The organism is Pseudomonas sp. RV120224-01b (assembly GCF_003208145.1).
Classification (GTDB): domain Bacteria; phylum Pseudomonadota; class Gammaproteobacteria; order Pseudomonadales; family Pseudomonadaceae; genus Aquipseudomonas; species Aquipseudomonas monteilii.
On the sequence record NZ_QKMQ01000012.1, the window covers coordinates 1 to 57,460 of the forward strand.

Consider the following 57,460-nt stretch of genomic DNA (forward strand, 5'->3'; position numbering starts at 1 on the left):
CACTTGGCTCGCTGCGATCTCTCGTAGCGGGAGGCGAATCATACAGCGTTTAAAACCGCTGTCAACCACCATTTCAACCGCTTGCGATCATTCGATCGTAGCCCTTTCAACTTCACCTTAACTAGTTAACTCGTTGAATCTCAAGGAGTTTTTCGTTCCGATGTCGCTGGAAGTGGGGCGCATTATAAGGGGATTCGAAAGCGCGTCAACCCTTAATTTCAAGAAACTTTAATATCGCTGAAAAACAAAGCGGGGAGGCCTGTCGGCCTCCCCGCCTCTATATAGCTACACCATCAGACGATCACTCAGCCTTGAGGGTAACCCGGCCAAACGACTTCTTGCCCGCCTGGCACACGTGAGTGGCACCAAGAACAAAGATGAAGTCCTTGTCGACCACTGCACCATCAACCTTCACCGCACCGCCACTCAGCAGGTCCCGCGCCTGCGCCGAGTTCTTCACCAGGCCAGCCCGGTTCAGCACGGCAGCAATTGGCAAGTCTTCGGCCGCAGCCACTTCGATCTCCGGCAGATCTTCCGGCAGCTCACCTTCCTTCATGCGGTTACCCGCAGCGCGGTGAGCATTGGCCGCAGCCTCTTCACCATGGAAGCGCGCCACAATCTCTTCAGCCAGCTTGATTTTGATGTCACGCGGGTTGGCTCCGTTGGCAACATCGACACGGAACTGCTCGATCTCTTCCATCGAACGGAAGCTCAGCAGCTCGAAATAGCGCCACATCAAAGTATCCGGGATCGATACCAGCTTGCTGTACATCACCCCCGGCGCTTCCTGGATGCCGACATAGTTGCCCAGCGACTTGGACATCTTCTTCACGCCATCGAGCCCTTCGAGCAGCGGCATGGTCACGATGTTCTGCGCTTCCTGGCCATAGGCGCGCTGCAGCTCGCGCCCCATCAACAGGTTGAACTTCTGGTCGGTACCACCCAGCTCGACGTCCGCCTTCAGCGCCACCGAGTCATAGCCTTGCACCAGCGGATAAAGGAACTCGTGAATGGCAATTGGCTGGTTGGTGGTATAGCGCTTGTCGAAGTCGTCGCGCTCCAGCATGCGCGCCACGGTGTACTGCGACGCCAGGCGAATGAAGTCGGCCGGGGTCAGCTTGTCCATCCAGGTAGAGTTGAACGCGACCTCGGTCTTGGCCGGATCGAGAATCTTGAACACCTGCTGCTTATAGGTCTCAGCATTGTCCAGCACCTGTTCACGGGTCAGCGGCGGGCGTGTGGCGCTCTTGCCGCTCGGGTCACCGATCATGCCGGTGAAGTCACCGATCAGGAAGATGACCTGGTGGCCCAGCTCCTGGAACTGGCGCAGCTTGTTGATCAGCACCGTGTGGCCAAGGTGCAGGTCAGGCGCGGTCGGGTCGAAGCCGGCCTTGATGCGCAGAGGTTGGCCGCGCTTGAGCTTCTCCACCAGTTCCGACTCGACCAGTACTTCTTCCGCACCGCGCTTGATAAGCGCCAGCTGCTCTTCAACCGACTTCATAGACAAACCCGCAAGGCTCAGATTCAGGGGGAGCCAACCATACAAGATCGGCCGTCAATTACAAGTTTCGCAAAGGAATGTGACCCGAACACGGGGTTGCGGCGTCTACGCGCCCTTGCGTGAAAATGGATTTGGTTATATTTTATACAGTTATTTCATCTTCATCATGTCATTCATCTTTTCCATTTCACCTTTTTCAAAGTCACCTTGCCCATGACCAACGAACCGCCTAAAGCGCCCCCGCTTTATCCGAAGAGCCATCTGTTGGCCGCCAGCGGCATCGCCGCCCTGCTCAGCCTGGCTTTGCTGGTATTTCCCTCCAGCGAAGTGGAAGCCAAGAAAACCACCCTCAACCTCGAGCTGGAAAGCCCTGCCGAGCAGTTGAAAGACGAATCCCGCGCTGCGCCTCTGGTGCAGGCACAAGGTGAGCAAGGCTCGCCCTTCGCCCAGATCGAAGACGCTACCCCCGAGACCCAGAAGGCCGAACAGCAAGCCCCTGCCGCCGAGCCGGTTGCCGAAGCAGCCAAGGAACCTGGCCACCGCGAAGTCACCGTGGCCCGTGGCGACACGCTGTCCACCCTGTTTGCCAAGGTTGGCCTGCCGGCCAATGCAGTGCATGACCTGCTGGCCAGCAACAAGCAGGCCAAGCAGTTCAGCCAGCTCAAGCACGGCCAGGTACTGCAGTTCGAACTCGACAAGGACGGCCAGTTGGCCAGCCTGCACAGCAAGGTCAGCAACCTCGAAACCATTCGCCTGACCAAGACCGCCAAGGGCTACACCTTCAACCGTGAAATCAGCAAGCCGGTCGTGCGTACCGCCTACGCCCATGGCGTGATCAAAAGCTCGCTGTCGGCTTCGGCCCAGCGCGCCGGCCTGTCTCACAGCATGACCATGGACATGGCCCGCGTGCTGGGTTACGACATCGACTTCGCCCAGGATATTCGCCCAGGCGATGAATTCGACGTGGTCTACGAGCAGAAGGTGATGGACGGCAAAGTCGTCGGCACCGGCAATATCCTGTCCGCCCGCTTCACCAACCGGGGCAAAACCTACACTGCCGTGCGCTACACCAACAAGCAGGGCAACACTACCTACTACACCGCCGACGGCAACAGCCTGCGCAAGGCATTCATCCGTACCCCGGTGGACTTTGCCCGCATCAGCTCGCGCTTTTCCGCCGGCCGCAAGCACCCGATCCTGAACAAGATCCGCGCCCACAAAGGCGTCGACTACGCCGCCCCACGCGGTACGCCAATCAAGGCAGCGGGTGACGGCCGCATCGAGCTGGCCGGGCGCCGTGGCGGTTACGGCAACACCGTGATCATCCAGCACGGCAACCGTTACAAGACGCTGTACGGCCACATGCAGGGCTTCGCCAAAGGCATCAAGACCGGCAGCACCGTGAAGCAGGGTCAGATCATTGGTTACATCGGCACCACAGGCCTGTCCACCGGCCCACACCTGCACTACGAGTTCCAGGTCAATGGCGTACACGTCGACCCGCTGAGCCAGAAGGTACCGATGGCCGACCCGATCGCCAGGAACGAGCGCCAGCGCTTCCTGCAGCAGAGCCAGCCGCTGATCGCCCGCATGGATCAGGAAAAGGCCACCTTGCTCGCAGCGAACAAGCGCTAAGCCATGGCGCTCTACTTGGGGGTAATGTCCGGTACCAGCCTCGATGGCCTGGACATTGCCCTGATCGAACAAGGCGAGCAGCCTGAACTGCTCGCCACGCACTACCTGCCCATGCCCGTCGACCTGCGCCAGGAACTGCTAGCGCTATGTAGCAGCGGCCCTGACGAGATCGCTCGTGCGGCGCTGGCGGAAAATCGCTGGGCCAGCCTGGCAGGCGAAGGCATCCGCCAACTGCTGGCTCGCCAGGGCCTGCAGGCCGATGCCATCCGCGCCATCGGCAGCCACGGCCAGACCATTCGCCACGAGCCTGCGCGCGGCTTTACCGTTCAGATCGGTAACCCGGCACTGCTCGCCGAGCTTACCGGCATCAGCGTGGTCGGCGACTTTCGCCGGCGCGATGTGGCTGCCGGTGGTCAAGGTGCGCCGCTGGTGCCGGCCTTCCACGAAACCCTTTTCGGCCATCTCGGCAAGCGTCTGGCAGTCTTGAACGTGGGCGGTTTCAGCAACCTCAGCCTGATCGAGCAAGACAAGCCGGTCCACGGTTTCGACTGCGGCCCAGGTAACGTGTTGCTGGATGCCTGGATCGAGCGCAAGCACGGCCAGGCCTATGATGCCGATGGTGCCTGGGCAGCGTCTGGAGTGGTGCAGGCCGGCTTGCTCAACGCATTGCTGGCCGACCCGTTCTTCGCCGGTAGCGGCCCGAAGAGCACGGGCCGCGAGGTATTCAACCTACCTTGGCTGGATGGCCACCTGGCCCGCCTGCCTGCCTACCGCGATGAGGATGTACAGGCGACACTGCTTGAGCTGACCGCACGCAGCATCATCGACTCACTGGTCAATGCCCAACAAGGCACCGAAGCACTGCTGGTATGTGGTGGCGGCGCACGCAACGGTGCACTCATGGCCCGCCTCAGCCAGTTGCTGCCTGAAGCGCGCGTCACCAGCACTGGCGCCCACGGCGTTGACCCAGACTGGGTCGAGGCCATGGCTTTCGCCTGGCTGGCCCATTGCTGTCTGGAAGGCATCCCCGCCAACCGCCCCAGCGTCACTGCCGCCAAGGGCCTGCGCGTACTGGGCGCAATCTACCCGGCCTAACCGCTACGCCAGAAAGCAAAACGCCGCGCAATTGCGCGGCGTTTTCATATGGCCAGGCCTCAGATCGAGAACGAGGACCCACAACCGCAGGTAGTGGCGGCATTCGGGTTCTTTATCACAAAACGCGAGCCTTCCAGGCCTTCCTGGTAGTCCACTTCGGCGCCGGCCAGGTACTGGAAGCTCATTGGGTCGACCACCAGCGACACGCCTTCACGCTCGACGATGGTGTCGTCTTCGGCCACATCCTCATCGAAAGTGAAGCCGTACTGGAAGCCCGAGCAACCGCCACCGGTCACGAACACCCGCAACTTCAGACGTTCATTGCCTTCCTCATTGACCAGGTTCTTCACTTTCTGGGCTGCCCCATGGGTGAATTCCAGACCGGTAGGGGTGAAGGTTTCGACGCTCATGTTGATTCTCCCGGCGCGGTAGCCGTCTTAAAACTCGATGACGCGCATTATCCGCTTCTCCGAGAAAATTGGTCAAGAATTGTGCTGCTTTAGTCGCGACATACAAAAAGGCCCGCACGACGCGGGCCTTTTCAAAGCAAGGATGCTTACGGCAGCAGGCCAGCGTGGGACAAGCCTATGCGCTCGTCCAGGCCGAACAGGATGTTCAGGTTCTGCACCGCCTGGCCCGACGCGCCCTTGACCAGGTTGTCGATCACCGACAGCACCACCACCAGGTCACCACCCTGCGGGCGGTGAACCGCAATGCGGCAGACGTTGGCGCCGCGCACGCTACGGGTTTCCGGGTGGCTGCCCGCTGGCATCACGTCGACGAACGGCTCATCGGCGTAGCGCTTCTCGAACAGCGCCTGCAGGTCGACCGAGGTATCGACGACATTTGCGTACAGGGTGGCGTGGATACCACGGATCATCGGCGTCAGGTGCGGCACGAAGGTCAGGCCGATGTCCTTGCCAGCGGCCAGGCGCAGGCCCTGGCTGATTTCCGGCAGGTGGCGATGGCCCTTGACCGCGTAGGCCTTCATGCTTTCGCCGGCTTCGCAGAACAGCGAACCCACTGCCGCACCACGGCCAGCGCCGCTGACACCCGACTTGCAGTCGGCGATCAGGCGCGACGGGTCGGCCAGGCCCGCTTCCAGCAGCGGCAGGAAGCCCAGCTGGGTGGCGGTCGGGTAGCAACCCGGCACTGCAATCAGGCGCGCCTGGCGGATCTTCTCGCGGTTGACTTCAGGCAGGCCGTACACCGCGTCCTTGAGCAGCTCTGGAGCACCGTGCGGCTGACCGTACCACTTGCCCCACTCGGTGGCATCCTGCAGGCGGAAGTCGGCCGACAGGTCGATCACCTTGGTGCCGGCTGCCAGCAGCTCACCGGCCAGTGCATGGGCAACACCGTGCGGGGTGGCGAAGAACACCACATCGCAGGCAGCCAGGGCCTTGCTGTCCGGCACGCTGAACGCCAGCCCGTCATAGTGGCCGCGCAGGTTCGGGTACATGTCCGCCACCGCCACGCCCGCCTCGGAGCGCGAAGTGATGACCGCCACTTCGGCCTGTGGATGCTGTGCCAGCAGACGCAACAGTTCGACGCCGGTGTAACCCGTGCCGCCGACGATACCGACCTTGATCATAACGCTTGCCCCTTATCAACGAGCCGTCTGGAAAGCGCACGATAATAGGGGCGCAAGGCGCCTGTAACAACTCTTCGGGTGACCCTTCGGGCGCTTGACCACTACTATCTGACGACCGTGAATACCTGAAGGAACTCCCTCCATGCTCTACCTATGGATCAAAGCGCTGCATATCGTCAGCGTGGTCTGCTGGTTCGCCGGCCTTTTCTACCTGCCCAGGCTGTTCGTCTACCACGCCCAAAGCCAGGACAGCATCAGCCAGGACCGCTTCGTGACCATGGAGCGCAAGCTGTACCGCGGCATCATGAACCCGGCAATGATCGCCACCTACGTGTTCGGCGCGTGGATGTTGTACCTCACCCCCGGCTGGCTGAGCCAGGGCTGGCTGCATGCCAAGCTGACCCTGGTCATCCTGCTGACCGGCTACCATCACATGTGTGGCGCCCAGCGCAAACGCTTCGCCAGCGGCAACAATACCCGCAGCCACGTCTACTATCGCTGGTTCAACGAAGTGCCCGTGCTGTTCCTGCTGGGTATCGTAATTCTGGTGGTGGTCAAACCGTTCTGACATAGCCACCCGCTCAAGGAGCCTTGCCATGTCGCTACCCGCCTCGCTCGAACAACGCCTGCGCCTGCCCGTGGTTGCCGCACCGATGTTCCTGATCTCCAACCCCCAACTGGTGCTGGCCTGCTGTGCCAGCGGCGTGGTGGGCAGTTTCCCGGCCCTGAACCAGCGTGACAGTGCCGGCTTCAAGGCCTGGCTGGAGGAGATCGAGGCAGGTCTTGCGCAAATGCAGGCGCCCGCGCCCTACGCAGTCAATCTGATCGTGCACCCGACCAACCCGCGCCTGCAGGCTGACCTGGCGTTGTGCGTGGAACACCGCGTGCCGATCGTGATCACCAGCCTGGGCGCAGTGAAGGAAGTGGTCGATGCCGTGCACAGTTACGGTGGGCTGGTGTTCCACGATGTCACCACCCGCCGGCATGCCGAGAAGGCCGCTGAAGCAGGTGTCGACGGGCTGATTGCGGTCGCCGCTGGCGCGGGAGGCCACGCGGGGACCTGGAGCCCCTTCGCCCTGGCCGCAGAGATACGCCAGTTCTTCGATAAAACCCTGCTGCTGGCCGGTTGCCTCAACCACGGCCACGAGATCCTGGCCGCGCAATTGCTGGGAGCAGACCTGGCGTACATGGGCACACGCTTCATTGCCACCACAGAAAGCCAGGCCCAGGATGCCTACAAGCAGATGCTGCTCGATGCCCATGCTGCCGATATCATCCACACCCCAGCAGTGTCCGGCATCCCCGCCAATTTCCTACGCCCGAGCCTGGAACAGGCCGGCTATGACATGAACGCCCTGAAGGGCGGCCACGAGCCCGGTAAGCTCAAGCCGATCGACGACGAAGCCAAAGCCTGGAAGACCGTATGGTCGGCAGGCCAGGGCGTTGGCGAAATACACGATCTGCCCAACGCCAGTGCATTGATCGAGCGGCTCCACAATGAGTACCGGGAAGCCCTGAAGCGCTGCCAGGCCCTGCAAGCCCGCACCTTGTAGCAAAAGGCAACACCTTGCCCGGCCAAGCTGTACACTAGGCGCCCTCTTCCGCCCCCAGGAGCCTTGCATGACCCGTTACGCCATGATTACTGGTGCTTCCAGCGGCCTGGGCCTGGCCCTGGCGGAAGCTCTGGCACGGCGCGGGCGCAACCTGATCCTGGTGGCACGCCAGCGTGAAACGCTGGAGCCGGTGGCCATCGAACTGACCCAACGCTTTGGTGTCGAGGTATTGTTTCGCGCCTGCGACCTCAGCCAGCCGCTACGCCTGTCTGGCTTCGTGCTGGAGCTGGAAGAAGGCGAACGGCGTATCGACCTGCTGGTGAACTGTGCCGGCTTGCGCACCTACGGGCCGTTCCTGGCCCACGAGTGGGCCGACGAGCAGGACCTGCTGGAGGTCAACGTACTGGCCCTGAGCCGCCTGTGTCACGCCATCGGCAACCTGATGGCCGTACAGGGCGGCGGGCAGATCCTCAACGTCGCAGGCCTGGCCGGGGTCGCCCCTGGCCCATGGATGGCAGCCTATGCTGCCAGCAAGGCATACGTACTGAGTTTTTCCCAGGCCCTGCGCGAAGAGCTCAAACGCACCGGCATCAAGGTTTCGGTGCTGTGCCCCGGCCCGGTCCGCTCCTCGCGCCGGCGCATACCGCGGCTCGATGGTAAAACACGCTGCCTGAGCCCAGAGGAAGTGGCGTTGTACACCGTGCGTGCGCTGGCCAAGAACCGCGCACTGATCCTGCCCGGCCGACGCAACCGCTGGCTGGCATTTGCCCCACGCCTGCTGCCACGCTGGCTGCTGCGCAAGCTGGCCGGGGCCATCCACCGCCGCTATTGCCCGGTCGGCATGGAATAGGCACTGGGCGAGCGGCGCCCGGCTGAGTACACTCGGCCCGACCCTCACCATGGAGCAAGTGCTGTGGACGATCTTTTCCTCAAAATCATCAACCGGGAAATCCCGGCGGATATCATCTACGAAGACGACCAGATCCTGGCCTTCAAGGACATTGCACCCGCGGCACCGGTACATTTTCTGGTCATCCCGAAAAAGCACATCCGCACGCTCAATGACCTGACCGAAGAAGACAAGGCCCTGGCTGGCCACATCCTGTTCACCGCCCAGCGCCTGGCTGTCGAGCAAGGCTGCGAGGAAGGCTTCCGCGTGGTCATGAACTGCAACCCGAAAGGCGGCCAGACTGTCTACCACATCCATATGCATGTGCTTGGCCAGCGCCAGATGAACTGGCCACCGGGCTGATCCACGGCAAGCGACCCCGCCGCTATTGCGGTAAACTGTCGGGCACATTCTTGCGGAGGTGCCCGATGGCTACCGAACGTCACTACTCGCCGCTCGACCGCTTGTTGCTGCAGGCCGATACCGCCATGCGCACCTTGCTGCCCTTCAGCGGCCAACCCGCCCGGCCATCGCCGGCCATCGTCCAGCCAGACGTCGACCTCGACGAGCAGCAGACCCGCCACATCGCCGGGCTGATGCGCATCAACCACACCGGTGAAGTGTGCGCCCAGGCGCTGTACCAGGGCCAGGCCCTGACCGCCAAGCTGCCCGAAGTGCGCAAGGCCATGGAGCATGCCGCCGAGGAAGAAGTGGACCACCTGGCCTGGTGCGAGCAACGCATTCGCCAGTTGAACAGCCACCCGAGCGTGCTCAACCCCCTGTTCTACGGCATGTCGTTCGGCATCGGCGCGCTCGCCGGGCTGGTCAGCGACAAGGTAAGCCTGGGTTTCGTCGCCGCCACCGAGCACCAGGTGTGCAAGCACCTCGACGAGCACCTGGAGCAGATCCCGCAGGAAGACGAAAAGTCCCGGGCCATCCTCGAACAGATGCGCATCGATGAGGAACAGCACGCCGAGTCCGCACTGGAAGCTGGCGGTTATCGCTTCCCTGCCCCGGTTCGCTTTGGCATGAGCCTGTTGGCCAAGGTCATGACCAAGAGCACCTACCGTATCTGAAGGCATCACCATGACGGATCGATTCGACGCCAAGGACCTGGCGCGCGCCGTGCAAGCCGGCATTCTCCAGCCGGGACAGGACCAGGCCCTGCTGGCTTTCCTGCGCCAGCAACCTGCCCAACGTGGCAGCTTCCAGCTGGCCCATGTCGCTTTCTACTTCGGCGCCATGCTGATCATGGCAGCGATGGGCTGGTTGCTCACCGAAGCCTGGATGCGCATCGGTGACATCGCCCTGCTGGTCATCGCCAGCCTGTACATCCTGTTGCTCACAGTGTTTGCCCTCAACCTGCAACGGCGCGCCCAGCCTGTCGCTGCCGGGGTGTTGGCGGCGGTAGCCGTCAGCATCGTCCCGCTGGCAGTGTTCGCCATCGAACGCCTGACCGGTTGGTGGCCACTGGACGACGCGCAAGCCAACTATCACCAGTACTACACCTACGTACAGGGCGGCTGGCTGGCGATGGAAGCAACGACGGTAGTTGCCGGGCTGCTGATGCTGCGGCTGATCCCCTACCCGTTCATCGTCATGCCAATGGCCGTGGCCTTGTGGTTCATGTCCATGGATTTGAGCGAATGGTTCTTCGGCTCACCGTTCAGCTGGGAGCAACGTCGCGAGGTTTCGTTGTGGTTCGGGCTGGGTTTACTGGTGGTATTTCTGGTGATAGACGGTCGCACGCGAGAGGACTACGCCCGCTGGGGGTACCTGGCCGGGCTGGCGGCATTTTGGGGCGGGTTGACGCTGCTGGACAGCGGCAGTGAGTTGGGCAAGGCCATGTACTGCCTGATCAACATTTTGCTGATGGGGATGGCGGTGCTGTTGCGCCGGCCAGTGTTCATGGTGTTCGGGGCGCTGGGGGTGGCGGCTTACCTTGGGTATTTATCGTACGAGGTGTTTGCCGAATCGCTGCTGTTCCCGGTGGTGTTGACCCTGATCGGGTTGGGAGTTATCGGGTTGGGGCTGGTTTATCAGAAGCGGCGGGAGCGGTTGAGCCAAGTGATGCGAGGATGGTTGCCAGGGTGGGTGCAAGCTGCACTGCCGGCGCTTCGGCGCTGATATTACCGGGGCTGCTTTGCAGCCCATCGCAGCGGTTCGTCGCCACGACAAGCCAGCTCCCACAGGTACTGCGCCGGACCTGAATTTGGCGCTGTACCTGTGGGAGCTGGCTTGTCGTGGCGACGAACCGCTGCGATGGGCCGCAAAGCGGCCCCAAGATCTCAGCTTTAACCCAGCTCTACGATTTCATACCCATGGGTAATCTCAACCCCGGCACGCTCCAGCATGATCGAAGCCGAGCAGTACTTCTCCGCCGACAGCTCCACCGCCCGCTTGACCTGAGCTTCTTTCAACGCACGGCCTTTCACCACGAAATTCATGTGAATCTTGGTAAACACCTTCGGGTCTTCGCTGGCACGCTCGGCTTCCAGAAAGGCCTCGCAGCTTTCCACCGCCTGGCGCGATTTCTTCAGGATGCTCACCACGTCAAAGCTGCTGCAGCCACCCAGGCCCAATAGCAGCATTTCCATCGGGCGCACACCCAGGTTGCGGCCGCCGGCCTCGGGCGGGCCGTCCATCACGACGACATGGCCACTCCCCGATTCGCCGAGGAACATGGCCTCACCGGCCCACTGGATACGTGCCTTCATCTACCCGGACTCCTGATTTTCGGAAAAGGGTGTCAGCTTAGACCTTGTGCGGCTGTGGGAAAAGTACGAGAGGTGTCGGTTTAGTACCGAAACATCCTGTAGTGTCTGATAAGCTGGCGCCAAATGACTGGCACTTGCCGCCAGCCAACCTCTATAAAAAGCCTATGCGTCGTATCGAACAGGATTTCGTGATGGTTGCCTCCGCCCTACCCGCCAAAATCAAGAATATCGACAAGCTGCTGGTGCACTGCCAGCGCCGCCGCTATACCGCCAAAAGCAACATCATCTGCGCCGGCGACCGGGCCGAGACACTGTCGTTCATCATCAAGGGTTCGGTGACCATCCTCATCGAAGACGACGACGGGCATGAAATGATCATTGCCTACCTCAACAATGGCGACTTCTTTGGCGAGCTGGGCCTGTTCGAACCCGTTGAAGGTGAACAGCAGCGCAGTGCCTGGGTACGGGCCAAGACCGAGTGCGAAGTGGCCGAGATCAGTTACGAGAAGTTTCGCGAACTGGCGCGCCAGGACCCGGAAATCCTCTACGCCCTGGGCAGCCAGATGGCCCAGCGCCTGCGCAACACCACGCGCAAAGTCGGCGACCTGGCCTTTTTCGACGTGACCGGGCGGGTTGCCCGCTGTTTGCTAGAGCTGTGCAAGCAGCCTGATGCCATGACCCACCCCGACGGCATGCAGATCAAGATTACCCGTCAGGAAATCGGTCGTATCGTCGGTTGCTCGCGGGAAATGGTCGGCCGCGTCCTCAAGGACCTAGAAGAGCGCAGCCTGGTGCAGGTCAAGGGCAAGACCATGGTGGTCTACGGTACCCGCTAGTCTTTGGGCAGGTCTGCCAGCACCTTGGCGTAGGCCTGTGACAGGCGCTCGAACCAGGGCGCCTCGGGTGCCACTTCATGCAAGGCGATGTGCGCGTCGGCGCGGCAGCGTTGCTCCAGCTCGCAGCACTCATTGAAGCGGTTGACCGCCGCCACCATCGACTCCCGTTCGTTGTCCAGCAGCAACGCACCGTGCACCAGCACCACCGGGCGCTTGCCGCCCAGCCCTTGGCGCCAGCGCTGGGCAGTGCCCACCAGCTTACGGCCATTGAGGTTGACGTTGTAACGGCCATCGCAGAACGCCCCGTCGATTTCCCCGACCGACGCTACCCCACCCCACTCGCGCAGCACATCGCACAGCGGCAGGCACAAACGTTCGTAGGCGTTCTCGATGCGGCCATGGTCACCTTCGCTGCGCGGGGCGACATAGACCAGTGCAACGTTCACGGTCGAATGCGACTGCGGTACCGGCTCACCCCCCGTCTCACGCAGCAGCACCGGCCAGCCGGCAATCGCCAGCTCCGAGCAGGCGGCCTCGAAGTTGTCCAGACGGCTCATGCGCCGGGGCATGACCAGGGCATGGTCGGTGGGGCGCCAGAACAGCACGCCACTGTCGCGTTCGCCGCGGCACACGGCGGCCAGCAGTTCCTGTTCGGCGTGCAGGCCTTGTTCGACGGTCAGGGCCAGGGGTTGATCGGTCATTGATCCACCTTTGATGTTGTTATGGATGGCCTCTTCGCGGCGGTCCGGCGCGAGAGGCCATGACAGGCATACAAAAAAGCCGGCAAAAACGCCGGCTTCATTTATTCAGTCCAGTGGCTGAACAGTCTTCTTCACCTGCTCCGGGAAGAACAACCGCTGCAACTCCAACCCAGGCTGCTCGGCGCGCATGAACGCTTCGCCCACCAGGAACGAGTAAACCTCGTTGATCGCCATCAGCTCCACATCGGCCCGGTTGAGAATGCCGCTCTCGGTAATTGCCAGGCGGTCACGCGGAATACGCGGCAGCAGATCGAGGGTGGTTTCCAGGCTGACCTCGAAGGTATGCAGGTTGCGGTTGTTCACCCCCACCAGCGGCGTATCCAGGGTTTTCAGTGCGCGCTCCAGCTCATCGCCGTCGTGCACTTCCACCAGCACGTCGAGGCCGACATCCTTGGCCGTAGCCGCCAGCTCGGCCATCTTCACGTCATCCAGTGCCGACACGATCAACAGCACACAGTCCGCACCCAAGGCGCGGGCTTCGACGATCTGGTAGGGGTCGACCATGAAGTCTTTACGGATAACCGGCAGCGATACCGCAGCGCGGGCCTGCTGCAGGTATTCATCGGCACCCTGGAAATAATCGACATCGGTCAGCACCGACAGGCAGGTTGCGCCACCTTTCTCGTAGCTAACCGCGATTTCCGCCGGCACGAAGTGCTCGCGGATCACGCCCTTGCTCGGCGAAGCCTTCTTGATTTCGGCAATCACGGCTGGCTGCTTGCGCTTGGCCTGCTCGATCAGCGCATTGGCGAAGCCACGCGGGGCATCGGCAGCTTTGGCCAGGCGTTCCAGCTCGGCAAGGCTGACGCGCGCGCTGCGCTCGGCCACTTCCTGGAACTTGCGGACAATGATCCTTTCCAGCACCGTCGGCACACTCATGCTTCGTTCTCCACCTTGAATACTGCAGTAAAGGCACCCAGCTCCTGCAGCTTTTCCCAGGCCAGGCCGGTGTGCAGTACATCGTGGGCCAGTTCCACGCCCTGGGCCAGGGTCATCGCGTGATCGGCGGCATAGAGCGCAGCCCCCGCGTTGAGCACGATCATTTCAGCGGCCTTCTGGCCGTTTTCGGTCTTGCGGCGGCCCAGCGCATCGCGGATCAGCTCCAGCGATGCCTGCGGGTTCTCGACAGCCAGGCCATGCAGGCTCTGGCTCTTCATGCCAAGGTCTTCCGGCTCGACCCAGTATTCAGTAATTTCGCCGTTCTTCAACTCGGCAACAAAAGTAGGCGCTGCCAGGCTGAACTCATCCATACCGTCCTTCGAATGCACCACCAGCACATGCTTGCTGCCCAGGCGTTGCAGTACCTCGGCCAACGGGCGGCACAGGGTCTGGGCGAACACGCCGACCACCTGGTGCTTCACTCCGGCCGGATTCGTAAGCGGGCCGAGCATGTTGAACAGGGTACGCAGCCCCAGGTCGCGACGCGGGCCGGCAGCATGCTTCATGGCCGAATGATGGCTTTGCGCGAACATGAAGCCGATGCCCAAGCTGTCAATGCAGCGGGCCACCTGGGTGGGCGTCAGGTTCAGGTAGATACCGGCGGCTTCCAGCAAGTCGGCGCTGCCGCTCTTGCCCGACACCGCGCGGTTACCGTGCTTGGCCACGGTGCAGCCTGCCGCCGCCAGGACGAACGATGAAGCGGTGGACACGTTGAAGATATTGGCGCCATCACCGCCGGTGCCGACGATGTCGACCACGCCATCGAGGCTTTTCAGCTCGACCTTGTCGGCCAGTTCACGCATGACCGAAACCGCACCGACAATTTCGTCGATGCTTTCGCTTTTCATGCGCATGCCCATCAGGAAGGCACCGATCTGCGCTTCAGTGCACTGGCCAGTCATGATCTGGCGCATCACATCGCGCATTTCTTCGGTAGTAAGGTCCAGCTGGCCGACGATACGGCTTAACGCGCTCTTGATATCCATGTTCGATCCTTAGCGGCGGCCGCCGGTCTGCTTGAGGAAGTTGGCGAACAGCTCGTGGCCCTGTTCGGTCAGGATCGACTCTGGGTGGAACTGCACCCCTTCGATATTCAGCGTCTTGTGGCGCAGGCCCATGATTTCATCGACCGAGCCGTCTTCATGCGCAGTCCAGGCCGTGACTTCCAGGCAGTCGGGCAAGGTTTCGCGCTTGACCACCAGCGAGTGGTATCGGGTAACGGTCAACGGGTTGTTGAGCCCGGTGAACACACCCAGGTCGCGGTGGTGCACCGGGCTGGTCTTGCCGTGCATCACCTGGCGGGCACGCACCACGTCGCCCCCAAAGGCCTGGCCGATGGACTGATGGCCCAGGCACACGCCCAGGATCGGCAGCTTGCCGGCAAAATGCAGGATGGCTTCGATAGACACACCAGCCTCGCTCGGCGTGCACGGGCCTGGGGATACGACGATGCGTTCGGGGTTAAGGGCTTCGATCTGGGCGATGGTCATTTCGTCGTTGCGAATGACCTTCACCTCGGCACCCAACTCGCCCAGGTACTGAACGACGTTGTAAGTGAATGAGTCGTAATTGTCGATCATCAGTAACATGGTGTTAAACCTCTTGAACGTACTGACTTCAGAATTCGAACCTTCTTGCTGCCGCGACAGGCACAGCTTCGCCACAAAGGGCAGAAAATGAAGAAGGCAAACGGAGGCGGGCCGGACGGGCCGGCAAGAGATAAAGTCAGGCGCGCCAACGCCAACGGGCGTGGGCCTTGATTACGCGCATCAAGAGTTTGCTGACGATCAACACAGGATAGGTCTCGCTCATACGTCCCGGCACAGTAGCTTACCGGGGCGGCGGGCGCAATATGCCTGTAAACACGGGGAAACGAATGGACTTGGGAGGGATGCACGGCGATTTGCTAAGGTCGATCGGGCAGTCCCTCATAAAAACAAAGAAAAGGATGTTCCCTGATGCGAAAAGCCCCGTTATTGCGCTTTACCCTCGCCTCATTGGCATTAGCCTGCAGCCAGGCATTCGCCGCACCCTCGCCCTACTCCAGCATGATCGTGTTTGGCGACAGCCTCAGCGATGCCGGGCAGTTTGGCGGCGTGCGCTTCACCAACCTCGATGCCAATGGCAACTATGCGCCAGTGTCGCCGATGATCCTGGGCGGACGGCTGGGTGTGAACCCGACCGAGCTTGGCCCGTCCACCTCCCCTCTCAACCCGGCATTGGGGCTGCCCGACGGCAATAACTGGGCAGTCGGTGGCTACACCACCCAACAGATCCTGGATTCGATCACCAGCACTTCCGAGACCGTCATCCCGCCAGGACGCCCCGGTGCCGGGCAGGTGCTCCGGGAAAAGCCAGGCTATCTGGCCAACGGCCTGCGCGCCGACCCCAACGCACTGTACTACCTGACTGGCGGTGGTAATGACTTCCTGCAGGGCCTGGTCAACAGCCCCACCGATGCCGCAGCCGCCGGTGCCCGCCTGGCCGCCAGCGCCCAGGCCCTGCAACAAGGTGGCGCCCGCTACATCATGGTCTGGCTGCTCCCGGACCTCGGCCAAACACCGAATTTCAGCGGCACGCCGCAGCAGAACCCCCTGTCATTACTGTCTGGTGTCTTCAACCAGTCGCTGCTCAGCCAACTGGGGCAAATTGACGCCGAGATCATCCCGCTGAACGTGCCCATGCTGCTGAGCGAGGCACTGGCCAGCCCCAGCCAGTTCGGCCTGGCCACCGGCCAGAACCTGGTGGGTACCTGCTACAGCGGCGAAGGCTGCGTGGAAAACCCGGTGTACGGCATCAACGGCACAACACCAGACCCGACCAAGCTGCTGTTCAACGACTTGGTGCACCCGACCATCGCTGGCCAGCAACTGATCGCCGATTACGCCTACTCGATCCTCTCCGCACCATGGGAACTGACCCTGCTTCCGGAAATGGCCCACGCAAGCCTGCGTGCCCACCAGGACGAACTGCGCAGCCAGTGGCAGACACCCTGGCAGGCCGTTGGCCAGTGGCAAGCCTTTGTCGCCAGCGGCGCCCAGGTCCTGGATTTCGACGGCCAGAGCAGCGCGGCCAGTGGCGATGGCCGCGGCTACAACCTGACTGTGGGCGGCAGCTACCGCCTGAACGACGCCTGGCGCCTGGGCCTGGCCGGTGGCGTATACCGGCAGAAGCTGGAAGCCGGCGAACATGACTCGGACTACACGCTGAACAGTTATCTGGCCAGCGCCTTTGCCCAATACCGCCAGGACCGCTGGTGGGCGGATGCCGCGTTGACCGTCGGTCACCTGGACTACAGCGACCTCAAGCGCACTTTCGCCCTTGGCGTGAATGACCGCAGCGAAAAAGGCGACACTGATGGCGAGGCCTGGGCGATGTCCGGGCGGCTGGGCTACAACCTGGCGGCCGACAGCAGCAACTGGCAGCTGGCACCCTTCATCAGTGCCGACTATGCGCGCGTGAAGGTGGATGGCTACGACGAGAAGAGTGGGCGCTCGACGGCGCTGGGCTTCGATGACCAGGAGCGCACGTCACGCCGCCTGGGCCTGGGGTTGCAGGGCAGTGTGCAGGTGCTGCCGAGTACCCGGCTGTTCGCAGAAGTGGCGCAGGAACATGAGTTTGAGGATGACCGGCAGGATGTGACCATGCACCTCACCAGCTTACCGGCGAATGACTTCACCCTGACCGGGTATACGCCGCACAGCGACCTGACCCGGGCGAGCCTGGGGGTGAGCCATGAAGTGGTGGCAGGGGTGCACTTGCGCGGGAACTACAACTGGCGCAAGAGTGATGAATTGACCCAGCAGGGGGTGAGCCTGGGGGTTAGCATCGACTTCTAGATTACTGGGGCCGCTTTGCGGCCCTTTCGCGACACAAGGCCGCTCCCACAGGTACAGCGCAAGGCTTGAAGTCTGCGCAACACCTGTGGGAGCGGCCTTGTGTCGCGATGGGCTGCAAAGCAGCCCCAAAAGGCCAGTGAGTTACTTGGCTGAAGTCTGCTCAGCCAGGGCGACCGCACGGAACATCGCGCGGCGCTTGTTGATGGTTTCTTCCCATTCCAGCGCCGGTACCGAGTCGGCAACGATGCCGCCACCGGCCTGCACATGCAGTTCGCCGTCCTTGATCACCGCAGTACGGATGGCAATCGCGGTGTCCATGTTGCCATTCCAGGCAAAGTACCCCACGGCACCACCGTAAACCCCACGCTTGACCGGCTCCAGTTCGTCGATGATCTCCATCGCACGAATCTTCGGTGCGCCCGACAAGGTGCCAGCCGGCAAAATCGCCCGCAGCGCATCCATCGCCGTCAGCCCTTCACGCAGCTGGCCGGTGACGTTGGAGACAATGTGCATCACGTTGGAATAACGCTCGATCACCATCTTCTCGGTCAGCCGCACGCTGCCGGTCGAGGACACACGACCCACGTCGTTACGGCCCAGGTCGATCAGCATCAGGTGCTCGGCGATCTCCTTGTCATCCGACAGCAGGTCGTCTTCCAGCGCACGGTCGGCCTCTTCAGTCGCACCACGCGGGCGAGTACCGGCAATCGGGCGCACGGTAACCAGGTTGTCCTCGACACGCACCAGCACCTCGGGCGAACTGCCAACCACATGGAAGTCACCGAAGTTGAAGAAGTACATGTAGGGCGTCGGGTTGAAGCAGCGCAGCGCGCGGTACAGGTCGATAGGCGCAGCCTTGAAGTCGATGGACATGCGCTGCGACGGCACCACTTGCATGCAGTCACCGGCCAGGATGTATTCCTTGATACGGCCAACGGCGTTCTCGTAGTCCTCGCGCGTGTAGCTGGAGCGGAACTCCGGCTCGGCGGCCTGCGGGCCACTCAAGTCCAGGCCACGGCGCGGGCTGATCGGCTGACGCAGGGTTTCCAGCAGGCCTTGCAGCCGTGCCTGGCCCTGTTCGAAGGCGTGCGCTTCAGCCGGGTCGACCAGCACGATCGCGTGCATCTTGCCTGCAAGGTTGTCGAACACCACGACGGCATCGGACACCATCAGCAGGATATCCGGCACACCCAGCGGGTCCGGGTTGGGGCTGGCGCCCAGGCGCTTTTCCACGTAACGCACGCAGTCGTAACCGAAGTAGCCGACCAGGCCACCGTTGAAGCGCGGCAGGCCAGGGATGTCGGCGACCTTGTAACGGTCCTTGAAGCTTTCGACGAACGCCAGCGGGTCTTCGACATCGTGGCTTTCCACCTCGACGCCATCCTGCAGGATGCTGACGTGGTAGCCGTGAACGCGCATCACGGTGCGCGACGGCAGGCCGATCATCGAGTAACGGCCCCACTTCTCGCCGCCCTGAACCGATTCGAGCAGGTACGAGTTGGGTTGGTCGGCCAGTTTCAGGTAGATCGACAGCGGCGTGTCGAAGTCGGCCAGGGTTTCGCAGGCCAGGGGGATGCGGTTGTAGCCGGCAGCGGCCAGGCGCAGGAATTCTTCGCGGTTCATGAGTAGCCTCGTGGCAAGCAGCAATAAGTCAGGCAAACGGATGGGCCGGCGCACGCCGGCAGGCAGAAGTCAGGCGCGCCAACGCCAACGGGCCAGGGCCTTGATGACTTTCATCCAGAACTTGCCAGTAACCGCCACGGTGGACTCTCTGTCTTGTGAGGCTTGAAGGTCCGCCAACGTTATCCCAGTGGCCGGGTCTTCGCAACCGGGCAGCAAGGCGCGCAGGTCATCGATCACAAGGCTGGGGGTTTCATCGTGGATCGGCCGGCCATGGTTGTAGCCGTAGGTCAGCCCCACGCATTGCACGCCAGCCGCCTTGGCCGCCAGCACGTCACTGCGCGAATCGCCCACAAACAACGATTGTTGCGGGGTAACACCGGCCATCTGCATGACGAACAACAGCGCCGCCGGGTCTGGTTTTTTCTGCGGCAGGGTGTCGCCGCCGATGATCCAGCGGAAATAGCGGCCGATCTTCATCTGGTCCAACAAAGGGGCGACGAAGCGCTCCGGCTTGTTGGTGATCAGCGCCATTTCCACGCCCTGCTTCTGCAGCCAGCGCAAGGTGTCTTTCACACCGGGATAAACCACGGTGAGCTCATGGCTTTCGGCATAGGCTTCCATGAACAGTGCCAGGCCCTGCTCGGCCAGCACATCATCCACAGCCTCATGCTCAATACCGCCCGCCAGTGCTCGGCGCACCAGCACCTGGGCGCCATTGCCAACCCAATGGCGTACCGCCTCAAGGCCGGCAGGCGGGCGCCCCAGTTCGAGCAGCATGCGGTCCACGGCGGCGGCCAGGTCTGGCACGGAATCGATCAGGGTACCGTCCAGATCGAACATCACCAGCCTGGGCAGCGTCCCCGGGAACAGCTGCTCGAAGCCACTCATGGGCGGGCCTGAGCCAGTTCGGCGCGCATCTTGGCGATGACTTCCTGGTAGTCCGGGGCGTTGAAGATCGCCGAGCCGGCCACGAAGGTGTCGGCGCCAGCGGCAGCGATCTCGCGGATGTTGTTGACGTTGACGCCGCCGTCGATTTCCAGGCGGATATCACGGCCACTGGCGTCGATCAGCGCACGCGCTTCGCGCAGCTTGTCGAGGGTGCCGGGGATGAACTTCTGCCCGCCGAAGCCTGGGTTGACGCTCATCAGCAGCACCATGTCGATCTTGTCCATCACGTACTTCAGGGCGTCCAGGCTGGTGGCCGGGTTGAACACCAGGCCGGCCTTGCAGCCACCGTCCTTGATCAACTGCAGCGAGCGGTCGATATGCTGGGTGGCTTCCGGGTGGAAGGTGATGTAGGTGGCGCCGGCCTCGATGAAGTCGCCGATGATGCGGTCAACCGGGCTGACCATCAGGTGCACGTCGATCGGCGCGGTGACGCCGTACTTGCGCAGGGCAGTGCACACCATCGGGCCGATGGTCAGATTGGGAACGTAGTGGTTGTCCATGACATCGAAGTGAACGATGTCGGCACCCGCAGCCAAAACCTTGTCGACGTCCTCACCCAGGCGGGCGAAATCGGCGGAAAGAATGGAGGGGGCAATAGCGTAGGGCTGCATGGCGCACCTGTTGGCAGAATCACGGTGGCGCGCATTGTAACTCAGGCAAACGGGTAGAGGCTGATTGGTATCAATCCGTGTCGACCAGCTGTTCCAACCTGTACCGGCCTCATCGCCGGCAAGCCAGCTCCCACAGTGTTCTCCACAGGCCTTCAGAGATGCAGAGTCCTGTGAGCTCTCTATGGGAGCTGGCTTGCCGGCGATGAGGCCAGTGCAGACACCAGAAAATCAGGCAGGCTGTTGGGTTCTCAGCTTCTCGCTACGCCCACGCAACCACTCCAGGGTCAGAAGCAATATCACCGAGAAGGCAATCAGCAAGGTCGCTGCCGCTGCAATGGTCGGGCTCAGGTTTTCGCGAATACCACTGAACATCTGCCGCGGCAGTGTCGCCTGCTCGGGCCCTGCCAGGAACAGGGTCACCACCACCTCGTCAAACGATGTGGCAAAGGCGAACAACGCACCAGAGATAACCCCAGGCGCAATCAGCGGCAGGGTCACCCGGCGGAAGGTCAGCAGTGGCGATGCGCCCAGGCTGGCTGCCGCACGCACCAGGTTGTAGTTGAAGCCCTGCAAGGTGGCCGACACGGTAATGATGACGAACGGTACACCCAGCACCGCATGCACCAGAATCAGCGAGGTGAAGCTGTTGCCCATCCCCAGCGGTGCAAAGAACAGGTAACTGGCTACACCGATGATCACGACCGGCACCACCATCGGCGAAATCACCAACGCCATCACCAGCGACTTGCCGGGGAAATCGCCACGGGTCAGGCCGATAGCCGCCAGGGTGCCGAATACCATGGCCAGCACGGTGGCCGCCGGGGCGACGATGATGCTGTTCTTCAGCGCCCGCATCCATTCGGCCGAGCCGAAGAAGTCCTGGTACCACTGCAACGAGAAGCCCTGCAGCGGGTACACCAGGAAGCTGCCACTGTTGAACGACAGCGGCACGATCACCAATACCGGCAGGATCAGGAACAGCAGGATCAAACCGCAAAGAATGCGCAGGCTGTAGAACCAGACCCGCTCCACGGGCGACATGTATGGGCTCAGCATGACAAGGCTCCTCAGCTCAGGCGCAGGCGGCTGGCGCCGACCAGCCAGCTATAGATCAGGTACAACAGCACGGTCGCCAGCAGCAACAGCCCGCCCAGCGCGGTGGCCATGCCCCAGTTGATGCTGGTGTTGGTGTAGAAGGCAACGAAGTAGCTGACCATCTGGTCGTTCGGGCTGCCCAGCAGTGCCGGGGTGATGTAGTAGCCAATGGCCAGGATGAACACCAGCAGGCAACCCGCACCTACACCGGCGTAAGTCTGCGGGAAGTAAACCCGCCAGAAGCTGGCGAACGGGTGGCAGCCCAGCGAAATTGCCGCACGCATATAGCTGGGCGAAATGCCCTTCATCACGCTGTACAGCGGCAGGATCATGAACGGCAGCAGGATGTGCACCATCGAGATGTAAACGCCGGTACGGTTGAACACCAGTTCCAGCGGTTGATCGATGATGCCCATGGCCATCAGCGCGCTGTTGATCAGGCCGCCCGACTGCAGCAGCACGATCCACGCCGCCACCCGCACCAGGATCGAAGTCCAGAACGGCAGCAGCACCAGGATCATCAGCAGGTTGCTCTGCCGGGTCGGCAGGTTGGCCAGCAAATAGGCCAGCGGGTAGGCCAGCACCAGACAGATGGCGGTGATCACCACACCCATCCACAGGGTACGGGCAAAAATGTCCAGGTAAATGGCCTGGTCCGGGGTGGCCTTGGCCAGTTCGCCAAGGTCATCGATGCGGTGGTCGACAGAGGCCAGCAGGTAGAACGATGTCACCGAACTGGTATTGCGCCGTATCGCCTGCCAGTAGGCTGGATCACCCCAACGCTCGTCGACGGCCTGCAGGGCGTCTTTATAAGAGGCAGGCTCAGCCTTGAATGGCAGTGCCCGGGCGGTCTTGGTCAACAAGCTGCGGTAGCCGGCCAGTTCCATGTTCAAGCGCTTGGAAAGGTCGCCAAGGGTCTGGTTCTTGCGCGACTCGGCCAGGTCCTGGCTCAGCGCCTTGTACACGTCCTCGCCGGGCAGGCTCTTGCCATCCCACTGGCTGATGACTTCGACCGTGCGCGGCAGGCCGCCCACCACTTCCGGGTTGCCGACGCTCTTGTACAGCAGCGCCGCGATCGGCACCAGGAACACCAGTAGAAGAAACAGCGCCAGCGGCGCGATCAACGCCTGCGCCTTCCAGCGGTTGACCCGCTCGGCGTGCTTGAGGCGCTGCTTGAGACTTGGACCTACGCCTTCGTTGAGGGGCACTGCAATGGCCATGGCGAACTCCGCAATACAGGCTGAAATGGGGGCTGCGGTGCAGCCCCGCACACTGGACGTTTACTTCTTCGCCGCCCAGGCGTTGAAGCGTTGCTCCAGCTGCTCGCTGTTGTCGGCCCAGAAGGCCACGTCGATCTGCACCTGGTTGGCGATGTTTTCAGGCGTGGTCGGCATGTCCTTCTTCACTTCGTCCGACAGCAGGCTCACAGCCTTGGAGTTGGCCGGGCCGTAGGCGATGTTCTCGGAGTAGGTCTTCTGCTGCTCGGGCTGCACGCTGAAAGCGATGAATTTCTTCGCTTCGTCGGCATCCTTGGCACCTTTCGGAATGGCCCAGGCATCGAAGTCGTAGATGCCGCCGTTCCACACCACCTTGAGGTTGCTCTCTTTCTGCACAGCGGCAATACGGCCGTTGTACGCAGAACTCATGACCACGTCACCCGAAGCCAGGAACTGCGGTGGCTGTGCACCCGCTTCCCACCACTGGATGCTGGGCTTGAGCTCATCGAGCTTCTTGAAGGCGCGGTCCTGGCCTTCCTTGGTGGCCAGCACTTTGTAGACGTCCTTGGGCGCAACGCCATCGGCCATCAGTGCGAATTCCATGGTGTACTTGGCACCTTTGCGCAGGCCGCGCTTGCCCGGGAATTTCTTGGTGTCCCAGAAATCAGCCCAGCTGGTAGGTGCGGTTTTCAGCTTGTCGGCGTTGTAGGCCATGACCGTGGACCAGACGAAGAAGCCCACGCCGCACGGCTGGATGGCACCCGGCACGTAGTCACCCTCATTGCCAAACAGGGCTGGGTCGAGCTCTTCGAACATGCCCTCATCGCAACCACGCGCCAGCTCTGGCGACTCAACCTCTACCAGGTTCCACGACACACTCTTGGTGTCGACCATCGCCTTGACCTTCGCCATTTCGCCGTTGTACTCACCGGCGACGATCTTGCCATTACCCGCCTTCTCCCATGGCTCGTAGAACGCTTTTACCTGGGCCGCCTTGTTGGCGCCCCCGAACGAGATCACGGTGAGGTCTGCGGCCATGACCTGGCCAGCGGCGAACAGCCCCAAGGCCAGGGCGGTCAGTTTCAACTGCTTGCGCATTCTTATTCTCTCCACAGTACAGGGTTGGTGAAGCAATCCATCAATGGGCTTCGGCAATCGGATCGAGCGCGCGGGCGTGCTCCACCTCCCAGCCCAGCGGTACTACATCGCCCACGGCCAACGCCGGGTCGAGCTCGGCAATGGGCTGTTTCACGAAGAAGTCGCCCTTGCCGCAAACTTCCAGGCGCACCCGCACGTGGTCGCCCAGGTAAATGAATTCAGCCACCCGGCCAGAGAAGCGGTTCACGCAGCTTTCGCTGTGGCCGTTCAGGCGTACGCGTTCGGGGCGGATCGACAAGGTGACCGGCTCGCCGGCCTGGCCGACATTCACCGCCAGCGCCTCTACCCGCTCACCGCGCGGCAGCTGCACCTGGCAGCGCTTGCCATCACTGGCCAGCAGGGTGCCGTTGATGCGGTTGTTCTCGCCGATGAAGTTGGCGACGAAGGTGTTGCAGGGCTCTTCGTACAGCGTGCGCGGGTCGGCGATCTGCTGGATCTCGCCCTGGTGGAACACCGCCACGCGGTCGGACATGGTCAGCGCTTCGCCCTGGTCGTGGGTCACGTACACCACGGTCACGCCAAGGCGCTGGTGAATGTGCTTGATCTCCATCTGCATGTGTTCACGCAGTTGCTTGTCCAGCGCCCCGAGCGGCTCGTCCATCAGCACCAGCTGCGGCTCGAACACCAGCGCCCGGGCCAAGGCCACGCGCTGCTGCTGGCCGCCCGACAACTGGCCTGGGTAGCGCTTGGCGAAGGCATCGAGCTGGACCATGTTCAGCACGCGTTTGACCCGCTCGCTGATGTCGGTCTTGCTGAGGTTGCGCACGGTCAGCGGGAAGGCCAGGTTTTCGGCCACGGTCATATGCGGGAACAGCGCGTAGTTCTGGAACACCATGCCGATGTCGCGCTTGTGCGGCGGCACGTTGTTGATCGAGCGCCCGGCCAGCTGGATTTCACCCGCGGTGGGCGTTTCGAAGCCGGCCAGCATCATCAGGCTGGTGGTCTTGCCCGAGCCGGACGGGCCGAGCAGGGTCAGGAACTCGCCCTTGCGAATCTCCAGGTTGAGGTCTTTGACGATCAGCGACTCGCCGTCGTAGCTCTTCTGCACACCACGGAAGCTGACCAGCGTTTCGCTGGTTGCAGCGTTCGACTTCGCCTCGCTCATGCCTGCACCTTCTTGTTGGATGACTGCGTAGGCAAAAGAGTAGAAGAGGCGCAAGCGCCCGAAAATCGGGGGTACTGAGAGAATGCCATCATCCGGATGGAAGATTTGTTGTAGGGATTGCCCTACACAGGTGGCGTATTCAGAACACTGATGCGGTCTTTGTGGGAGCGGCCTTGTGTCGCGAAAGGGCTGCAAAGCAGCCCCACAATTCATGCGATGCCGCAGAAACAAGGGGGCCGCTTTGCGGCCCTCTCGCGACACAAGGCCGCTCCCACAAAGATGGCGTCGCCTCTGATAGTCGCAATCAGACCAGCTTGTGCTCCATGGCGTACTTCACCAGCTCCGCCAACGAGTTCACTTTCAGCTTCTGCATCAGGCGCGCCTTGTGGGTGCTGATGGTCTTGCTCGACAGCGCCAGCTGCTGGGCGATGTCGTTGACGTTGGCGCCCTGGGCCAGGCGCTCGAACACCGAAAACTCGCGCTCCGACAGCAGCGTGTGCAACGGCCGCGACTCGGTCAGGCCCACTTCGAACACCATGCGGTCAGCCAGCGACGGGTCGATGTAACGGCCGCCACCCGCCACCCGACGAATCGCAGTCAGCAACAGCGCCGGGTCACTGTCCTTGGTGGCATAACCTGCCGCTCCGGCCTTCAGCGCCCGCGCCGCCATTTGTGCCTCGTCGTGCATCGACAACATCAGGATCGCCGGGGCATCGTGCAACGCACGTATCCGCGGGATCGCCTCCAGGCCATTCACACCCGGCATGGAGATATCCAGCAAAACCACTTCACAGGGGGTGTGGCGCAAGGTTTCGAGCAGCTGCTCGCCGTTACCGGCCTCCCCCGCCACCTGCATGTCCTTGGCCAGGCCAATCAGTTGCTTGATCCCTTCACGGACAATGGTGTGGTCTTCGGCCACCAGCACTCGAATCACGATCGCTCTCCTACTCCAACGGTATGGCCACGCTCAGGCTGGTGCCTTCGCCCGGCTCGCTGTCCAGCGCCATGCTGCCCCCCAGCATCAGCACCCGCTCACGCACGCCCACCAGGCCAAACGAGGTGGGCCGGGTCTGCTCGCGGCAAAAGCCCTGGCCATCATCGCTGACCGTCATGCGCAATTGCCCCTGTGCAAGCACCAGCTCGATCTCCACGCTGTGCGCCTGGGCATGACGCATCACATTGGTCAGTGCCTCTTGGAGGATACGGAATAACCCAATGGCTTTGGCATCGCTCAATGCTGGCAGATTATCCGGCACTTGTACCAGGCACGGGATCTGCGTGCGCGCCTCGAAACGCCGTGCCTGCCATTCGATGGCCGAGGCAATGCCGGCATCGAGAATTGGCGGACGCAAGGCCGTGGCCACGTCGCGCACCAACTGGAACAGCTGGGCGATCAGGCGTTTCATGCTAGCCAGGCGCTCGTTCAGGCCCGGGTCCAGCTCGGCAAAGGCCAGCTCGCACATCGACACTTCCAGCTTGAGCACGGTCAGCATCTGCCCCAGCTCATCATGCACTTCCCGGGCGATGCGGGCTTTCTCTTCTTCACGCACACTTTCCAGATGGGCCGACAGCTCGCGTAGCTGCTCCTGGGACTTGGCCAGTGCCATTTCCGCCCGCTTGCCTTGGGTGATGTCCCACACCACGCCGTCCCACACCACCTGGCCGTTACCCAGGCGCCGGGTACTGGCCTTGATGTCAGCCCAACGCTGTTCGCCCTGGCGGGTGAGGATGCGGCCCTGCCAGGACCAGTCCTGGTCACTGGCCAGGGCCAGGTCCTGCACCCGGTGGTAATCGGCACGGTCCTCAGGGTGCACCAGGTTACGCAGCCCCATCTGCGGGTGCTGGATTTCGCCGGGCGTATACCCCACCAGCGCCTCGCTGCCTTCACTGATGTAGGGAAACTCCAGATCGCCCTCGGCCGGGTCGCGTTCCAGACGAAATACCAGCCCCGGCACATTGCCGGCAATGCCCTTGAGCCGCGCCTCGCTTTCGCGCAGTGCCGCCAGGGCACGATGGCGTTCAGTGACGTCGGCGAGGTAAACCACCAGGTATTCGGAATCACGAAAGCGCAGAAAGCTCAGCGACAGCTCGACCGGCAGCAGGCTGTGGTCAGCCCGTCGGCATTGCGTCTCGAACTGGCCGATACCCGTTGCCCCCGTACGCGCACCTTTCCACAGTTCCAGCCAGCGGTCCATGTTAAGGCTTGGCTCGAAGTCACCCAGAGGCCGCTCCAGCAGCGCCCCCTCGGCGTAACCCAGCATGCGCTCGGCAGCGTGGTTGGCGTAGCGCACGTGGCTGTCCCAGTTGACCCACAAGATACCCACCGTGCTCTGGTCGATGGCGAACTGGCTCAGTCGCAACGCCTCTTCGCGCACCTGGCGCTCCACCAGGCTTTCCCGCGTGGCCAACAGGCTGCGCTCCAGCTGGCGCTGCTGCCGGCGTTGCCACACCAGCGTGGCCAGCGCGCACAACAGCAGCATGCCGAACAGCAAGGCCAGGTTCTGCCAGAAGCCAGGCGACTCGCTCAGGCGCGGGTACTTCGGCTGCAACCAGCGCTGGTGCATTTGCTCCAGCTCCTTGGCCGGCAATGCCTGCAGGCCACGCTCCAGCACGTCGGCCAGCAGTGGCCAGTCACGCCGAGAACCAATGCGCAGTAGCTGTGGCAGGCCTATATCGCCAACCACCGCCAGCTCACTGAACTCGCTCTCACGCGACAGGCGGCTGAGCTGGGCTTCATCCAGCACGGCGAAACTGGCCTGGCCACCGACCACCAGTTGCAAGGCCTCTCGCTCGTTGGGTACCCCCTGAAGGTTGAGGTTGCCGTAGTTGCCACGCAGATAATCCGCCAGTTGGCTGGGCATGCGCACCGCCACGCGCTGCTCGGCTTCGAGCTTTTCCAGCTCTACCGCCATGGCCCCGGTGCGCGGCCCCACCACCAGTTGCGGCACACGCATGTACGGGTCGCTGAACAACCACAGGCGCAGGCTGGCTGGCGTCTGGGTAAGGCCTGGGGCAAAGTCGATTTCCCCGGCCTGCAGGGCATGTTCAAGGCTGGTCTGGTCGGTGAAGTTGCGCCAGGTAAGGTCCAGGCGCAGTGCCTGCGCCAGGCTGTTCACCAGCTCTACGTTGGCCCCATACAGTTGCTGCAGGCGCCGGTCGAACTGGGCGTAGGGCGCCTGCAGCACCAGGCCGACGCGCAGGCTGCGATGGCTGTCCAGCCACTGCTGCTGCGCAGGTTCCAGTACAACCGTGGGCTGCGCCTCGGTCCTGGCCAAGGCTATCAAGGGCAGCCACAAGCAGCCGATAACCAACAGGCGACGCACTCGCTTCATCTACACGCTCGTCTTGGCAAAGGCGGCCATGCAGCATGGCCGTCACGGGCAAATACTATTAGGCTGCCGGTATCATTCTGGCCTTGGGTTGACGCATGTCCACACTTTATCGCACGACGCTGGCAATGTGCTGCCTGGCCTCGATCCTTCCGCTCGCCGCCTTGGCCGCCGATGCAGAAAAAGCACCCGCCACAACCGAGGCACCCGCTGCCGAAACCCCGCGCCCGCCCCTGCTGGAGCGCAGCCAGGAAGATGCCCTGGCGCTGGAGCGGCTGGTACCCAAGGCCGAGCAGCAGACATTGCAGGCGGGCGCCGACAGCTTCCTGGCCTTGTGGAAGCCGGCCAACGACAGCGACCCGCAAGGGGCGGTGATCATCGTCCCGGGTGCTGGTGAAACGGCCGACTGGCCAAATGCCGTAGGCCCCCTGCGGCAAAAATTCCCGGATGTCGGCTGGCACAGCCTGAGCCTTAGCCTGCCGGATCTGCTGGCCGACAGCCCGCAGGCGCGGGTCGAAGCCAAGCCGGCTGCCGAACCCGAAAAAACCAAGGGTGAAAGTGCGCCAGCCAAGGACGTACCCGCCGACGCCAATGCCAATGTCGCCCAGGCCACTGCTGCCGATGCCGATACGGCGGAAAGCACCGACGCCGAACAGGCCAGCGAGCAGACAGACCCGGCCGACGCCGAGCGCATTTTCGCCCGCCTGGACGCTGCCGTGGCGTTTGCCCAGCAGCACAATGCCCGCAGCATCGTGCTGATCGGACATGGCAGCGGTGCGTACTGGGCAGCCCGCTACCTGAGCGAAAAACAGCCACCGCAAGTGCAGAAACTGGTGATGGTGGCTGCGCAGACGCCAGCGCGGGTGGAACATGACCTGGAAAGCCTGGCGCCAACCTTGAAGGTACCGACAGCCGATATCTACTATGCCACCCGCAGCCAGGACCGCAGCGCAGCCGAACAGCGACTGCAGGCCAGCAGGCGGCAGAAGGACAGCCAGTACCGGCAGTTGTCGTTGATCGCCATGCCGGGGAACAAGGCTACAGAACAAGAGCAGTTGTTCCGCCGGGTGCGGGGGTGGATGAGCCCGCAGGGTTGAGATTCGCCATGATGGCCCTATCGCCGGCAAGCCAGCTCCCACAGGTATCCCGCAAAATTCAGGACTTGTGTATTACCTGTGGGAGCTGGCTTGCCGGCGATGAGGCCATCAAAGGCCCCGCCGCTTGCGGATCATGGCATAGGCCTGGTGCAACTCACGGGTACGCTCGGTCGCTTCCCGCACCTGCGCCTCACTGGCACCAGTGCCCGCCAGCTTGTCCGGGTGGTGACGGCTGACCAGCCGACGATAGGCCTGCTTGACCTTGTCGCCTTCGGTGTCCGCCTCCACCGCCAGCAAGCGCAAGGCAGCCGCATAGGTCATGGGGACACCTTCCGCCCCCGTAGCCTTGCGCGGCTCGTACTCCAGCGACATGGCCTGCACCTGCCGCCGGCTCAGGCCCAGTTTCTGCCCCCAGTCCAGCAGCAGCTCACGCTCCTTGTTGCCCATCTTGCCGTCGGCCCAGACCATGCGCCAACAGGCACGCAAGGTGCCTTCCGCCGCATGTGGCTGCTGGCGAATGCGCCGCAGGTGCCTGCCAAGCCGGTCCTTGCCCGCCTTGCCACGGTTGAACGCATTGATAGCGCGTAGCCGGGCCGCTTCGGCCAGGTCCAGGCGCACCATCTCCTGACGCGCCTGCTGGATGTGCTGCTCGCCCACCCGACCATCGCACTTGGCCAGGCGCCCAAGCATCACAAACAGCAACTCGTCATCGCGCAAGGCCGGGCGCCCGCCCAGGCGCTCGCGCATGTCTTCCCAACCTTCCAGGCGCAAGCGGCGGTCAAGGGCCTGCCCAAGCAACAGGCCCAGCAAAGCGCCCGGAATGCTGGCCACGGCAAAGCCGGCGCCGGCGCCAATCACTGTCCCTGGCCACCACATGTCAGGCGCGCTCGCCAATCAGGCGCTCGGCTTCGGCCAAGCGCTCGAGCGTGCCGACATCCACCCAGTGCCCACGGTAGTGTTCGCCACTGACCTGCCCTGCCGCCATGGCCTGGCGCAACAGCGGTGCCAGCTTGAAGGCTCCCGGTTGGCAGCCGTCGAACAGCGCAGGGTTCAGCACCGAAATACCACTGAAAGTCAGCGTGCCCGGTACCTCATCACCGTCGACAACCTGTTCGCCCAGCAGGCGGAAGTCACCTCGGCCATGGTGGCCCGGGTTGTCGACCAGCACCAGGTGAGCAAGCCCCTGCAAGGGGGCTTGCAGGCGTGCGAAGTCGTAGTCGGTCCAGACATCGCCGTTCACCAGCAGGAATGGCGCGTCACCCAGCAAAGGCAAGGCCTTGAAGATGCCACCACCGGTTTCCAGCGGCTCGCCCTCGGGCGAATAGCGGATGCTCAGGCCAAAACGGCTGCCGTCACCCAGGTGGTCTTCGATCTGCTGGCCGAGCCAGGCATGGTTGATCACCACCTCGGTAACGCCTGCCGCCGCCAGGGCGCGCAGGTGATACTCGATCAGCGGCTGGCCGGCCACCGGGACCAGCGGTTTTGGGGTGTGCAGGGTCAGCGGGCGCATGCGCTCACCTTTACCCGCAGCCAGGATCATTGCCTTCATGCACGCGCTCCGGCCTGCAACTGCGCGATCAGTTCACCCAGCTCCGCCAATTCGGGCCGGCGGCTGATCACTTCTTCTATATAGGCGAAGAAACGCGGCACGTCGCCCAGATAACGGGGTTTACCGTCACGGTGGCAGATACGGGCGAAGATGCCGATCACCTTCAGGTGGCGCTGCACGCCCATCAGGTCGCTGGCACGCTGGAACGCCTCGAAGTCGGCCTGTACCGGGATACCGGCAACCTGCGCCTTCTGCCAGTAGTCACGCAGCCAACCTTCGACCCGTGGCTGAGGCCAGCTAAGGAAGGCGTCCTTGAACAGGCAGGTGATGTCGTAGGTGACCGGGCCGTATACCGCGTCCTGGAAGTCCAGCACGCCGGGGTTGGGGGTGCTTTGCATCAGGTTGCGCGGCATGTAGTCGCGGTGCACCAACACCTTGGGCTGGGCCAGGGCACTGTCGATCAGCAGCTGGCTGATACGCTGCCAGGCAGCCTTCTGGGCATCGGTGAAGGTCAGGCCCAGTTCACGGCCCACGTACCACTCCGGGAACAATTCCACTTCACGGCGCAGCAACGCGTCGTCGTAGCTGGGCAGTGGCGCGTCCATCGGCAGGCGCTGGAAGGCCAGCAGTGCATCGATGGCATCCGCGAACAGCCCGTCGGCGTTGTCGGCACCAATGATATCAAGGTATGTCTGGTGGCCCAGATCACCCAGCAGCAGGAAGCCGCGCTCCAGGTCTTGGGCGTGGATCAGCGGCACATGCACGCCAGCGCTGGCCAGCAGATGGTCGATGGCGACGAACGGTCGGCAGTTCTCCTGCGGAGGCGGTGCGTCCATGACCACAAAGCTGTGGCCGGCGCCCTGCCAGCGGAAGTAGCGGCGGAAGCTCGCGTCGCTGCTGGCCGCAGTCAGGCTGCCGGCCGGCACTTCGCCCCAGGCGTTGTTGCGGAAAAGATCATTGAGCTGCTCATCGAGCCAGACCGTCAGTTGTTGCAAGCGTACATCGTGTTCAGGCATTACAAGGGTCTCCGACGGCCCTAGCCGTCAAGCGGGTCATGCTTTATTATCCAGCATCTTTTTCAGACCATCGAGAGGCGTGCGGCCCCACACGCGGGCAGATGGCACGCAGGAAGCCCGGACTAATAAGATGGCATTGAAATCCCCCGCGTTTCGTAGAAAGTTTCCGTTGCTGGTAACCGGCGGTCTGCTGGCCCTGCAACCTCTGGCCACGTCGTACGTGGTGGCAGCCGAACAGTTCGACTGCCAAGTGTCCGCTGCCGGTGGTTGGGACTGCAAGCCCAAGGCCCCAGTCAACAACCTGCCGCCGCGCCCGGTGCATGAGGGTGCTGCTGTCAGCACCGGCACCGAAGCCGCGAGCGAAGGCGAAACCGCGGACCGGCCAATGCTGGTCACCGAGGCCAAAGGCCGCGCCCTGAAGTCGCGCAGCGAAGATTACAGCCACCTGGACTGGGTTCCGCGTGAAAAACTCACCGCCGCGCAGCTGGCCGAAACCGGCCCGTACTGCGGGGGTGCGTACGTCGAGCCAACCCGCCCGGGCATGGCCGACACCACGCCGAAGGACGAGTCGCCGACCTACATCAACGCCAAGGTGTCCAAGTACCAGCAGGAGCAGCAGATCGCTACCCTCGCCGGTGACGTGGTGATGCGCCAGGGCAGCATGCAGGCCGAAGCCGACGAGGCCAACCTGTACCAGACCGAGAACCGTGGCGAGCTCAAGGGCAACGTCAAGATCCGTGACAACGGCTCGCTGGTCGTCGGTGACGAGGCACAGATTCAGCTCGACACTGGCGAAGCCCAGGTCGATAACGCCGAATACGTGATGCACAAGTCGCACATCCGCGGCAGCGCCCTGTACGCCAAACGTGGCGAAAACGCCATCATCCGCCTCAAGGACGGTACGTACACCACCTGCGAACCGGGCAGCAACGCCTGGCAGCTGAAGGGCAACAACATCACCCTGAACCCGGCCACCGGTTTCGGTACCGCGACCAACGTGACGCTGCGGGTCAAGGATTTCCCGGTGTTCTACACACCGTACATCTACTTCCCGATCGACGACCGTCGCCAGTCCGGCTTCCTGCCGCCATCGTTCAGCACCAGCAGCGACACCGGTTTCATGCTGGTGACGCCGTACTACTTCAACCTGGCGCCTAACTACGACGCCACGTTGTACCCGCGTTACATGGCCAAGCGCGGCCTGCTGATGGAAGGCGAGTTCCGCTACCTGACGCCTTCGAGCGAAGGCCAGTTCGGCGGTGCGTATCTGAACGACAAGAACGACGACCGCAAAGACCAGACTGACTACAAAGATCAGCGCTGGATGGTCAACTGGCAGCACAAGGGCGGGCTGGACGAGCGCCTGATGGCCGAGGTGGACTACACCGACATCAGCGACCCGTTCTACTTCCAGGACCTGGAGTCCGACCAGATCGGTGTTGAAAGCCAGGACCTGCTGAACCAGCAGGGTGCACTGACCTACCGTGGTGACAGCTACACCGCGCGCCTGAATGTGCATGCCTACGAGATGGCGACCATCTCGAAGATCACGCCGTACGATCGCCTGCCGCAAATCACCTTTAACGGTAAGCTGCCGTACGAGCCGGGTGGGCTGAACATTGCCTACGAAACCGAGGCGGTTCGCTTCGACCGTGATCTGAAAGACGACTTCGTCCTGGATAAAGACGGCAACCCCGACTTCTCCGCCGGTGCCGCTGGCCGTCGCCTGGACCAGAACGTCAGCGGCATTGCCCGTGCCAACGGCAACCGCTACAACGTTGCGCCGTCGATCAGTCTGCCGATGGAAGCCAGCTACGGTTACCTGACGCCCAAGCTGAAGTATGCGTATACCCACTACGATCTGGACCTGGACAGCCAGGGTAAAGCCCAGGCCATTGCGCAGTCGGCAAACCCGGCGTATGGCAGCTACAACAGCTCCTTGAACCGCGATGTACCTATCTTCAGCGTGGACAGCGGCCTCTACTTCGACCGCAAGACGTCGTTGTTCGGCACCGACTATAAACAGACTCTCGAACCGCGCCTGTTCTACCTCTACGTCCCGTACGAGGACCAGAAGGACATTCCGCTGTTCGACTCGGGCGAAACCCTGTTCAGTTACGACTCGCTGTTCCGCGACAACCGCTTCAGCGGCACCGACCGTATCGGCGACGAAAACAAACTGTCGCTGGGCGTGACTACCCGCTGGATCGAAGACAACGGCTTCGAGCGCCAGAACTTCAGCATCGGTCAGGCGTACTACTTCAAGGATCGCAAGGTCCAGCTGCCGGGTATCGACTACCGCACTCGCAGCGACTCGCAATCTGATGTGTCGCCGTACGCGCTGATGTACAACTACTTCTTCAACCGCGACTGGCGCTTCAATTCGGACTTCAACTGGGACCCGGACAGCCGCAGCACCCGCTCGGGCAGCGCGATGTTCCACTACCAGCCTGAAGACAACCCGAACAAGGTGCTCAACCTCGGTTATCGCTACCGCAACGACACCATCTCCTACGACTCCACGACTGGTACCTGGAAAGTGGGCGGTGGCGACTACGGTGTTCCTGGCAGCGCGAACTACATCAAGGATTACTACAAGATCCAGCAGCACGATTTCTCGGTCATCTGGCCGATCGTTCCGCAGTGGAACGTTATCGCTCGCTGGCAGCATGACTACAACCGCAACCGCACCCTGGAAGCCATGGGCGGTTTCGAGTACGACAACTGCTGCTGGAAGCTGCGCCTGATCAACCGCTACTGGATCGATTACGACGACTTCAGCCAAGCCCTCCCGGCGAACGAAAAAGGCGACCACGGTGTCTTCCTTCAGATCGTCCTGAAAGGCCTCGGTGGCGTAGTTGGCAACAAGGTCGAATCTTTCCTCGACCAAGGCATTCAAGGTTACCGTGAACGTGAAGACCAAGCTTATTGATCGACTGCGCCCGGCGTTGCTGGGCGTTGCATTGCTGAGTGGCGCGGTGCATGCCGCGGTGCAACCTCTTGATCGCGTGGTGGCCATCGTCGACAACGACGTGGTCATGCAAAGCCAGCTGGACCAGCGCGTCCACGAGGTGCAGCAGACCATCGCCAAGCGCGGCGGCGGCGTGCCGCCAACCGGCGCCCTTGAACAGCAGGTACTGGAGCGCCTGATCGTCGAAAACCTGCAACTGCAAATCGGCGAGCGCTCCGGCATCCGCATCACCGACGAAGAGCTGAACCAGGCCATCGGCACCATTGCCCAGCGCAATGGCATGTCGCTGGACCAGTTCCGTGCTGCCCTGGCCCACGACGGCCTGTCGTTCGACGACGCCCGCGAGCAGGTCAAGCGCGAGATGATCATCAGCCGCGTGCGCCAGCGCCGCGTGGCCGAGCGCATCCAGGTGTCGGAGCAGGAAGTGAAGAACTTCCTGGCTTCGGACATGGGCAAGATGCAGATGTCGGAAGAGTACCGCCTGGCCAACATCCTGATCCCGACCCCGGAAGGCGCCAACTCGGAAGCCATCCAGGCGGCGGCGCGCCAGGTTGGCGATGTGTACCAGCAGCTCAAGCAAGGCGCCGACTTCGGCCAACTGGCCATTGCCCGCTCCGCCAGCGAAAACGCCCTGGAAGGCGGCGAGATGGGCTGGCGTAAAGCCGGCCAGCTGCCACCCGACTTCGCCAAGATGCTCAGCAGCATGCCGGTCGGCGAAATTACCCAGCCTATCCGCATCCCTAACGGCTTCATCATCCTCAAGCTCGAGGAGAAGCGCGGGGGCAGCGAGAACGTGCTGCGTGACGAAGTGCATGTACGCCACATCCTGATCAAGCCAAGCGAGATCCGCAGCGATGCGGCCACCGAGCAACTGGCCGAGCGCCTGTACGACCGCATCAAGAATGGCGAAGACTTCAGCGAACTGGCGAAGAGCTTCTCGGAAGACCCAGGCTCGGCGCTTAACGGCGGCGACCTCAACTGGGTAGACCCGAACAGCCTGGTACCGGAGTTCCGTGAACAGATGGCCAACGCCCAGCAAGGCGTGGTGACCAAGCCGTTCAAGACCCAGTACGGCTGGCATGTGCTGGAAGTGCTGGGCCGCCGTGCCACCGACAGCACCGAGCAGGCTCGCGAACAGCAGGCCCTGAGCGTTCTGCGTAACCGCAAGTACGACGAAGAGCTGCAAACCTGGCTGCGCCAGATCCGCGACGAAGCCTACGTTGAAATCAAGCTGCCTGGCGCTGACCAGGCCGCCCAGTGAAGCCCCTGCGCTTCGCCGTCACTCCCGGCGAGCCAGCCGGCATAGGTCCCGACCTGTGCCTGCTGCTCGCCGCAGACGCCCAGCCCCACCCCCTGATCGCCATCACCAGCCGTGACCTGCTCGCCGAGCGGGCCACGCAGCTGGGGCTGGCTGTCAGCCTGCTGCCGGTAGCCCCGGGCCAATGGCCCGACCAGCCGGCACCCGCAGGCAGCCTTTACGTCTGGGATACCCCCCTCGCTGCCCCGGTAGCGCCAGGCCAGCTCGACAAAGCCAACGCCGCGTTCGTGCTGGAGACCCTGACCCGTGCAGGCCAAGGCTGCCTGGACGGGCACTTCGCCGGGATGATCACCGCCCCTGTGCACAAGGGTGTTATCAACGAAAGCGGTATCGCCTTCTCCGGGCATACCGAATTCCTTGCCGAACTGACCCACACCGCACAGGTGGTGATGATGCTGGCCACCCGTGGCTTGCGTGTGGCCCTGGTGACCACACACCTGCCGCTGCGTGATATTGCCGACGCCATCACCACCGAGCGCGTGGAGCGTGTAACCCGTATCCTGCATGCCGACATGCGCGACAAGTTCGGCATCGCCAACCCGCGCATTCTGGTGTGCGGCCTCAACCCGCATGCGGGCGAGGGCGGCCATCTTGGCCGCGAAGAAATCGACATCATCGAGCCGACCCTGGCCCGCCTGCGCGCCGAAGGCATGGACCTGCGCGGGCCACTGCCGGCCGATACCCTGTTTACCCCCAAATATCTGGAGCACTGCGACGCGGTGCTGGCGATGTACCACGACCAGGGCCTGCCCGTACTCAAGTACAAAGGCTTCGGCGCTGCGGTCAACGTAACCTTGGGCCTGCCGATCATCCGCACGTCGGTCGACCACGGCACCGCCCTGGACCTGGCCGGCACCGGCAAGGTCGACACCGGCAGCCTGCGCGTCGCGCTGGAAACCGCCTACCAGATGGCCGAGAACCGACCATGAACGAGCAATACCAACACCGGGCGCGCAAGCGTTTCGGCCAGAACTTCCTGCACGACGCCGGCATCATCGACCGCATCCTGCGTGCCATCAACGCCAAGGCCGGCGAACACCTGCTGGAAATCGGCCCGGGCCAGGGTGCCCTGACCGAAGGCCTGCTGGGCAGCGGTGCACAGCTGGATGTGGTGGAACTGGACAAAGACCTGGTGCCGATCCTGCAGCACAAGTTCGCTGACCGCAGCAACTTCCGCCTGCACCAGGGTGACGCCCTGAAGTTCGACTTCAACCAGCTGGGCGTGCCGCCGCGCAGCCTCAAGGTGGTGGGCAACCTGCCCTACAACATCTCCACCCCGCTCATCTTCCACCTGCTCAACCATGCCGGGCTGATCCGCGACATGCACTTCATGCTGCAGAAGGAAGTGGTCGAGCGCATGGCCGCCGGCCCCGGTGGTGGTGATTGGGGGCGTTTGTCGATCATGGTGCAGTACCACTGCCGGGTCGAGCACCTGTTCAACGTAGGCCCTGGCGCCTTCAACCCGCCGCCGAAAGTGGACTCGGCCATCGTGCGCCTGGTACCGCACGAAGTGCTGCCACACCCGACCAAGGATGCCAAGCTGCTGGAGCAGGTGGTACGCGAGGCGTTCAACCAGCGCCGCAAGACCCTGCGCAACACCATGAAGGGCCTGCTCGACAGCGCGGCCATCGAAGCTGCCGGCGTGGATGGCAGCCTGCGCCCTGAACAGCTGGACCTGGCGGCCTTTGTGCGCCTGGCTGACCAGTTGGCCGATCAGCAACAAGCCTGATTCAGCCTGTATCGGCCCTATCGCCGGCAAGCCAGCTCCCACAGGCAATGCACAGACCTCAAGACCTGTGGCGATCCTGTGGGAGCTGGCTTGCCGGCGATAGGGCCAGAACCGGTAACACATATCCCCAAGCCCCACACCGCTGGCCCTCCCCCCTCCCAATGGCCTAGACTGCATTATTGCGTCAGTTCGCCCAAGGCCCTTGCATGTCCGACCCCCGCTATCAAATCGACGTCAGCGTCGTGACCCGCTACCTGAAAGAACAATCCGACCCGGAAAACAGTCGTTTCGCGTTCGCCTACACCATCACCGTGCAGAACAACGGCTCGCTCAAGGCCAAGCTGTTGTCGCGGCACTGGCTGATCACCAACGGTGACGGCGAAGTCGAGGAAGTGCGCGGCGCCGGTGTGGTTGGCCAGCAACCCAACATCGACCCGGGCCAGAGCCACACCTACAGCAGTGGTGCGGTCATCAGCACCCGCGTGGGCACCATGCAGGGCAGCTACCAGATGTTCGCTGAAGACGGTAAGCGCTTCGACGCCGAAATCGCGCCCTTCCGCCTGGCGGTGCCCGGGGCGCTGCACTGATGGCCACCTACGCCGTCGGCGATCTGCAAGGCTGCCTGCAACCTCTCAAGTGCCTCCTTGAACGTGTCAATTTCAACCCGGCCGTCGACCGCCTGTGGCTGGTCGGCGACCTGGTCAACCGCGGCCCCGAGTCGCTGGAAACCCTGCGCTTCCTGTACTCGATCCGCCAGTCGCTGGTCTGCGTGCTGGGTAACCATGATCTGCACCTGCTGGCCGCTTGGCACAACGTCGAGCGCCTTAAGAAAAGCGACACCCTGCGCGAAATCATCGAAGCGCCGGATGCCGATCAACTGTTCGACTGGCTGCGCCAGCAAAAGCTGCTGCATTATGACGAGGCACGCGGCATTGCCATGGCGCACGCCGGCATCCCGCCACAGTGGACGCTCGGCCAGGCACTTGGTCTGGCGGCCGAGGTGGAAGAAGTACTGCGCGACGATGGCCGACTGAAGCTCTACCTCGATGGCATGTACGGCAATGAGCCGAACAAGTGGAGCAAGAACCTCACCGGCGTCGAACGCCTGCGGGTCATCACCAATTACTTCACCCGCATGCGCTTCTGCACCGCCGAGGGCAAGCTCGACCTCAAGAGCAAAGAGGGCCTGGGCACCGCGCCCAAGGGCTACAAGCCCTGGTTCGCACACAAGGACCGTCGCTCGCGGCATGTGAAGATCATCTTCGGCCACTGGGCGGCGCTCGAAGGCCGCGTCGACGAGCCCGGTATCATCGCCCTGGACACCGGCTGCGTGTGGGGCGGCGCCATGACCCTGTACAACGTCGACAGCGGCGAATACCACCGCTGCGACTGCGCCGACGACGGCACCCTGCGCCCGCCGGCACAACCCACTACACTCAACGACCACACCTGAAGGAAGTAGTACCCATGAGCGAATTCAAGCGCATCCCTCCCGAGCAGGCACTGGCACTGCGCGCGCAAGGTGCGGTCGTCGTCGACATTCGCGACCCGCAGGCCTTTGCCGCTGGCCACATCACGGGTGCCCAGCACCTGGATAACCACTCGGTTGCCGAGTTCATCCGCAATGCCGACCTCGATGCCCCGACCCTGGTGGTCTGCTACCACGGCAACTCCAGCCAGAGCGCTGCCGCCTACCTGGTCGGCCAGGGCTTCTCCAACGTGTACAGCGTGGACGGCGGTTTCGAACTGTGGCGCGCCACCTACCCGGCCGAGACCGCCCAAGGCAGCGCCGAATAAATATTTTCATTTTTCCTGCAGCCCGCGCCCCGTGCGGGCTTGCGGCTTATCTGACGAACGGTCGTTCGTAACTTCTGCCCACCTCGCCCCTTGACCTTGCAGATAACCAACTACGCTTAAGCTCAGGCCATCCAAAAAAGGGGAGAGCCGGTACACCGGCGTGCGGGTCATCGGTAGCGTTACAGGGTGTTCTGGGGGGTATACAGCAATCGGCGAACCCGGTTGCATGCCAGCATCAGCTGACTGATCCGGCGTCGTCTCCACGTATCGAGCGAGGTGACGTCATGAGTATTTTTAGCCACTTCCAACAACGTTTCGAGTCTACGCGCCAGGAAGAACTCTCGCTGCAGGAGTACCTCGAGCTGTGCAAAGAGGATCGCAGTGCCTACGCATCGGCGGCCGAACGGCTGTTGCTGGCCATCGGTGAGCCAGAGCTGATCGACACCTCTACCAACTCCAGGCTGTCGCGCATCTTTTCCAACAAGGTAATTCGCCGCTATCCGGCCTTTGCCGACTTCCATGGCATGGAAGAGTGCATCGACCAGATCGTTTCGTACTTCCGCCACGCCGCCCAAGGCCTGGAAGAGAAGAAACAGATCCTCTATCTGCTGGGCCCGGTGGGCGGCGGCAAGTCGTCGCTGGCCGAAAAACTCAAGCAGCTGATGGAAAAGGTGCCGTTCTACGCGATCAAGGGTTCGCCGGTGTTCGAGTCACCCTTGGGCTTGTTCAACGCCACCGAAGATGGGGCCATTCTCGAGGAAGAGTTCGGCATCCCACGGCGCTACCTGAACACCATCATGTCGCCATGGGCCACCAAGCGCCTGCAGGAGTTTGGCGGCGATATCTCCAAGTTCAAGGTAGTGAAACTCTACCCGTCGATTCTCAACCAGATTGCCATCGCCAAGACCGAGCCCGGCGACGAGAACAACCAGGACATCTCGGCCCTGGTCGGCAAGGTCGATATCCGCAAGCTTGAAGAGTACCCACAGAACGACGCCGATGCTTACAGCTACTCGGGCGCGCTGTGCCGGGCCAACCAGGGCCTGATGGAATTCGTCGAAATGTTCAAGGCGCCGATCAAGGTCCTGCACCCCTTGCTCACTGCCACCCAGGAAGGCAACTACAACAGTACCGAAGGCCTTGGGGCGATTCCCTATACCGGTATCCTGCTGGCGCACTCCAACGAATCGGAGTGGCACACCTTCCGCAACAACAAGAACAACGAAGCGTTCATCGACCGGATCTACATCGTGAAGGTGCCGTACTGCCTGCGCGTCAGCGATGAGATCAAGATCTACGACAAGCTGCTGGTCAACAGCTCGCTGTCCAAGGCCCATTGCGCGCCGGATACGCTCAAGATGCTGGCTCAGTTCACGGTGCTTTCCCGCCTCAAAGAGCCGGAAAACTCCAATATCTATTCCAAGATGCGCGTTTACGACGGGGAAAACCTCAAGGATACCGATCCGAAGGCCAAGTCGATCCAGGAATACCGTGACTCCGCTGGCGTTGATGAAGGCATGAACGGCCTTTCGACCCGCTTCGCCTTCAAGATCCTGTCCAAGGTGTTCAACTTCGACCCACACGAGATTGCCGCCAACCCGGTGCACTTGCTGTACGTGCTGGAACAGCAGATCGAACAGGAACAGTTCCCGGCAGAAGTGCGCGAACGCTACCTGCGCTACCTGAAGGAATACCTGGCACCACGCTACATCGAGTTCATCGGCAAGGAAATCCAGACGGCCTACCTGGAGTCCTACAGCGAATACGGCCAGAACATCTTCGACCGCTATGTGCTGTACGCCGACTTCTGGATCCAGGACCAGGAATACCGCGACCCGGAAACCGGCGAAATCCTCAACCGCATCGCCCTCAACGAGGAGCTGGAAAAGATCGAGAAACCGGCCGGCATCAGCAACCCGAAAGACTTCCGCAACGAGATCGTCAACTTCGTACTGCGCGCACGCGCCAACAACAACGGCAAGAATCCAAGCTGGCTGAGCTATGAAAAACTGCGGGTCGTGATCGAGAAGAAAATGTTCTCCAACACCGAAGACCTGCTGCCCGTCATCAGCTTTAACGCCAAGGCCAGCAAAGAGGACCAGAAGAAACACAACGACTTCGTCACCCGGATGGTGGAGCGTGGATACACCGACAAACAGGTGCGCCTGCTGTCGGAATGGTACCTGCGGGTCAGGAAATCGCAATAAAGCGACAAGCTATACACCGCGCGCCCAAGGCTGCCATGCCAGCCTTGGGCGGCGGCAGCTGCTTTGCTGCCATGACGTGCAGCAGCTCGTAGCTTGAAGCGTGCAGCTGTTCCCAGCTACCGGAGGGACCATGAGCTACGTTATCGACCGACGCCTGAACGGCAAGAACAAGAGCACGGTCAACCGCCAGCGCTTTTTGCGGCGGTACCGCGAACACATCAAGAAGGCCGTCGAAGAGGCGGTGAGCCGCCGTTCCATCATGGACATGGAACATGGCGAGCAGATCAGCATTCCCGGTCGCGACATCGACGAACCGGTGCTGCACCATGGTCGCGGGGGCAAACAGACCATCGTGCATCCTGGCAACAAGGAATTCACAGCAGGCGAACACATCCCAAGGCCGCAAGGCGGCGGGGGTGGCGGCGGTGGCCGTGGCAAGGCCGGTAATTCCGGCGAAGGCATGGATGAATTCGTCTTCCAGATCACTCAGGAAGAGTTTCTCGAATTCATGTTCGAAGACCTCGAACTGCCCAACCTGGTCAAGCGTCACCTGACAGGCGCCGACACCTTCAAGACCGTGCGCGCCGGTATCGCCAATGAAGGTAACCCGTCGCGCATCAATATCGTGCGTACCCTGCGCTCGGCCCATGCCAGGCGTATCGCCCTGACCGGAAGCAGCCGTGCACTGCTGCGCGAAGCACAAAAGGAACTCGCCCGCCTGCGGGTCGAAGAACCGGACAATTTCACCGATATCCAGGAAGTCGAACAGGAAATCGAACGCTTGAAGGCACGCATCAACCGCCTGCCCTTCCTCGACACCTTCGACCTCAAGTACAACCTGCTGGTCAAGCAGCCCAACCCCAGCTCGAAGGCGGTGATGTTCTGCCTGATGGACGTGTCCGGCTCGATGACCCAGGCCACCAAGGACATCGCCAAGCGCTTCTTCATCCTGTTGTACCTGTTCCTCAAGCGTAACTACGACCGCATCGAAGTGGTGTTCATCCGCCACCACACCAGCGCCCGGGAAGTCGACGAGGAGGAGTTCTTCTACTCACGGGAAACGGGCGGCACCATCGTTTCCAGTGCACTCAAGCTGATGCAGGAAATCATGGCCGAACGCTACCCGGCCAGCGACTGGAACATCTATGCCGCGCAGGCCTCCGACGGCGATAACTGGAACGACGACTCGCCCATCTGCCGCGAGATCCTCTCCAAGCAGATCATGCCGCATGTGCAGTACTACACTTACGTCGAGATCACCCCCCGTGAGCACCAGGCGCTGTGGTATGAATACGAACGCATCGGTGAAGCCTACCCCGACACGTTCGCTCAGCAGCAGCTGGTATCGGCCGGCGACATCTACCCGGTCTTCCGTGAACTCTTCCAGCGCAGGTTAGCCACATGACCGCCAGAGCACAGAGACGCCAACCCATTTCCACCGGGTCCGAGTGGACGTTCGAGCTGATCCAGACCTACGATCGGGAAATCAGCCGCCTGGCCGAGCGTTACGCCCTGGACACCTACCCCAACCAGATCGAGGTGATCACGGCCGAGCAGATGATGGACGCCTACGCCTCGGTCGGCATGCCGCTGGGCTATCACCATTGGTCCTACGGCAAGCAGTTCCTCAGCACGGAAAAGTCGTACAGCCGTGGCCAGATGGGCCTGGCCTACGAAATCGTGATCAACTCCGACCCGTGTATCGCTTACCTGATGGAAGAAAACACCATGTGCATGCAGGCACTGGTGATCGCCCATGCCTGCTACGGCCATAACAGTTTCTTCAAGGGCAACTACCTGTTCCGCACCTGGACCGACGCCAGTTCGATCATCGACTACCTGGTGTTCGCCAAGCAGTACATCGCCCAGTGCGAAGAGCGTCATGGCATTGATGCAGTGGAAGACCTGATCGACTCCTGCCATGCCCTGATGAACTACGGCGTGGACCGCTACAAGCGACCCTACCCTATTTCCGCCGAGGAAGAGCGGCGTCGGCAACAGGAGCGCGAGGAGCACCTGCAGCGCCAGATCAATGACCTGTGGCGCACCATTCCGAAAAGCGCCGAAAAGGGTAACGACCGCGATGACGGGCGCTTCCCCGCCGAACCTCAGGAAAACATCCTGTATTTCATTGAGAAAAACGCCCCGCTGCTGGAGCCCTGGCAGCGTGAAGTGGTGCGCATCGTGCGCAAGATTGCCCAGTACTTCTACCCGCAGCGCCAGACCCAGGTGATGAACGAAGGCTGGGCGACATTCTGGCACTACACCCTGATGAACGACCTGTACGACGAGGGGTTGATTACCGAAGGCTTCATGATGGAGTTCTTGCAGTCGCACACCAGCGTGGTGTTCCAGCCCGGCTTCGACAGCCCGTACTACAGCGGCATCAACCCGTACGCACTGGGCTTTGCCATGTACACCGACATCCGCCGCATGTGCGAGAACCCGACCGAGGAAGATCGCCGCTGGTTCCCCGACATTGCCGGCAGCGATTGGCTTTCTACCATCAAGTTCGCCATGAGCAGTTTCAAGGACGAAAGCTTCATCCTGCAGTATCTGTCGCCTAAAGTGATGCGCGACCTCAAGCTGTTCAGCATCCTCGATGACGACCAGCGCGACGACCTGCTGGTGCCCGCCATTCACGATGAAGCGGGGTACCGGGTGATTCGTGAGCAACTGGCAGCGCAGTACAACCTGGGCAACCGCGAACCGAACGTGCAGATCTGGAGCGTCGACCGCCGTGGCGACCGCTCGCTGACCCTGCGCCACCAGCAGCACAACCGCAAACCGCTGGGCGACTCGACCGATGAAGTGCTCAAGCACCTGCACCGCCTGTGGGGTTTCGATATCCACCTGGAAACCGTGCAAGGTGAGCAGGTGATGAAGACCCATCACATGCCGCCGCGTGGCGAGCACGGCGAAAGCGCGGACTACGGGCGCATGGACCTGGCGGTCATCCACCACCTCTAGTGCAACGCCATAACTGCCGACAGGGTATTCTGTCGGCAGTTATGGAGAGCTGCACATGCACATCTACAAAGTCGGCGGCGCCGTGCGCGACCGCCTGCTCGGCCGCCCGGTCAGCGATATCGACTGGCTGGTGGTGGGCGCCACCGTCGAAGAAATGCTCGCCAACGGCTATCGGCCGGTCGGCGCCGATTTCCCGGTGTTCCTGCACCCGAAAACCGGCGAGGAATACGCGCTGGCGCGCACCGAGCGCAAGAGTGGGCGCGGCTATGGCGGTTTCACCTTTCACGCCAGCCCTGACGTGACCCTGGAAGAAGACCTGATCCGCCGCGACCTCACCATCAATGCGATGGCCGAGGATGAAGCGGGCACGGTATACGACCCCTACCATGGCAAAGCCGATCTCGATCAGCGCCTGTTACGCCACGTTTCCCCGGCATTCGCAGAAGATCCTTTACGCGTGCTGCGCGTTGCGCGGTTTGCTGCCCGCTATGCACCACTGGGTTTCCGGGTTGCCGAAGAGACCCTGGAGCTGATGCGCCAGATCAGTGCTTCGGGGGAGCTGCAAGCACTGACAGCCGAGCGTAGCTGGAAGGAAATCGAGCGGGCATTGATGGAAGCGCAGCCGCAGGTGTTCTTCCAGGTACTGCGTGCTTGCGATGCACTACTAGCAATGCTGCCTGAGCTTGCAGACAACTCCCGGGCATTGGCAGCCCTGGAGCAAGCGGCGGCGCACGAGCAGCCCTTGCACGTACGCTGGGCGTGCCTGCTGAGCGGCTTGGCACCGGCCTCGATCAAAGCCGTCAACCAGCGCCTCAAGGCGCCTCGGGAATGCCAGGAGCTGGCGCTGCTGACAGGGGAATGCCTGGCGCAGGGCAATCAGGCGCTGGCGTTACCTGCGGCGGTACTGCTGGAGCTGTTGCAGAAGTTCGACGTGTATCGGCGGCCGCAGCGGTTCGAGGACTTCATTGCCGCGTGCGAGATGGTGGCGCTGGGTGATGGCGAGGCGAGTTATCCACAGGCAGCGTATCTGCGGGGTGCATCCACCGCAGCGCGAGCGGTAGATGTGAAGCCCTTGGTGCAGGCCGGGCTGACGGGCCAGGCACTGGGCGAGGCCCTCAAGGCTGAGCGATTGAAGGCGATTGAAGCCTACATCGGTGTTGCAGAAGGGTGATTTTTCGGCTGTCTGTACTGGCCCTTTCGCGGCTAAAGCCGCTCCTACAGGGACCGCGCTTGCTCGGCATCCCGCGATCCCTGTAGGAGCGGCTTTAGCCGCGAAAGGGCCGGTACAGGCTTATGCTGGAGTCAACTGCAACCCACGCCACTCAAAGGCGACCGGCGCCAGTACCTGATCAATCTTCGCCTCTTGCCACAACTGCGCCATGGTCTTGCCCGCCCCCGGATGCACCAGCTCAGGCGCCAGCAACGACAACGGCCACAGCACAAACGCATTCTTCAGAATCTCGGCCCTGGGCAGCACCAGCCCATCGAACGTACCGTGCAAATCGTCATACATCAGCACGTCGATATCCAGCGGCAACCCTTTGCGGTCCGGCGCGTATCGGCCGTTGTCGGCCTCGATGAACTTCAGCCGGCGGTCCAGTTCTATCAGCGGCAGCTCGGTTTGCCCGGTCACCACGAAGTTGATGAACGGCCCGCTCTTGATCCCCACCGCCTGGCTTTCGAACGCCGGCGAGCAGCGCATGTCGGTCAGGATGCCGGCCAGGGCATCAAGCCCGGCGCACAAATGCGCCTCGCGGTCGATGTTGCTACCCAGGCCAAGGTAAACCGTGCTCAGAGACATCCGCGCTCGATCTCCACGCCAACACCACCACGGGCCGCCGGCACCGCTCCCGGCTTGGTCAGCTTCAACCGCACCCACGGGATCTGGAACTCTTCCATCAAGGTGGCCACCAGGCGCTCGGCAAAGGTTTCCACCAACTCGAAGCGCGCCTGCTCGGCAAACGCCTGGACGCGCGCCGACACGCTGGCATAGTCCAGCGCCAGGCTCAGGTCGTCACCCGCCGCCGCCGGGCGGTTGTCCCAGGCGAAGCTCAGGTCCAGGCGCAAGCACTGGCGAATATCCCGCTCCCAGTCATAGGCACCGATGACGGTATCGACTTCCAGGCCTTCGATGAACACTCTGTCCAAGCACTTCTCTCCACAGCACGACAAGGGCGACTGGCGCCGTTAGAATCAGGGCGTCCTCGCCCGGAATAGTTAGCATGTTTTGGTTACTGGCGTTGCTCGCCTACCTGCTCGGCTCGCTGTCCTTCGCCATTGTCCTCAGCCGCCTTTCGGGCAGCCCGGACCCGCGTTCCAGCGGCTCAGGCAATGCCGGCGCCACCAACATGCTACGCCTGGCAGGCCGTAAACTGGCGATCCTGACCCTGCTTGGCGACCTGTGCAAGGGCCTTTTGCCGGTATTGCTTGCCCGCTTTGCCGGGCTGGACCTGCACGCGCAAGCCTGGGTAGGCGTGTGCGCAGTGCTGGGCCACCTGTTCCCGCTGTATTTCTGCTTCCGCGGCGGCAAAGGCGTAGCCACCGCCGCAGGCATGCTCATGGGCCTGTACTTCCCGGCCGCGCTGCTGGCCATTGGCGCCTGGCTACTGACGTTCTACCTTACCCGTACCAGCTCGCTGGCGGCGCTGATTGCCACGCCACTGACCTTGCCATTGCTGGCCTGGCGCGAGCCGGAAGCCCTGCTACCGATCAGCGTGCTGACGGTGATGATCGTGTGGCGCCACCGCAGCAACCTGCGCGACCTGTTTGCCGGGCGCGAACGGCACTTCTGAAACCTACAGCGGCGGCAACTGTTCCATCGGCCAGCGTGCCTGCACACTGATGGCCAGGTCCTGCTGCTGCCCGGCCAACAGGCGCTGGCAGCCGGCGTAAGCGATCATCGCGCCATTGTCGGTACAAAACTGCGGCCGCGCGTAGTACACGTTGCCCTTGATGCTGCCGAGCATGTCCTCGAGGGACGCCCGCAACGCCTTGTTGGCACTCACGCCACCGGCGATGACCAGGCGCTTGAGGCCGGCCTGCTTGAGCGCCCGCTTGCACTTGATGGTCAAAGTCTCCACCACCGCCTGCTGGAATGCGAGAGACACGTCGCAACGGGTTTGCTCACCGTCGTCGCCAGCATCCTTGCATTGCTGCCAGGTGTTGAGGGCGAAGGTTTTCAAGCCGCTGAAGCTGAACTCCAGGCCCGGGCGGTCGGTCATCGGCCGTGGGAAAACGAAACGCCCAGGCACACCCTTTTCAGCAAGGCGCGCGATTTCCGGGCCACCGGGGTAGTTGAGGCCGATCAGCTTGGCGGTCTTGTCGAACGCTTCACCGGCAGCGTCATCCAGGCTCTCGCCCAGCAGTTCGTACTGGCCGATGCCATCGACCCGAACCAACTGGGTATGCCCGCCGGAAACCAACAAAGCGACGAACGGAAACTCCGGTGGGTTTTCTTCCAGCATGGGCGCCAGCAAGTGGCCTTCCATGTGGTGTACGCCAATTGCCGGAATGTCCCAGGCAAAGGCCAGTGCCTGGGCGCAGGAGGCGCCCACCAGCAATGCACCGACCAGGCCAGGGCCTGCGGTGTAGGCGATGGCGTCGATCTCGGTGGCGACGCAGCCGGCTTCGTCCAGCACCTGGCGGATGAGCGGCAGCATGCGCTTGACGTGGTCACGCGAGGCAAGCTCGGGCACCACACCGCCAAACACGCGGTGCAGGTCGATCTGGCTGAACAGTGCGTCGGCCAACAAACCGCGTTCACTGTCGTATAATGCGACACCAGTTTCGTCGCAGGATGTTTCCAATCCCAGTACTAGCATGGGTTCGTCCCTTGTGGGGGCTGAATTCGAAGCCGCGCATGATAGTCCCCGTGTCGGATGCCGACCAGCGGTTTTCGATCAGAGGCTTTGCATTCCGGCTTGCTAAGGGTTAACATCCGCAACCCTTGAAAACCGACGTTCTCCAGCACACCTTTGTTTTGCCAGGAGCACGTCTACCCCGGTAATGAATTAAGGTAGCCCTGGATGCCAGCCGTCAAAGTTAAAGAGAACGAACCCTTCGACGTAGCTCTGCGTCGTTTCAAGCGCTCCTGCGAAAAAGCCGGTGTACTGGCTGAAGTTCGTAGCCGCGAGTTTTACGAGAAGCCGACCGCAGAGCGTAAGCGCAAAGCAGCTGCCGCTGTTAAGCGTCACGCCAAGAAAGTTCAGCGCGAACAGCGCCGCGCCGTTCGTCTGTACTAATACAGGCGTTCAACGCAAAGCTTCTGCCCTGCCCGGCTAACCGCCGGGCGATGGCAGTGGTCGCTTCAAACTTGAGCAGCTAGCTCAAGGCCCTGCACAAGCGTCATGCGAACTGCACATGGGCAACCTGCCTGAAACGTCAGAGCTGGTCCTCCTTGTTGTATGACCAGACGTGCACGTCCGACTGACGGGCCCTCAAGGGCCGGCGACGAGCACACTCCCTCGCACTTCCCCAAGCAACACTCGCCCCATTCGGCGCGTGAGCGATTAGACTTGCCAGTTGCCAGATGACGAGACTGCCATGGCCGGGCTGATTCCCCAGAGCTTCATTGACGACCTGATCAACCGCCTCGACATCGTCGACGTGGTGAGTTCGCGCGTCCAGCTGAAAAAAACCGGCAAGAACTACTCCGCCTGCTGCCCGTTCCACAAGGAGAAAACCCCCTCCTTCACGGTCAGCCCCGACAAGCAGTTCTACTACTGCTTCGGCTGCGGCGCCGGCGGCAACGCTCTGGGCTTCGTCATGGACCACGACAACCTGGACTTCCCCCAGGCCGTCGAGGAACTGGCCCGCGCCGCCGGCATGGAAGTGCCCCGCGAACAAGGCCGCCGCGACCACAAGCCGCGCCAGCCCACCGACTCGCCACTGTACCCGCTACTGGATGCCGCCTCGGAGTTCTACCGCCAGGCCCTGCGCAGCCACCCGACCCGCAAGGCGGCGGTGGATTACCTCAAAGGCCGCGGCCTGTCCGGGGAAATTGCCCGCGACTTCGGCCTGGGCTTTGCCCCGCCAGGCTGGGACAACCTGCTCAAGCACCTGGGTGCCGACACCCTGCAGCAGAAAGTGATGATCGATGCCGGCCTGCTGATCGAGAACGCCGAAAGCGGCAAGCGTTACGACCGCTTCCGCGACCGGGTGATGTTCCCGATCCGCGACAGCCGTGGGCGCATCATCGCCTTCGGCGGCCGGGTGCTCGGCGACGACAAACCCAAGTACCTGAACTCCCCGGAAACCCCGGTGTTCCACAAGGGCCAGGAACTGTACGGGCTGTACGAGGCGCGCAAGCACAACCGCAACCTCGACGAAATCATCGTCGTCGAGGGCTACATGGACGTCATCGCCCTGGCCCAGCAAGGCTTGCGCAATGCCGTGGCCACCCTGGGCACAGCCACCAGCGAGGAGCACCTCAAGCGGCTGTTCCGCGTGGTACCCAGTGTGCTGTTCTGCTTCGACGGCGACCAGGCCGGGCGCAAGGCCGCCTGGCGTGCGCTGGAGTCGACCCTGTCGAACCTGCAGGACGGCCGCCGCGCGCGCTTCTTGTTCCTGCCCGAAGGCGAAGACCCGGATAGCCTGGTGCGCGCTGAAGGCACCGATGCCTTCATGGCCCGCATCAACCAGCATGCCCAGCCACTGGCCGACTACTTCTTCGAGCAGCTGAGTGTCGAAGCCGACCCTCGCTCACTGGAAGGCAAGGCGCACATGGCGACCCTGGCCGCACCGTTGATCGAAAAGATCCCTGGCGCCAACCTGCGCCAGTTGATGCGCAACCGCCTGAAGGAAATCACCGGCCTCGATCCGCAGCAGGTCGAGCAACTGGCGCAACACGCACCCACGGCCAACAGCGTGCCGGATTACGACCCTGGCTACGACTACGACGCCATGGCCAGCTACACCCCCGACTTCGGCGACATGCCGCAGCACGACTACGCCCCTGTTCATCAGGAACAGGAGTGGAAGCCGAACAAGGGCGGCGGCAAGAAGCAATGGAGCGACAAGCCCTGGGACAAGAACCGCAAAGGCGGCAAGCCCTGGCAGCAACGCGACGAAGCGCCACCACGCGTACCGGCCCCGGTCGAACCCCCCACCCTGGCGGCCTTGCGCACCCTGCTGCACCACCCGCTGCTGGCCGGCAAGGTGGAAGACGCCAGCCATTTTGCCGACGAAGAACATCTGTACAGCCAGCTGCTGGTGGCGCTGATCGAAGCCGCGCAGAAAAATCCTGGGCTAAGCTCAATGCAGTTGATCGCACGTTGGCACGGCACCGAACAGGGCCGCCTGCTGCGGGCGCTGGCAGAAAAGGAATGGCTGATCGTGGCCGACAACCTTGAACAACAGTTTTTCGACACTATAACTAGCTTGTCCGCCCGCCAACGCGAGCGCAGCCTGGAACAACTGCTCAGGAAATCACGTCAAAGCGAATTGACCAGCGAGGAAAAAACCCAGCTCCTCGCCCTGCTGAGCCGGAATGTTCCCGCACAAACGCCGACCTCATCTGGCGCGTGAGGCCCATGCTCGGGTATAATCCTCGGCTTGTTTTTTGCCCGCCAAGACCTTCAGTGGATAGGGTGTTATGTCCGGAAAAGCGCAACAGCAGTCTCGTATCAAAGAGTTGATCACCCGCGGTCGTGAGCAGGGCTACCTGACTTACGCGGAGGTCAACGACCACCTGCCTGAGGATATTTCAGATCCGGAACAGGTGGAAGACATCATCCGCATGATCAACGACATGGGGATCAACGTATTCGAGAGTGCTCCGGATGCGGATGCCCTTCTGTTGGCGGAAGCCGACACTGACGAAGCCGCGGCCGAAGAAGCCGCTGCTGCGTTGGCGGCAGTTGAAACCGATATCGGCCGCACGACCGACCCGGTGCGCATGTACATGCGCGAAATGGGTACCGTCGAGCTGCTGACCCGCGAAGGCGAAATCGAAATCGCCAAGCGTATCGAGGAAGGCATCCGTGAAGTCATGGGCGCCATCGCCCACTTCCCGGGCACTGTCGACTACATTCTCGGCGAATATGACCGCGTCACCACCGAGGGTGGCCGTCTGTCGGACGTTCTCAGCGGTTACATCGACCCTGACGACAACATCGCTGCGCCGACCGAAGAAGTGCCGATCCCTGGCACCAAGGCCGCCGCTGCGAAAGAAGAGTCCGACGACGACGAAGAAGAGTCCGAAGGCGGTGACGACGAGGAAGAGGCCGAAAGCGGCCCGGACCCGGTTGTCGCAGCCCAGCGCTTCGGTGCGGTATCCGAGCAGCTTCAGGCGACCACCAAGGTCCTGAAGAAAAACGGTCGTACCCACAAGGAAAGCGTCGAGGCCCTGCAGGCCCTGGCCGACCTGTTCATGCCGATCAAGCTGGTACCGAAGCAGTTCGAGGTACTGGTCGAGCGTGTACGTGATGCCCTGAACCGCCTGCGCCAGCAAGAACGCGCCATCATGCAGCTGTGCGTGCGTGACGCCCGCATGCCGCGTGCCGACTTCCTGCGCATGTTCCCAAGCAACGAAACCGACCAGACCTGGAGCGGTGACCTGGCCAAGCGCAACACCAAGTGGGCTGCTGCCCTGGGTGAAAAGGACGCCGCCATCGTTGCCTGCCAGCAGAAGCTGATCGACCTTGAGACCGAAACCGGCCTGACCGTTGCCGAGATCAAGGAAATCAACCGTCGCATGTCGATCGGTGAAGCCAAGGCCCGCCGCGCCAAGAAAGAAATGGTCGAGGCGAACCTGCGTCTGGTGATCTCCATCGCCAAGAAGTACACCAACCGTGGCCTGCAGTTCCTCGACCTGATCCAGGAAGGCAACATCGGCTTGATGAAAGCGGTGGACAAGTTCGAATACCGTCGCGGTTACAAGTTCTCGACCTACGCCACCTGGTGGATTCGTCAGGCGATCACCCGTTCGATCGCCGACCAGGCACGCACCATCCGTATTCCGGTGCACATGATCGAAACGATCAACAAGCTCAACCGTATTTCCCGCCAGATGCTGCAGGAAATGGGCCGTGAACCGACCCCGGAAGAGCTGGGCGAGCGCATGGAAATGCCTGAGGACAAGATCCGCAAGGTATTGAAGATCGCCAAAGAGCCGATCTCCATGGAAACCCCGATCGGTGACGACGAAGATTCGCACCTGGGCGACTTCATCGAGGACTCGACCATGCAGTCCCCGATCGACGTAGCCACGGTCGAAAGCCTCAAGGAAGCCACCCGTGACGTGCTCTCGGGCCTGACCGCACGCGAAGCCAAGGTGCTGCGCATGCGTTTCGGTATCGACATGAACACCGACCACACCCTCGAAGAAGTGGGCAAGCAGTTTGACGTAACGCGTGAGCGGATCCGTCAGATCGAAGCGAAGGCGTTGCGCAAACTGCGCCACCCGACTCGCAGCGAGCACCTGCGCTCCTTCCTCGACGAGTGATGACAAACCCCGGCCCAGGCCGGGGTTTTTCTTTAGTGGCCCGTAACATAAAGCCCGGCTTCCACTGCACATCTGCAGCAATGCCCGTCTACACTCGACTTCAGACCACCTGAATGCGAGGCTGCCATGTCCTTGAAGCCGGCCATTCTGTTGCTGCTCCTGATGCTGTGGAACACAACGGCCGGCGCCCTGACCCTGACAGACGAGGAAAAAGCCTGGCTGGCTGCCCACCCGCAGCTAAGCCTGGGTGTCGACGCCTCTTGGCCACCGTTCGAGTTTCGCGACCAGGAGGGCCGGTACCAGGGATTGGCCGCCGATTACATCGCCATGATCCAGCAACGTCTGGGTGTGACGCTAAAACCGGTCGAACCCAGTAGCTGGACCGAAGTATTGGCGCAGGCGCGCGAAAGCCGCATCGACCTGCTGCCCGGCATCATGTCTACCCCTGAACGCCAGGGCTACCTGGCTTTCACCCGCCCATACCTCGACTTTCCCATTGTCATCCTTGCCCACAAAGGCGGCGCACAGCCACGCAAACTGGAAGACCTGTACGGCCTGAAAATCGCTGTGGTCGAGAACTACGCCCCGCACGAGTTGCTGCGCACCCACCACCCGGACCTCAACCTGGTCGCACTGCCCAATGTAAGCTCCACGCTGCAGGCCTTGGCCACCGATCAGGTAGATGCCGTCGTCGGCGACCTCGCTTCCAGCATCTGGAGCCTGCGCCAGCTCAAGCTCGACGGCCTCTACGTCAGCGGCGAAACGCCCTATCGCTACCAACTGGCGATGGCGGTCCCCCGCAGCAACCACGTACTGGTCGGTATTCTCGACAAAGTGATGGCCGACATGAGCAGCAGCGAAGTCAGCCAGATACAGCAGCGCTGGGTAGGCAATGTGGTCGACCAGCGGATGTTCTGGTCCGACCTGCTGGTGTATGGCCTGCCAACGGTGCTGTTGCTGATGGCCGTACTGGCCGTAGTGATCCGCATCAACCGCCGCCTCAGTTCGGAAATTTCACGGCGCATTGCCTTGGAACAGGAGCTGCGCAGCAGCGAATACCACTACCGAGGTTTGATAGAAAGCCTGTCGGCCATCGCCTGGGAAGCCGATGCCAACGACTTCACCTACAGCTACGTTTCGCCGCATGCCGAAGATCTGCTCGGCTATCCCTTGAGTGACTGGCTCAAGCCTGGTTTCTGGCGCAGCATTCTGCACCCGGAAGATGCCCTCTGGGCCCAGGCCTACTGCGACAGCGAAACTGCAGCCGGGCGCGACCACAGCCTGGATTACCGGGTAATCCGAGCCGACGGCCAGCCCCTCTGGGTACGCAACATTGTCAGCATGATCGAGCACGGCCACCAACCGGTGATGCGCGGGCTAATGATCGACATCAGCGAAACCAAGCGCACCGAGGACGCCCTGCGCTTGTCCGAGCAGAAGTTCGCCTCGGTGTTCCAGCAGTGCCCTGATATTTTGCTGATCGCCCGTCACAGTGATGGCTGCCTGTTGGAGGTGAACGAAGCGTTCGAAGAACAGATCGGCCTGACCCCAGGCCAGGTGATTGGCCGTACCGCCACCGACCTCAACCTGTGGGGTGTCGAAGGCAGCGGCCCGCGTGTGCTCGAACGCCTGCACCAGGGCGGTATCCGCAACCTGGAAATGAGCTTCCGCCGCAGCAACGGCCAACTGTTCACCGGCCTGACCTCAGCCGAAACCTTCGAGCTCGACGGCACCCCGGCGCTGGTGGTGGCAGTACGCGATATCAGCCAGCTCAAGGAAACCCAGGAACAGCTGCAAACCTCGGAAGAGAAATTCGCCAAAGCCTTCCACGCCTCGCCCGACGGCCTGTTACTGTCGCGCCAGAGCGACGGTTTGCTGCTGGAGGTGAACGAGGGCTTCTGCCGCCTTACCGGCTATGACCTCAACCCGACCATCGACCAGACCTCGCTGGACCTGGGTATCTGGGTCGACCTCAACGAGCGCAAGCGCCTCGTCGACCAGCTCAACCGCGACGGCTTCGTGCGCGACTTCACCTGCCACATCCGCCGCAGTGACGGGCAAATCCGCCTCTGCGAGCTGTCCGCCAGGCCCCTACCGATTGCCGGCGTCGACTGCATGCTGACCATTGCCCGCGACATCACCGAACGCCATCTGATGCAGGAAAAGCTGCAACTGGCGGCCACCGTGTTCGAAAACACCGCCGAAGGCGTGCTGATTACCGACATCGACCAACGCATCAGTGCCGTCAACCGCGCCTTCAGCGAAATCACCGGCTATAGCGAAATCGAAGCCCTTGGCCAAACCCCGCGCCTGCTCGCTTCCGGCCAGCACGACAGCGCCTTTTATGCCGCCATGTGGCACCAGCTTACCGATGAAGGCCACTGGCAAGGCGAGATCTATAACAAGCGCAAGAACGGCGAGCTGTACCCCGGCTGGCTGACCATCAGTGCAGTACGCAACAATGAGCGCGAGATCACCCATTTCGTGGCCGTGTTTGCCGATATTTCCAGCCTCAAGCACGCCCAGGCCAAGCTCGACTACCAGGCCCACCACGACCCGCTGACCGGCCTGCCCAACCGCGCCCTGTTCGAGAACCGCCTGCAGGCCGTGCTTACCTGCGCGCAAGTATCGAACCGCCAGGGCGCGGTGCTGTTCCTCGACCTCGACCGCTTCAAGCACATCAACGACAGCCTCGGTCACCCGGTCGGCGACCTGCTGCTCAAAGGCATCGCCCAACGCCTGAAGGAGCAGGTGCGTGACGTCGACACCGTGGCCCGCCTGGGCGGCGACGAGTTCATCATCCTGCTACCGGGCCTGCACAAGCCCAGTGACGCCAGCACCATCGCCAACAAACTGCTGGCCTGCTTCGTCGCGCCGTTCCAGGCCGGTGAGCACGAGTTCTTTACCAGCGCCAGTATCGGCATCAGCCTGTACCCACAGGACGGCACTGATGTCGCGACATTGATCCGCAACGCCGACGCGGCCATGTACCGCTCCAAGGCCAAAGGCCGCAACCGCGTCGAAGCCTACACCCGCGACCTCACCGCTCAGGCCAGCGAGCGCATCGCCCTTGAGCACGAGCTGCGCCGCGCCGTCGAACGCAACGAAATGAGCCTGTGCTTCCAGCCCAAGCTCAGCCTCAAGACCCAAAGCCTGGTAGGCGCCGAGGCGCTGATCCGCTGGAGCCACCCCACCTTTGGTGAAGTACCGCCGGAGCACTTCATCCACCTGGCGGAAGAGAACGGCACCATTCTCCAGCTCGGCGACTGGGTGCTGGAGCAAGCCTGCCGGCAGATGCAGGCCTGGAAGCAACACTACGAACCGTTCGGCCCGTTGTCGATCAACCTCGCCGGCGCCCAGCTACGCCACCCACACCTGGCCCGACGCATCGAGCAACTGCTCAAGCAGCACCAGCTCAAGGCCGGCGACTTGCAGTTGGAAATCACCGAAAACTTCATCATGAGCCAGGCAGAAGAGGCCTTGGCCGTGCTGTACCAGCTGAAAAAACTGGGCGTGCAGTTGGCCATCGACGACTTTGGCACCGGCTACTCATCGCTGAGCTATCTCAAGCGCCTGCCGCTGGACATCCTCAAGATCGACAAGTCGTTCATCCGCGGCCTGCCTGACGACCCCCACGACGCTGCCATCGCGCGCGCGATCATCGCCCTGGGCCGCAGCATGCAACTGACGATCATTGCCGAGGGTGTTGAAAACCAGGCCCAGCAGCGTTTTCTGGCAGCGGAGGGGTGCGAGCAGATCCAGGGCTACATCGTCAGCCTGCCGCTGCCGCCAGAGGAATTTGCGGCCGCGTTTCTTCGCATAGCACTATCGGATCTTTCAGATGGCACAGGTGCGAAACCCTCGTTATAATCCGGCCACTTACTGAGGGCCTATAGCTCAGTCGGTTAGAGCAGAGGACTC

The 57,460-nt window shown here is 62.3% G+C and carries 50 protein-coding genes and 1 tRNA gene (1 of these 51 cut by a window edge); 28 read left to right on the top strand and 23 right to left on the bottom strand.

Features of this window, described 5'->3' with window-relative positions; translation table 11 throughout:
• Positions 1-301 precede the first annotated feature (301 nt).
• Complete coding sequence (gene tyrS, locus N436_RS18325) at positions 302-1,501, bottom strand: tyrosine--tRNA ligase (protein ID WP_060501611.1); 1,200 nt, start codon at positions 1,499-1,501, stop codon at positions 302-304.
• A gap of 213 nt (positions 1,502-1,714) precedes the next feature.
• On the opposite strand from tyrS, the gene N436_RS18335 reads away from it, so the two are divergent.
• Both N436_RS18335 and N436_RS18340 read left to right on the top strand, forming a co-directional pair.
• On the top strand, positions 1,715-3,136 hold the full coding sequence (locus N436_RS18335) for a peptidoglycan DD-metalloendopeptidase family protein (protein WP_105947264.1): 1,422 nt from the start codon (positions 1,715-1,717) through the stop codon (positions 3,134-3,136).
• Between the two features lie 3 nt (positions 3,137-3,139).
• A complete protein-coding gene (locus N436_RS18340) occupies positions 3,140-4,231 on the top strand; it encodes an anhydro-N-acetylmuramic acid kinase (protein WP_110741668.1) in 1,092 nt (363 codons plus the stop codon).
• Between the two features lie 59 nt (positions 4,232-4,290).
• On the opposite strand, the gene erpA is transcribed toward N436_RS18340, so the two are convergent.
• Positions 4,291-4,641 carry an iron-sulfur cluster insertion protein ErpA gene (gene erpA / locus N436_RS18345; RefSeq protein WP_003255511.1) on the bottom strand — a complete coding sequence of 117 codons (351 nt, stop codon included), beginning with the start codon at positions 4,639-4,641 and terminating at the stop codon, positions 4,291-4,293.
• Between the two features lie 146 nt (positions 4,642-4,787).
• Positions 4,788-5,822 (bottom strand): N-acetyl-gamma-glutamyl-phosphate reductase, encoded by a 1,035-nt coding sequence (gene argC, locus N436_RS18350; RefSeq protein WP_110741669.1) that lies wholly within the window; start codon positions 5,820-5,822, stop codon positions 4,788-4,790.
• 142 nt (positions 5,823-5,964) lie between these two features.
• Between argC and hemJ the strand changes: the two genes are divergently transcribed.
• From hemJ to N436_RS18380, 6 genes are all read left to right on the top strand, one after another.
• Complete coding sequence (gene hemJ / locus N436_RS18355; protein WP_016715797.1) at positions 5,965-6,390, top strand: protoporphyrinogen oxidase HemJ; 426 nt, start codon at positions 5,965-5,967, stop codon at positions 6,388-6,390.
• 28 nt (positions 6,391-6,418) lie between these two features.
• Entirely contained in the window at positions 6,419-7,375 is a 957-nt protein-coding gene (locus tag N436_RS18360; protein WP_110741670.1) for a nitronate monooxygenase family protein, read from the top strand.
• Between the two features lie 67 nt (positions 7,376-7,442).
• Positions 7,443-8,225: an SDR family oxidoreductase gene (locus N436_RS18365; RefSeq protein ID WP_110741671.1), complete on the top strand. Its 783-nt coding sequence runs from the start codon at positions 7,443-7,445 to the stop codon at positions 8,223-8,225.
• Between the two features lie 63 nt (positions 8,226-8,288).
• A complete protein-coding gene (locus N436_RS18370) occupies positions 8,289-8,627 on the top strand; it encodes a histidine triad nucleotide-binding protein (RefSeq protein WP_003255518.1) in 339 nt (112 codons plus the stop codon).
• Between the two features lie 65 nt (positions 8,628-8,692).
• Positions 8,693-9,340 (top strand): 2-polyprenyl-3-methyl-6-methoxy-1,4-benzoquinone monooxygenase, encoded by a 648-nt coding sequence (coq7, locus tag N436_RS18375; RefSeq protein WP_110741672.1) that lies wholly within the window; start codon positions 8,693-8,695, stop codon positions 9,338-9,340.
• A gap of 10 nt (positions 9,341-9,350) precedes the next feature.
• Positions 9,351-10,391, top strand: a complete 1,041-nt coding sequence (locus tag N436_RS18380) for a DUF2157 domain-containing protein (RefSeq protein ID WP_110741673.1) — start codon at positions 9,351-9,353, stop codon at positions 10,389-10,391.
• A 167-nt stretch (positions 10,392-10,558) separates the two neighbouring features.
• On the opposite strand, the gene N436_RS18385 is transcribed toward N436_RS18380, so the two are convergent.
• Positions 10,559-10,981, bottom strand: a complete 423-nt coding sequence (locus N436_RS18385) for an OsmC family protein (RefSeq protein WP_016715792.1) — start codon at positions 10,979-10,981, stop codon at positions 10,559-10,561.
• A 191-nt stretch (positions 10,982-11,172) separates the two neighbouring features.
• Between N436_RS18385 and crp the strand changes: the two genes are divergently transcribed.
• Positions 11,173-11,817 carry a cAMP-activated global transcriptional regulator CRP gene (crp, locus tag N436_RS18390; RefSeq protein WP_012270218.1) on the top strand — a complete coding sequence of 215 codons (645 nt, stop codon included), beginning with the start codon at positions 11,173-11,175 and terminating at the stop codon, positions 11,815-11,817.
• Here the strand turns inward: crp and N436_RS18395 are convergent.
• The 4 genes from N436_RS18395 to N436_RS18410 form a co-directional block, all read right to left on the bottom strand.
• A complete protein-coding gene (locus N436_RS18395) occupies positions 11,814-12,518 on the bottom strand; it encodes a lipoate--protein ligase family protein (RefSeq protein WP_105947270.1) in 705 nt (234 codons plus the stop codon). The genes crp and N436_RS18395 overlap by 4 nt on opposite strands.
• A gap of 105 nt (positions 12,519-12,623) precedes the next feature.
• A complete protein-coding gene (gene trpC / locus N436_RS18400) occupies positions 12,624-13,457 on the bottom strand; it encodes an indole-3-glycerol phosphate synthase TrpC (protein WP_110741674.1) in 834 nt (277 codons plus the stop codon).
• Positions 13,454-14,503, bottom strand: coding sequence for an anthranilate phosphoribosyltransferase (gene trpD, locus N436_RS18405; protein ID WP_110741675.1), 1,050 nt, complete (start codon positions 14,501-14,503; stop codon positions 13,454-13,456). Before trpD ends, trpC begins: the two co-directional genes overlap by 4 nt.
• A 9-nt stretch (positions 14,504-14,512) precedes the next feature.
• A complete protein-coding gene (locus tag N436_RS18410) occupies positions 14,513-15,106 on the bottom strand; it encodes an aminodeoxychorismate/anthranilate synthase component II (RefSeq protein ID WP_016715787.1) in 594 nt (197 codons plus the stop codon).
• Positions 15,107-15,475: 369 nt separating this feature from the next.
• Between N436_RS18410 and estP the strand changes: the two genes are divergently transcribed.
• Entirely contained in the window at positions 15,476-17,356 is a 1,881-nt protein-coding gene (estP, locus tag N436_RS18415; RefSeq protein ID WP_110741676.1) for an esterase EstP, read from the top strand.
• A 141-nt stretch (positions 17,357-17,497) separates the two neighbouring features.
• Here estP and trpE read toward each other — a convergent pair whose 3' ends face one another.
• The 9 genes from trpE to N436_RS18460 form a co-directional block, all read right to left on the bottom strand.
• On the bottom strand, positions 17,498-18,979 hold the full coding sequence (gene trpE, locus N436_RS18420; RefSeq protein WP_110741677.1) for an anthranilate synthase component I: 1,482 nt from the start codon (positions 18,977-18,979) through the stop codon (positions 17,498-17,500).
• Positions 18,980-19,048: 69 nt separating this feature from the next.
• Entirely contained in the window at positions 19,049-19,867 is an 819-nt protein-coding gene (locus N436_RS18425; protein WP_110741678.1) for a phosphoglycolate phosphatase, read from the bottom strand.
• The gene (gene rpe, locus N436_RS18430) at positions 19,864-20,538 is read right to left on the bottom strand and encodes a ribulose-phosphate 3-epimerase (RefSeq protein WP_016484625.1); all 675 of its coding nucleotides are present in this window, start codon (positions 20,536-20,538) and stop codon (positions 19,864-19,866) included. The genes N436_RS18425 and rpe overlap by 4 nt, the downstream gene beginning before the upstream one ends.
• A gap of 228 nt (positions 20,539-20,766) precedes the next feature.
• Positions 20,767-21,594 carry an ABC transporter permease gene (locus N436_RS18435; protein ID WP_016715782.1) on the bottom strand — a complete coding sequence of 276 codons (828 nt, stop codon included), beginning with the start codon at positions 21,592-21,594 and terminating at the stop codon, positions 20,767-20,769.
• 11 nt (positions 21,595-21,605) lie between these two features.
• Positions 21,606-22,853: an ABC transporter permease gene (locus tag N436_RS18440; protein ID WP_110741679.1), complete on the bottom strand. Its 1,248-nt coding sequence runs from the start codon at positions 22,851-22,853 to the stop codon at positions 21,606-21,608.
• A 60-nt stretch (positions 22,854-22,913) separates the two neighbouring features.
• Entirely contained in the window at positions 22,914-23,948 is a 1,035-nt protein-coding gene (locus tag N436_RS18445; protein WP_105947276.1) for an ABC transporter substrate-binding protein, read from the bottom strand.
• A gap of 40 nt (positions 23,949-23,988) precedes the next feature.
• Positions 23,989-25,113 carry an ABC transporter ATP-binding protein gene (locus N436_RS18450; RefSeq protein ID WP_016715779.1) on the bottom strand — a complete coding sequence of 375 codons (1,125 nt, stop codon included), beginning with the start codon at positions 25,111-25,113 and terminating at the stop codon, positions 23,989-23,991.
• Positions 25,114-25,417: 304 nt separating this feature from the next.
• A complete protein-coding gene (locus N436_RS18455; RefSeq protein ID WP_173401663.1) occupies positions 25,418-26,050 on the bottom strand; it encodes a response regulator transcription factor in 633 nt (210 codons plus the stop codon).
• Positions 26,051-26,057: 7 nt separating this feature from the next.
• Entirely contained in the window at positions 26,058-28,445 is a 2,388-nt protein-coding gene (locus N436_RS18460) for a PAS domain S-box protein (RefSeq protein WP_110741680.1), read from the bottom strand.
• A 95-nt stretch (positions 28,446-28,540) separates the two neighbouring features.
• Between N436_RS18460 and N436_RS18465 the strand changes: the two genes are divergently transcribed.
• Positions 28,541-29,539, top strand: coding sequence for an alpha/beta hydrolase family protein (locus N436_RS18465; RefSeq protein ID WP_110741681.1), 999 nt, complete (start codon positions 28,541-28,543; stop codon positions 29,537-29,539).
• A 108-nt stretch (positions 29,540-29,647) separates the two neighbouring features.
• On the opposite strand, the gene N436_RS18470 is transcribed toward N436_RS18465, so the two are convergent.
• The 3 genes from N436_RS18470 to N436_RS18480 are packed head-to-tail and all read right to left on the bottom strand — an operon-like array spanning position 29,648 to position 32,104.
• Complete coding sequence (locus N436_RS18470; RefSeq protein ID WP_105947279.1) at positions 29,648-30,415, bottom strand: TerB family tellurite resistance protein; 768 nt, start codon at positions 30,413-30,415, stop codon at positions 29,648-29,650.
• 1 nt (position 30,416) lies between these two features.
• Positions 30,417-31,088, bottom strand: a complete 672-nt coding sequence (gene murU, locus N436_RS18475) for an N-acetylmuramate alpha-1-phosphate uridylyltransferase MurU (RefSeq protein ID WP_105947280.1) — start codon at positions 31,086-31,088, stop codon at positions 30,417-30,419.
• Positions 31,085-32,104, bottom strand: a complete 1,020-nt coding sequence (locus tag N436_RS18480; RefSeq protein ID WP_105947281.1) for an aminoglycoside phosphotransferase family protein — start codon at positions 32,102-32,104, stop codon at positions 31,085-31,087. The genes murU and N436_RS18480 overlap by 4 nt, the downstream gene beginning before the upstream one ends.
• Before the next feature lie 130 nt (positions 32,105-32,234).
• Between N436_RS18480 and N436_RS18485 the strand changes: the two genes are divergently transcribed.
• The 11 genes from N436_RS18485 (at position 32,235) to N436_RS18535 (ending at position 46,267) form a co-directional block, all read left to right on the top strand.
• The gene (locus N436_RS18485) at positions 32,235-35,036 is read left to right on the top strand and encodes an LPS-assembly protein LptD (protein ID WP_110741682.1); all 2,802 of its coding nucleotides are present in this window, start codon (positions 32,235-32,237) and stop codon (positions 35,034-35,036) included.
• A complete protein-coding gene (gene surA, locus N436_RS18490; protein WP_110741683.1) occupies positions 35,017-36,336 on the top strand; it encodes a peptidylprolyl isomerase SurA in 1,320 nt (439 codons plus the stop codon). The genes N436_RS18485 and surA overlap by 20 nt, the downstream gene beginning before the upstream one ends.
• The gene (gene pdxA / locus N436_RS18495) at positions 36,333-37,322 is read left to right on the top strand and encodes a 4-hydroxythreonine-4-phosphate dehydrogenase PdxA (protein ID WP_105947284.1); all 990 of its coding nucleotides are present in this window, start codon (positions 36,333-36,335) and stop codon (positions 37,320-37,322) included. Before surA ends, pdxA begins: the two co-directional genes overlap by 4 nt.
• On the top strand, positions 37,319-38,122 hold the full coding sequence (gene rsmA / locus N436_RS18500) for a 16S rRNA (adenine(1518)-N(6)/adenine(1519)-N(6))-dimethyltransferase RsmA (RefSeq protein ID WP_110741684.1): 804 nt from the start codon (positions 37,319-37,321) through the stop codon (positions 38,120-38,122). Before pdxA ends, rsmA begins: the two co-directional genes overlap by 4 nt.
• 206 nt (positions 38,123-38,328) lie before the next feature.
• Positions 38,329-38,709: a Co2+/Mg2+ efflux protein ApaG gene (apaG, locus tag N436_RS18505; protein WP_012270198.1), complete on the top strand. Its 381-nt coding sequence runs from the start codon at positions 38,329-38,331 to the stop codon at positions 38,707-38,709.
• Positions 38,709-39,575, top strand: a complete 867-nt coding sequence (locus tag N436_RS18510; protein WP_110741685.1) for a symmetrical bis(5'-nucleosyl)-tetraphosphatase — start codon at positions 38,709-38,711, stop codon at positions 39,573-39,575. The genes apaG and N436_RS18510 overlap by 1 nt, the downstream gene beginning before the upstream one ends.
• 14 nt (positions 39,576-39,589) lie before the next feature.
• Positions 39,590-39,919 carry a thiosulfate sulfurtransferase GlpE gene (glpE, locus tag N436_RS18515; RefSeq protein ID WP_060499068.1) on the top strand — a complete coding sequence of 110 codons (330 nt, stop codon included), beginning with the start codon at positions 39,590-39,592 and terminating at the stop codon, positions 39,917-39,919.
• Between the two features lie 284 nt (positions 39,920-40,203).
• Entirely contained in the window at positions 40,204-42,126 is a 1,923-nt protein-coding gene (locus N436_RS18520) for a PrkA family serine protein kinase (RefSeq protein WP_003255563.1), read from the top strand.
• Positions 42,127-42,256: 130 nt separating this feature from the next.
• Positions 42,257-43,531, top strand: a complete 1,275-nt coding sequence (locus N436_RS18525; RefSeq protein WP_025754030.1) for a YeaH/YhbH family protein — start codon at positions 42,257-42,259, stop codon at positions 43,529-43,531.
• The gene (locus tag N436_RS18530; RefSeq protein WP_019097138.1) at positions 43,528-45,096 is read left to right on the top strand and encodes a SpoVR family protein; all 1,569 of its coding nucleotides are present in this window, start codon (positions 43,528-43,530) and stop codon (positions 45,094-45,096) included. Before N436_RS18525 ends, N436_RS18530 begins: the two co-directional genes overlap by 4 nt.
• A 55-nt stretch (positions 45,097-45,151) precedes the next feature.
• The gene (locus N436_RS18535) at positions 45,152-46,267 is read left to right on the top strand and encodes a multifunctional CCA tRNA nucleotidyl transferase/2'3'-cyclic phosphodiesterase/2'nucleotidase/phosphatase (RefSeq protein WP_110741686.1); all 1,116 of its coding nucleotides are present in this window, start codon (positions 45,152-45,154) and stop codon (positions 46,265-46,267) included.
• 120 nt (positions 46,268-46,387) lie between these two features.
• Here N436_RS18535 and folK read toward each other — a convergent pair whose 3' ends face one another.
• Both folK and folB read right to left on the bottom strand, forming a co-directional pair.
• Positions 46,388-46,897, bottom strand: a complete 510-nt coding sequence (folK, locus tag N436_RS18540) for a 2-amino-4-hydroxy-6-hydroxymethyldihydropteridine diphosphokinase (RefSeq protein WP_110741687.1) — start codon at positions 46,895-46,897, stop codon at positions 46,388-46,390.
• Positions 46,888-47,244 carry a dihydroneopterin aldolase gene (gene folB / locus N436_RS18545; RefSeq protein ID WP_016715761.1) on the bottom strand — a complete coding sequence of 119 codons (357 nt, stop codon included), beginning with the start codon at positions 47,242-47,244 and terminating at the stop codon, positions 46,888-46,890. Before folB ends, folK begins: the two co-directional genes overlap by 10 nt.
• 74 nt (positions 47,245-47,318) lie before the next feature.
• On the opposite strand from folB, the gene plsY reads away from it, so the two are divergent.
• Positions 47,319-47,888 carry a glycerol-3-phosphate 1-O-acyltransferase PlsY gene (gene plsY, locus N436_RS18550; RefSeq protein WP_105947289.1) on the top strand — a complete coding sequence of 190 codons (570 nt, stop codon included), beginning with the start codon at positions 47,319-47,321 and terminating at the stop codon, positions 47,886-47,888.
• Positions 47,889-47,891: 3 nt separating this feature from the next.
• On the opposite strand, the gene tsaD is transcribed toward plsY, so the two are convergent.
• Complete coding sequence (tsaD, locus tag N436_RS18555; protein ID WP_016715759.1) at positions 47,892-48,917, bottom strand: tRNA (adenosine(37)-N6)-threonylcarbamoyltransferase complex transferase subunit TsaD; 1,026 nt, start codon at positions 48,915-48,917, stop codon at positions 47,892-47,894.
• Positions 48,918-49,121: 204 nt separating this feature from the next.
• Between tsaD and rpsU the strand changes: the two genes are divergently transcribed.
• The 5 genes from rpsU to N436_RS18580 all read left to right on the top strand — a co-directional run.
• Positions 49,122-49,337, top strand: coding sequence for a 30S ribosomal protein S21 (rpsU, locus tag N436_RS18560; RefSeq protein WP_003255575.1), 216 nt, complete (start codon positions 49,122-49,124; stop codon positions 49,335-49,337).
• Between the two features lie 301 nt (positions 49,338-49,638).
• Positions 49,639-51,621: a DNA primase gene (gene dnaG / locus N436_RS18565; protein WP_110741688.1), complete on the top strand. Its 1,983-nt coding sequence runs from the start codon at positions 49,639-49,641 to the stop codon at positions 51,619-51,621.
• A 67-nt stretch (positions 51,622-51,688) separates the two neighbouring features.
• Positions 51,689-53,539: an RNA polymerase sigma factor RpoD gene (gene rpoD, locus N436_RS18570; RefSeq protein ID WP_060499073.1), complete on the top strand. Its 1,851-nt coding sequence runs from the start codon at positions 51,689-51,691 to the stop codon at positions 53,537-53,539.
• 126 nt (positions 53,540-53,665) lie between these two features.
• Positions 53,666-57,409 carry a bifunctional diguanylate cyclase/phosphodiesterase gene (locus N436_RS18575; protein ID WP_105947291.1) on the top strand — a complete coding sequence of 1,248 codons (3,744 nt, stop codon included), beginning with the start codon at positions 53,666-53,668 and terminating at the stop codon, positions 57,407-57,409.
• A 16-nt stretch (positions 57,410-57,425) separates the two neighbouring features.
• Positions 57,426-57,460: transfer RNA gene (locus N436_RS18580), tRNA-Ile, on the top strand (it continues 42 nt past the right edge of the window).

Excerpts from the sequence above, each read along its gene's own strand:
- tyrS (WP_060501611.1), bottom strand. The coding sequence starts at position 1,501 with ATGAAGTCGGTTGAAGAGCAGCTGGCGCTTATCAAGCGCGGTGCGGAA.
- N436_RS18335 (WP_105947264.1), top strand. The coding sequence starts at position 1,715 with ATGACCAACGAACCGCCTAAAGCGCCCCCGCTTTATCCGAAGAGCCAT.
- N436_RS18340 (WP_110741668.1), top strand. The coding sequence starts at position 3,140 with ATGGCGCTCTACTTGGGGGTAATGTCCGGTACCAGCCTCGATGGCCTG.
- erpA (WP_003255511.1), bottom strand. The coding sequence starts at position 4,641 with ATGAGCGTCGAAACCTTCACCCCTACCGGTCTGGAATTCACCCATGGG.
- argC (WP_110741669.1), bottom strand. The coding sequence starts at position 5,822 with ATGATCAAGGTCGGTATCGTCGGCGGCACGGGTTACACCGGCGTCGAA.
- hemJ (WP_016715797.1), top strand. The coding sequence starts at position 5,965 with ATGCTCTACCTATGGATCAAAGCGCTGCATATCGTCAGCGTGGTCTGC.
- N436_RS18360 (WP_110741670.1), top strand. The coding sequence starts at position 6,419 with ATGTCGCTACCCGCCTCGCTCGAACAACGCCTGCGCCTGCCCGTGGTT.
- N436_RS18365 (WP_110741671.1), top strand. The coding sequence starts at position 7,443 with ATGACCCGTTACGCCATGATTACTGGTGCTTCCAGCGGCCTGGGCCTG.
- coq7 (WP_110741672.1), top strand. The coding sequence starts at position 8,693 with ATGGCTACCGAACGTCACTACTCGCCGCTCGACCGCTTGTTGCTGCAG.
- N436_RS18380 (WP_110741673.1), top strand. The coding sequence starts at position 9,351 with ATGACGGATCGATTCGACGCCAAGGACCTGGCGCGCGCCGTGCAAGCC.
- N436_RS18385 (WP_016715792.1), bottom strand. The coding sequence starts at position 10,981 with ATGAAGGCACGTATCCAGTGGGCCGGTGAGGCCATGTTCCTCGGCGAA.
- crp (WP_012270218.1), top strand. The coding sequence starts at position 11,173 with ATGGTTGCCTCCGCCCTACCCGCCAAAATCAAGAATATCGACAAGCTG.
- N436_RS18395 (WP_105947270.1), bottom strand. The coding sequence starts at position 12,518 with ATGACCGATCAACCCCTGGCCCTGACCGTCGAACAAGGCCTGCACGCC.
- trpC (WP_110741674.1), bottom strand. The coding sequence starts at position 13,457 with ATGAGTGTGCCGACGGTGCTGGAAAGGATCATTGTCCGCAAGTTCCAG.
- trpD (WP_110741675.1), bottom strand. The coding sequence starts at position 14,503 with ATGGATATCAAGAGCGCGTTAAGCCGTATCGTCGGCCAGCTGGACCTT.
- N436_RS18410 (WP_016715787.1), bottom strand. The coding sequence starts at position 15,106 with ATGTTACTGATGATCGACAATTACGACTCATTCACTTACAACGTCGTT.
- estP (WP_110741676.1), top strand. The coding sequence starts at position 15,476 with ATGCGAAAAGCCCCGTTATTGCGCTTTACCCTCGCCTCATTGGCATTA.
- trpE (WP_110741677.1), bottom strand. The coding sequence starts at position 18,979 with ATGAACCGCGAAGAATTCCTGCGCCTGGCCGCTGCCGGCTACAACCGC.
- N436_RS18425 (WP_110741678.1), bottom strand. The coding sequence starts at position 19,867 with ATGAGTGGCTTCGAGCAGCTGTTCCCGGGGACGCTGCCCAGGCTGGTG.
- rpe (WP_016484625.1), bottom strand. The coding sequence starts at position 20,538 with ATGCAGCCCTACGCTATTGCCCCCTCCATTCTTTCCGCCGATTTCGCC.
- N436_RS18435 (WP_016715782.1), bottom strand. The coding sequence starts at position 21,594 with ATGCTGAGCCCATACATGTCGCCCGTGGAGCGGGTCTGGTTCTACAGC.
- N436_RS18440 (WP_110741679.1), bottom strand. The coding sequence starts at position 22,853 with ATGGCCATTGCAGTGCCCCTCAACGAAGGCGTAGGTCCAAGTCTCAAG.
- N436_RS18445 (WP_105947276.1), bottom strand. The coding sequence starts at position 23,948 with ATGCGCAAGCAGTTGAAACTGACCGCCCTGGCCTTGGGGCTGTTCGCC.
- N436_RS18450 (WP_016715779.1), bottom strand. The coding sequence starts at position 25,113 with ATGAGCGAGGCGAAGTCGAACGCTGCAACCAGCGAAACGCTGGTCAGC.
- N436_RS18460 (WP_110741680.1), bottom strand. The coding sequence starts at position 28,445 with ATGAAGCGAGTGCGTCGCCTGTTGGTTATCGGCTGCTTGTGGCTGCCC.
- N436_RS18465 (WP_110741681.1), top strand. The coding sequence starts at position 28,541 with ATGTCCACACTTTATCGCACGACGCTGGCAATGTGCTGCCTGGCCTCG.
- N436_RS18470 (WP_105947279.1), bottom strand. The coding sequence starts at position 30,415 with ATGTGGTGGCCAGGGACAGTGATTGGCGCCGGCGCCGGCTTTGCCGTG.
- murU (WP_105947280.1), bottom strand. The coding sequence starts at position 31,088 with ATGAAGGCAATGATCCTGGCTGCGGGTAAAGGTGAGCGCATGCGCCCG.
- N436_RS18480 (WP_105947281.1), bottom strand. The coding sequence starts at position 32,104 with ATGCCTGAACACGATGTACGCTTGCAACAACTGACGGTCTGGCTCGAT.
- N436_RS18485 (WP_110741682.1), top strand. The coding sequence starts at position 32,235 with ATGGCATTGAAATCCCCCGCGTTTCGTAGAAAGTTTCCGTTGCTGGTA.
- rsmA (WP_110741684.1), top strand. The coding sequence starts at position 37,319 with ATGAACGAGCAATACCAACACCGGGCGCGCAAGCGTTTCGGCCAGAAC.
- apaG (WP_012270198.1), top strand. The coding sequence starts at position 38,329 with ATGTCCGACCCCCGCTATCAAATCGACGTCAGCGTCGTGACCCGCTAC.
- N436_RS18510 (WP_110741685.1), top strand. The coding sequence starts at position 38,709 with ATGGCCACCTACGCCGTCGGCGATCTGCAAGGCTGCCTGCAACCTCTC.
- glpE (WP_060499068.1), top strand. The coding sequence starts at position 39,590 with ATGAGCGAATTCAAGCGCATCCCTCCCGAGCAGGCACTGGCACTGCGC.
- N436_RS18520 (WP_003255563.1), top strand. The coding sequence starts at position 40,204 with ATGAGTATTTTTAGCCACTTCCAACAACGTTTCGAGTCTACGCGCCAG.
- N436_RS18525 (WP_025754030.1), top strand. The coding sequence starts at position 42,257 with ATGAGCTACGTTATCGACCGACGCCTGAACGGCAAGAACAAGAGCACG.
- N436_RS18530 (WP_019097138.1), top strand. The coding sequence starts at position 43,528 with ATGACCGCCAGAGCACAGAGACGCCAACCCATTTCCACCGGGTCCGAG.
- N436_RS18535 (WP_110741686.1), top strand. The coding sequence starts at position 45,152 with ATGCACATCTACAAAGTCGGCGGCGCCGTGCGCGACCGCCTGCTCGGC.
- folK (WP_110741687.1), bottom strand. The coding sequence starts at position 46,897 with ATGTCTCTGAGCACGGTTTACCTTGGCCTGGGTAGCAACATCGACCGC.
- plsY (WP_105947289.1), top strand. The coding sequence starts at position 47,319 with ATGTTTTGGTTACTGGCGTTGCTCGCCTACCTGCTCGGCTCGCTGTCC.
- tsaD (WP_016715759.1), bottom strand. The coding sequence starts at position 48,917 with ATGCTAGTACTGGGATTGGAAACATCCTGCGACGAAACTGGTGTCGCA.
- rpsU (WP_003255575.1), top strand. The coding sequence starts at position 49,122 with ATGCCAGCCGTCAAAGTTAAAGAGAACGAACCCTTCGACGTAGCTCTG.
- dnaG (WP_110741688.1), top strand. The coding sequence starts at position 49,639 with ATGGCCGGGCTGATTCCCCAGAGCTTCATTGACGACCTGATCAACCGC.
- rpoD (WP_060499073.1), top strand. The coding sequence starts at position 51,689 with ATGTCCGGAAAAGCGCAACAGCAGTCTCGTATCAAAGAGTTGATCACC.
- N436_RS18575 (WP_105947291.1), top strand. The coding sequence starts at position 53,666 with ATGTCCTTGAAGCCGGCCATTCTGTTGCTGCTCCTGATGCTGTGGAAC.